Annotated in this window: 50 protein-coding genes and 1 pseudogene; 22 read left to right on the top strand and 29 right to left on the bottom strand. The window is 73.1% G+C overall.

Annotated features, from left to right (window positions below):
- Both ABT006_RS07710 and ABT006_RS07705 read right to left on the bottom strand, forming a co-directional pair.
- A pseudogene (locus ABT006_RS07710) lies at positions 1-295 on the bottom strand (hypothetical protein); the annotation flags it as partial.
- A 20-nt stretch (positions 296-315) separates the two neighbouring features.
- Entirely contained in the window at positions 316-618 is a 303-nt protein-coding gene (locus ABT006_RS07705) for a CD225/dispanin family protein (RefSeq protein WP_350703985.1), read from the bottom strand.
- Between the two features lie 182 nt (positions 619-800).
- Here ABT006_RS07705 and purN point away from each other — a divergent pair, with 182 nt between their 5' ends.
- Both purN and purH read left to right on the top strand, forming a co-directional pair.
- Entirely contained in the window at positions 801-1,421 is a 621-nt protein-coding gene (gene purN / locus ABT006_RS07700) for a phosphoribosylglycinamide formyltransferase (protein WP_350703983.1), read from the top strand.
- Positions 1,418-2,989, top strand: a complete 1,572-nt coding sequence (purH, locus tag ABT006_RS07695; protein WP_350703981.1) for a bifunctional phosphoribosylaminoimidazolecarboxamide formyltransferase/IMP cyclohydrolase — start codon at positions 1,418-1,420, stop codon at positions 2,987-2,989. The genes purN and purH overlap by 4 nt, the downstream gene beginning before the upstream one ends.
- A 148-nt stretch (positions 2,990-3,137) precedes the next feature.
- On the opposite strand, the gene ABT006_RS07690 is transcribed toward purH, so the two are convergent.
- From ABT006_RS07690 to ABT006_RS07670, 5 genes are all read right to left on the bottom strand, one after another.
- Positions 3,138-4,166, bottom strand: a complete 1,029-nt coding sequence (locus tag ABT006_RS07690; protein ID WP_350703979.1) for an ABC transporter ATP-binding protein — start codon at positions 4,164-4,166, stop codon at positions 3,138-3,140.
- Positions 4,150-5,187 carry an ABC transporter ATP-binding protein gene (locus tag ABT006_RS07685; protein WP_350703977.1) on the bottom strand — a complete coding sequence of 346 codons (1,038 nt, stop codon included), beginning with the start codon at positions 5,185-5,187 and terminating at the stop codon, positions 4,150-4,152. Before ABT006_RS07685 ends, ABT006_RS07690 begins: the two co-directional genes overlap by 17 nt.
- Before the next feature lie 113 nt (positions 5,188-5,300).
- Positions 5,301-6,257, bottom strand: coding sequence for an ABC transporter permease (locus ABT006_RS07680; RefSeq protein WP_350703975.1), 957 nt, complete (start codon positions 6,255-6,257; stop codon positions 5,301-5,303).
- On the bottom strand, positions 6,250-7,188 hold the full coding sequence (locus tag ABT006_RS07675) for an ABC transporter permease (protein WP_350703973.1): 939 nt from the start codon (positions 7,186-7,188) through the stop codon (positions 6,250-6,252). The genes ABT006_RS07680 and ABT006_RS07675 overlap by 8 nt, the downstream gene beginning before the upstream one ends.
- A gap of 85 nt (positions 7,189-7,273) precedes the next feature.
- Entirely contained in the window at positions 7,274-8,878 is a 1,605-nt protein-coding gene (locus ABT006_RS07670) for a peptide ABC transporter substrate-binding protein (protein ID WP_350703971.1), read from the bottom strand.
- Positions 8,879-9,307: 429 nt separating this feature from the next.
- Here ABT006_RS07670 and ABT006_RS07665 point away from each other — a divergent pair, with 429 nt between their 5' ends.
- Positions 9,308-10,168, top strand: a complete 861-nt coding sequence (locus ABT006_RS07665) for a bifunctional methylenetetrahydrofolate dehydrogenase/methenyltetrahydrofolate cyclohydrolase (RefSeq protein WP_350703969.1) — start codon at positions 9,308-9,310, stop codon at positions 10,166-10,168.
- Positions 10,169-10,339: 171 nt separating this feature from the next.
- Complete coding sequence (gene mdh / locus ABT006_RS07660; RefSeq protein ID WP_350703967.1) at positions 10,340-11,290, top strand: malate dehydrogenase; 951 nt, start codon at positions 10,340-10,342, stop codon at positions 11,288-11,290.
- Between the two features lie 59 nt (positions 11,291-11,349).
- Here mdh and ABT006_RS07655 read toward each other — a convergent pair whose 3' ends face one another.
- Positions 11,350-12,156, bottom strand: a complete 807-nt coding sequence (locus ABT006_RS07655) for an MBL fold metallo-hydrolase (protein ID WP_350703965.1) — start codon at positions 12,154-12,156, stop codon at positions 11,350-11,352.
- 135 nt (positions 12,157-12,291) lie between these two features.
- Between ABT006_RS07655 and ABT006_RS07650 the strand changes: the two genes are divergently transcribed.
- Entirely contained in the window at positions 12,292-13,509 is a 1,218-nt protein-coding gene (locus ABT006_RS07650) for an NADP-dependent isocitrate dehydrogenase (RefSeq protein ID WP_350703963.1), read from the top strand.
- 387 nt (positions 13,510-13,896) lie between these two features.
- On the opposite strand, the gene galT is transcribed toward ABT006_RS07650, so the two are convergent.
- The 4 genes from galT to ABT006_RS07630 all read right to left on the bottom strand — a co-directional run bounded on the left by galT (position 13,897) and on the right by ABT006_RS07630 (position 19,065).
- Positions 13,897-14,973 (bottom strand): galactose-1-phosphate uridylyltransferase, encoded by a 1,077-nt coding sequence (gene galT / locus ABT006_RS07645; protein ID WP_350703961.1) that lies wholly within the window; start codon positions 14,971-14,973, stop codon positions 13,897-13,899.
- A complete protein-coding gene (locus tag ABT006_RS07640; protein WP_350703959.1) occupies positions 14,970-15,791 on the bottom strand; it encodes a DeoR/GlpR family DNA-binding transcription regulator in 822 nt (273 codons plus the stop codon). Before ABT006_RS07640 ends, galT begins: the two co-directional genes overlap by 4 nt.
- Before the next feature lie 103 nt (positions 15,792-15,894).
- A complete protein-coding gene (gene cysC, locus ABT006_RS07635) occupies positions 15,895-17,424 on the bottom strand; it encodes an adenylyl-sulfate kinase (protein WP_350703957.1) in 1,530 nt (509 codons plus the stop codon).
- Between the two features lie 138 nt (positions 17,425-17,562).
- Positions 17,563-19,065, bottom strand: coding sequence for a glycosyltransferase (locus ABT006_RS07630; RefSeq protein WP_350703956.1), 1,503 nt, complete (start codon positions 19,063-19,065; stop codon positions 17,563-17,565).
- A 225-nt stretch (positions 19,066-19,290) separates the two neighbouring features.
- On the opposite strand from ABT006_RS07630, the gene ABT006_RS07625 reads away from it, so the two are divergent.
- The 5 genes from ABT006_RS07625 (at position 19,291) to ABT006_RS07605 (ending at position 23,487) form a co-directional block, all read left to right on the top strand.
- Positions 19,291-20,205, top strand: a complete 915-nt coding sequence (locus ABT006_RS07625; RefSeq protein ID WP_350703954.1) for an ABC transporter ATP-binding protein — start codon at positions 19,291-19,293, stop codon at positions 20,203-20,205.
- Positions 20,198-21,076: an ABC transporter permease gene (locus ABT006_RS07620; RefSeq protein ID WP_350703952.1), complete on the top strand. Its 879-nt coding sequence runs from the start codon at positions 20,198-20,200 to the stop codon at positions 21,074-21,076. Before ABT006_RS07625 ends, ABT006_RS07620 begins: the two co-directional genes overlap by 8 nt.
- Positions 21,073-22,032: an ABC transporter ATP-binding protein gene (locus tag ABT006_RS07615; RefSeq protein WP_350703950.1), complete on the top strand. Its 960-nt coding sequence runs from the start codon at positions 21,073-21,075 to the stop codon at positions 22,030-22,032. The genes ABT006_RS07620 and ABT006_RS07615 overlap by 4 nt, the downstream gene beginning before the upstream one ends.
- A gap of 2 nt (positions 22,033-22,034) precedes the next feature.
- Positions 22,035-22,745, top strand: coding sequence for an ABC transporter permease (locus ABT006_RS07610; protein ID WP_350703948.1), 711 nt, complete (start codon positions 22,035-22,037; stop codon positions 22,743-22,745).
- Between the two features lie 115 nt (positions 22,746-22,860).
- Positions 22,861-23,487 (top strand): hypothetical protein, encoded by a 627-nt coding sequence (locus tag ABT006_RS07605; RefSeq protein WP_350703947.1) that lies wholly within the window; start codon positions 22,861-22,863, stop codon positions 23,485-23,487.
- Between the two features lie 39 nt (positions 23,488-23,526).
- Here ABT006_RS07605 and valS read toward each other — a convergent pair whose 3' ends face one another.
- Positions 23,527-26,091, bottom strand: coding sequence for a valine--tRNA ligase (valS, locus tag ABT006_RS07600; protein WP_350703945.1), 2,565 nt, complete (start codon positions 26,089-26,091; stop codon positions 23,527-23,529).
- Between the two features lie 56 nt (positions 26,092-26,147).
- Between valS and ABT006_RS07595 the strand changes: the two genes are divergently transcribed.
- A complete protein-coding gene (locus ABT006_RS07595; protein WP_350703943.1) occupies positions 26,148-26,807 on the top strand; it encodes a nitroreductase family protein in 660 nt (219 codons plus the stop codon).
- A gap of 63 nt (positions 26,808-26,870) precedes the next feature.
- Here ABT006_RS07595 and ABT006_RS07590 read toward each other — a convergent pair whose 3' ends face one another.
- The 5 genes from ABT006_RS07590 to ABT006_RS07570 all read right to left on the bottom strand — a co-directional run bounded on the left by ABT006_RS07590 (position 26,871) and on the right by ABT006_RS07570 (position 34,276).
- Positions 26,871-28,448 carry a trypsin-like serine protease gene (locus ABT006_RS07590; RefSeq protein ID WP_350703941.1) on the bottom strand — a complete coding sequence of 526 codons (1,578 nt, stop codon included), beginning with the start codon at positions 28,446-28,448 and terminating at the stop codon, positions 26,871-26,873.
- A 136-nt stretch (positions 28,449-28,584) separates the two neighbouring features.
- The gene (locus tag ABT006_RS07585; protein ID WP_350703939.1) at positions 28,585-30,453 is read right to left on the bottom strand and encodes an ABC transporter ATP-binding protein; all 1,869 of its coding nucleotides are present in this window, start codon (positions 30,451-30,453) and stop codon (positions 28,585-28,587) included.
- Complete coding sequence (locus ABT006_RS07580; protein ID WP_350703937.1) at positions 30,450-32,270, bottom strand: ABC transporter ATP-binding protein; 1,821 nt, start codon at positions 32,268-32,270, stop codon at positions 30,450-30,452. The genes ABT006_RS07585 and ABT006_RS07580 overlap by 4 nt, the downstream gene beginning before the upstream one ends.
- Positions 32,271-32,318: 48 nt before the next feature.
- Complete coding sequence (locus tag ABT006_RS07575; RefSeq protein ID WP_350703935.1) at positions 32,319-32,819, bottom strand: methylated-DNA--[protein]-cysteine S-methyltransferase; 501 nt, start codon at positions 32,817-32,819, stop codon at positions 32,319-32,321.
- Positions 32,816-34,276 (bottom strand): AlkA N-terminal domain-containing protein, encoded by a 1,461-nt coding sequence (locus ABT006_RS07570; protein WP_350703933.1) that lies wholly within the window; start codon positions 34,274-34,276, stop codon positions 32,816-32,818. Before ABT006_RS07570 ends, ABT006_RS07575 begins: the two co-directional genes overlap by 4 nt.
- A gap of 142 nt (positions 34,277-34,418) precedes the next feature.
- Between ABT006_RS07570 and ABT006_RS07565 the strand changes: the two genes are divergently transcribed.
- Entirely contained in the window at positions 34,419-34,901 is a 483-nt protein-coding gene (locus tag ABT006_RS07565; protein WP_350703931.1) for a hypothetical protein, read from the top strand.
- A 49-nt stretch (positions 34,902-34,950) separates the two neighbouring features.
- Complete coding sequence (locus ABT006_RS07560) at positions 34,951-35,685, top strand: Type 1 glutamine amidotransferase-like domain-containing protein (protein ID WP_502890881.1); 735 nt, start codon at positions 34,951-34,953, stop codon at positions 35,683-35,685.
- A gap of 3 nt (positions 35,686-35,688) precedes the next feature.
- Here the strand turns inward: ABT006_RS07560 and ABT006_RS07555 are convergent, their stop codons facing one another.
- Complete coding sequence (locus tag ABT006_RS07555) at positions 35,689-35,970, bottom strand: hypothetical protein (RefSeq protein ID WP_350703929.1); 282 nt, start codon at positions 35,968-35,970, stop codon at positions 35,689-35,691.
- 411 nt (positions 35,971-36,381) lie between these two features.
- On the opposite strand from ABT006_RS07555, the gene ychF reads away from it, so the two are divergent.
- Positions 36,382-37,467 (top strand): redox-regulated ATPase YchF, encoded by a 1,086-nt coding sequence (gene ychF, locus ABT006_RS07550; protein ID WP_350703927.1) that lies wholly within the window; start codon positions 36,382-36,384, stop codon positions 37,465-37,467.
- A gap of 232 nt (positions 37,468-37,699) precedes the next feature.
- On the opposite strand, the gene ABT006_RS07545 is transcribed toward ychF, so the two are convergent.
- Positions 37,700-38,566: an SDR family oxidoreductase gene (locus ABT006_RS07545; protein WP_350703926.1), complete on the bottom strand. Its 867-nt coding sequence runs from the start codon at positions 38,564-38,566 to the stop codon at positions 37,700-37,702.
- 117 nt (positions 38,567-38,683) lie between these two features.
- On the opposite strand from ABT006_RS07545, the gene ABT006_RS07540 reads away from it, so the two are divergent.
- The 4 genes from ABT006_RS07540 to ABT006_RS07525 all read left to right on the top strand — a co-directional run bounded on the left by ABT006_RS07540 (position 38,684) and on the right by ABT006_RS07525 (position 41,392).
- Positions 38,684-39,298: a TetR/AcrR family transcriptional regulator gene (locus tag ABT006_RS07540; protein ID WP_350703924.1), complete on the top strand. Its 615-nt coding sequence runs from the start codon at positions 38,684-38,686 to the stop codon at positions 39,296-39,298.
- An 84-nt stretch (positions 39,299-39,382) separates the two neighbouring features.
- Positions 39,383-39,844: a hypothetical protein gene (locus tag ABT006_RS07535; RefSeq protein WP_350703922.1), complete on the top strand. Its 462-nt coding sequence runs from the start codon at positions 39,383-39,385 to the stop codon at positions 39,842-39,844.
- Complete coding sequence (locus ABT006_RS07530; protein ID WP_350703920.1) at positions 39,831-40,391, top strand: DUF3995 domain-containing protein; 561 nt, start codon at positions 39,831-39,833, stop codon at positions 40,389-40,391. Before ABT006_RS07535 ends, ABT006_RS07530 begins: the two co-directional genes overlap by 14 nt.
- Complete coding sequence (locus tag ABT006_RS07525; protein ID WP_350703918.1) at positions 40,388-41,392, top strand: hypothetical protein; 1,005 nt, start codon at positions 40,388-40,390, stop codon at positions 41,390-41,392. Before ABT006_RS07530 ends, ABT006_RS07525 begins: the two co-directional genes overlap by 4 nt.
- A gap of 353 nt (positions 41,393-41,745) precedes the next feature.
- Here ABT006_RS07525 and ABT006_RS07520 read toward each other — a convergent pair whose 3' ends face one another.
- Together ABT006_RS07520 and ABT006_RS07515 are read right to left on the bottom strand one after the other, a co-directional pair.
- The gene (locus tag ABT006_RS07520; protein WP_091103067.1) at positions 41,746-42,108 is read right to left on the bottom strand and encodes a PH domain-containing protein; all 363 of its coding nucleotides are present in this window, start codon (positions 42,106-42,108) and stop codon (positions 41,746-41,748) included.
- A gap of 79 nt (positions 42,109-42,187) precedes the next feature.
- Positions 42,188-43,072: a LysR family transcriptional regulator gene (locus ABT006_RS07515; protein WP_350704165.1), complete on the bottom strand. Its 885-nt coding sequence runs from the start codon at positions 43,070-43,072 to the stop codon at positions 42,188-42,190.
- A gap of 87 nt (positions 43,073-43,159) precedes the next feature.
- Between ABT006_RS07515 and ABT006_RS07510 the strand changes: the two genes are divergently transcribed.
- Both ABT006_RS07510 and ABT006_RS07505 read left to right on the top strand, forming a co-directional pair.
- Positions 43,160-43,522, top strand: a complete 363-nt coding sequence (locus ABT006_RS07510; protein ID WP_350703915.1) for a DUF1801 domain-containing protein — start codon at positions 43,160-43,162, stop codon at positions 43,520-43,522.
- The gene (locus ABT006_RS07505; RefSeq protein ID WP_350703914.1) at positions 43,519-43,911 is read left to right on the top strand and encodes a VOC family protein; all 393 of its coding nucleotides are present in this window, start codon (positions 43,519-43,521) and stop codon (positions 43,909-43,911) included. Before ABT006_RS07510 ends, ABT006_RS07505 begins: the two co-directional genes overlap by 4 nt.
- Before the next feature lie 12 nt (positions 43,912-43,923).
- On the opposite strand, the gene ABT006_RS07500 is transcribed toward ABT006_RS07505, so the two are convergent.
- A complete protein-coding gene (locus tag ABT006_RS07500) occupies positions 43,924-44,229 on the bottom strand; it encodes a 4a-hydroxytetrahydrobiopterin dehydratase (RefSeq protein ID WP_350703912.1) in 306 nt (101 codons plus the stop codon).
- 183 nt (positions 44,230-44,412) lie between these two features.
- Between ABT006_RS07500 and ABT006_RS07495 the strand changes: the two genes are divergently transcribed.
- On the top strand, positions 44,413-44,853 hold the full coding sequence (locus ABT006_RS07495) for a (deoxy)nucleoside triphosphate pyrophosphohydrolase (RefSeq protein ID WP_350703910.1): 441 nt from the start codon (positions 44,413-44,415) through the stop codon (positions 44,851-44,853).
- Between the two features lie 76 nt (positions 44,854-44,929).
- Here the strand turns inward: ABT006_RS07495 and ABT006_RS07490 are convergent, their stop codons facing one another.
- The 6 genes from ABT006_RS07490 to ABT006_RS07465 all read right to left on the bottom strand — a co-directional run bounded on the left by ABT006_RS07490 (position 44,930) and on the right by ABT006_RS07465 (position 52,823).
- Entirely contained in the window at positions 44,930-46,027 is a 1,098-nt protein-coding gene (locus tag ABT006_RS07490; protein WP_350703908.1) for a succinate dehydrogenase/fumarate reductase iron-sulfur subunit, read from the bottom strand.
- Positions 46,027-47,979, bottom strand: a complete 1,953-nt coding sequence (locus ABT006_RS07485; RefSeq protein WP_350703906.1) for a fumarate reductase/succinate dehydrogenase flavoprotein subunit — start codon at positions 47,977-47,979, stop codon at positions 46,027-46,029. Before ABT006_RS07485 ends, ABT006_RS07490 begins: the two co-directional genes overlap by 1 nt.
- Positions 47,980-47,991: 12 nt before the next feature.
- Positions 47,992-48,798, bottom strand: a complete 807-nt coding sequence (sdhC, locus tag ABT006_RS07480; RefSeq protein WP_350703904.1) for a succinate dehydrogenase subunit SdhC — start codon at positions 48,796-48,798, stop codon at positions 47,992-47,994.
- A 356-nt stretch (positions 48,799-49,154) separates the two neighbouring features.
- Positions 49,155-50,609 carry a metallopeptidase TldD-related protein gene (locus ABT006_RS07475; protein ID WP_350703902.1) on the bottom strand — a complete coding sequence of 485 codons (1,455 nt, stop codon included), beginning with the start codon at positions 50,607-50,609 and terminating at the stop codon, positions 49,155-49,157.
- 125 nt (positions 50,610-50,734) lie between these two features.
- Positions 50,735-52,171, bottom strand: coding sequence for a TldD/PmbA family protein (locus tag ABT006_RS07470; RefSeq protein ID WP_350703900.1), 1,437 nt, complete (start codon positions 52,169-52,171; stop codon positions 50,735-50,737).
- A gap of 103 nt (positions 52,172-52,274) precedes the next feature.
- Positions 52,275-52,823 carry a Uma2 family endonuclease gene (locus ABT006_RS07465; protein WP_350703898.1) on the bottom strand — a complete coding sequence of 183 codons (549 nt, stop codon included), beginning with the start codon at positions 52,821-52,823 and terminating at the stop codon, positions 52,275-52,277.
- A 273-nt stretch (positions 52,824-53,096) separates the two neighbouring features.
- Here ABT006_RS07465 and ABT006_RS07460 point away from each other — a divergent pair, with 273 nt between their 5' ends.
- On the top strand, positions 53,097-54,152 hold the full coding sequence (locus ABT006_RS07460; RefSeq protein WP_350704163.1) for an ABC transporter ATP-binding protein: 1,056 nt from the start codon (positions 53,097-53,099) through the stop codon (positions 54,150-54,152).
- Positions 54,153-54,156: the final 4 nt, after the last annotated feature.

Genomic DNA, 54,156 nt, shown 5'->3' with positions numbered 1-54,156 from the left:
GCGGCTGCCCGTACGGCTGGCCGGAGGTCGGCGGCTGCCCGTACGGCTGGCCGGAGGTCGGCGGCTGCCCGTACGGCTGGCCGGAGGTCGGCGGCTGCCCGTACGGCTGGCCGGAGGTCGGCGGCTGACCGTAGGGGTTCTGCGGTGCGGCGTACGGGTCGTTCGGCTGCCCGGAAATGGGCTGCTGACCGTACGGCGCCGCCGGCGGCGGGGCGTACGGGTCGTGGTGCGGCGCGGTCGGGTCCTGGTGCGGCTGCTGACCGTAGGGATCCTGACCGGGGTAACCGGGCTGCATGCGAACTCCTCGCAGTTCTGTCAGTAGGAGCTGGCCGAGCTGCCGCCGCCAGCCAATCCGGCGAGGCCACCGAGCAGGCAGCACACCAGAACGATCACGTACCAGCTGATGCCGACGATCAGCGCCCACTTGGACCACTTCTTCGACTCGGCCGCCGCGGCCTGGGCCCCGGCGTAGTCGCCCTGCTGCAGCAGGGTGTTCACCTTCGAGGCGTTGATGATGGCCGGGATGGCCAGCGGCCAGAAGAGGAAGATGGCGACGATCGACATCGCCATGTTGTTGTTGACCGGCGGTTGCTGCTGCGGCTGGTATCCGGGCTGCATTTCGGCGTACTCCTCATTCCACTCGACACCTCTGGGGTGCCGGATCACTGACGGGTGCGGGCCGGACGCGTGCGCCGGTCCCGAGCGACCGGCAGCGTACCCGGTTCTGCCCGATCACGTCGTCGGTGAATGTCGCGCTGCCCAGCGGATGGAACCGTCGGCCTGCCCGATAGGCTGGTCAGGTGACCGAGCCCGCGTCCGCCGCCCGCATCGTCGTCCTCGTCTCCGGCTCCGGCTCCAACCTCCAGGCCCTGCTCGACGCCTGTGCCGATCCGGCGTACGGAGCCCGGGTGGTCGCCGTCGGGGCCGACCGCGACGGCATCGCCGGGCTGGAGCGGGCCGCCGCGGCGGGTGTGCCGACCTTCGTCGAGCGGGTCGCCGACCACCCCACCCGCGAGGACTGGGACGCCGCGTTGACCGCCCGCGTCGCCGAGCACCGGCCCGACCTGGTCATCTCCGCCGGTTTCCTCAAGCTGGTCGGCCCGCGCTTCCTGGCCGCCTTCGGCGACCGCTACCTGAACACGCACAACACGCTGCTGCCGGCGTTCCCCGGCATCCACGGTCCGCGCGACGCCCTCGCCTACGGCGTGAAGGTCACCGGGGCGACGTTGTTCTTCGTCGACGCCGGCATGGACACCGGCCCGATCGTCGCGCAGGTCGCCGTGCCGGTGCGCGACGACGACGACGTGGAGACGCTCACCGAGCGCATCAAGGACGCCGAGCGGCACCAGCTCGTCGAGCAGGTGGGCCGCCTGGTCCGCGAAGGTTGGACGATCACCGGAAGAAAGGTCACGGTTCCGTGAGTTCCACTCAGGACGAACGCCGCCCGATCAGGCGGGCGCTGGTCAGCGTCTACGACAAGACCGGCCTGGTCGAGCTGGCCCGGGCGCTGCACGCGGCCGGGGTGGAGATCGTCTCGACCGGCAGCACGGCCTCGACCATCGCCGAAGCCGGAGTGCCGGTGACCCCGGTGGAGGCGGTGACCGGCTTCCCGGAGATCCTCGACGGCCGGGTCAAGACGCTGCACCCGAAGGTGCACGGCGGGCTCCTCGCCGACCTGCGTAAGGACTCGCACGCCGCCCAGCTCGACGAGCACGGCATCGCGGGGATCGACCTGCTGGTCTCCAACCTCTACCCGTTCCAGGCCACGGTCGCCTCCGGCGCGGGCGTCGAGGAGTGCGTCGAGCAGATCGACATCGGCGGGCCGGCGATGGTCCGGGCGGCCGCCAAGAACCACGCCTCGGTCGCCGTGGTGACCGATCCGGCCGCGTACCCGGCCCTGCTCGCCGCGCTCGACGAGGGCGGCTTCACCCTGGCCCAGCGCCGCGTGCTGGCCGCCCAGGCGTTCGCGGTCATCGCCGAGTACGACGTGGCGGTGGCCGAGTGGTGCGCCGCCGTGCTGGCGCCCGAGCAGGACGGCTGGCCGGGCTTCGCCGGGCTGTCGCTGCGCCGCTCGGCGGTGCTGCGCTACGGCGAGAACCCGCACCAGGCGGCGGCCCTCTACGTCGACCCGTCCAGCCCCGCCGGGCTCGCCCAGGCGGAGCAGCTGCACGGCAAGGAGATGTCGTACAACAACTACGTCGACGCGGACGCCGCGTGGCGGGCGGCCAACGACTTCGCCGACCAGCCGGCGGTGGCGATCATCAAGCACGCCAACCCGTGCGGCATCGCCGTCGGCGTCGACGTGGCCGACGCGCACCGCAAGGCGCACGCCTGCGACCCGGTGTCCGCGTACGGCGGGGTGATCGCGGTCAACCGGCCGGTCTCGGTCGAGCTGGCCCGGCAGGTCTCGGAGATCTTCACCGAGGTGCTGGTGGCGCCCGGTTTCGACGAGGGCGCCGTGGAGGTGCTCCAGGGCAAGAAGAACATCCGGCTGCTGCGCGCGCCGGCCTTCGGCCCGCTGCCGGCCGAGTGGCGGCAGGTCACCGGGGGCGTGCTGGTGCAGATGGCGGACCGGATCGACGCCGACGGTGACGACCCGGCCAACTGGCGGCTGGCCGCGGGCGAGGCGGCCGACGAGGCGACCCTGCGTGACCTGGCCTTCGCCTGGCGGGCGGTGCGCGCGGTGAAGAGCAACGCGATCCTGCTGGCGAAGGACGGGGCGACCGTCGGCGTCGGGATGGGCCAGGTCAACCGGGTCGACTCGGCGCAGCTCGCGGTCAGCCGGGCCGGGGCGGAACGCGCCCGCGGCGCGGTCTGCGCCTCCGACGCGTTCTTCCCGTTCGCCGACGGTCCGAAGATCCTCATCGACGCGGGCGTCCGCGCGATCGTCCAGCCGGGCGGCTCGATCCGCGACGAGGAGGTGATCGCCGCCGCCAAGCAGGCCGGCGTCACCATGTACTTCACCGCCACCCGCCACTTCTTCCACTGACCACCCTTCCCAGCCCTCTACCTCCTCGCCCCTCGCTTCTCAGCGATCTTGCACTTGTGCCCCGGCATACGGGACGAATCGCGCGATCCGCGGGCACAAAGTGCAAGATCGCGGGCGCGGGCGCGGGCGCGGGCGCGGGCGCGGTGGGTCAGGGGGTGGGGCGGAGTTCGGCGAAGTGGCACGCCGAGGGGTGCGGGTCCGCCGCGCGGAGCACCGTGTGCGGCTCCTCGCGGGCGCAGACCTCCTGGGCCTTCCAGCAGCGGGTGCGGAAGTGGCAGCCGCTCGGCGGGTCGGCCGGGCTCGGCACGTCGCCGGTGAGCCGGATCATGGTGCGCTGGTCGCGGGCGTCCGGGTCCGGCACCGGCACCGCCGACAGCAACGCCTGGGTGTACGGGTGGGTGGCCCGCTCGTAGATCTCGTCCTCGGTGCCGATCTCCACGATCTTTCCGAGGTACATCACGGCGACCCGGTCGGAGATGTGCCGGACCACCGACAGGTCGTGGGCGATGAAGATGTACGACAGGCCGAACTCGTCCTGAAGCTGCTCCAGCAGGTTGATCACCTGCGCCTGGATCGACACGTCGAGCGCGGAGACGGGCTCGTCGCAGACGATGATCTCGGGCCGCAGGGCGAGCGCCCGGGCGATGCCGATGCGCTGCCGCTGACCGCCGGAGAACTGGTGCGGGTACCGGTTGATGTGCTCCGGGTTGAGGCCGACCACGTCGAGCAGTTCCTGCACCCGCTGCCGACGGCTGCCCTTCGGCGCCGCGTCGGGGTGGATCTCGAACGGCTCACCGATGATGTCGCCGACCGTCATCCGTGGATTCAGCGAAGTGTACGGGTCCTGCATGACCATCTGCATGTTGCGCCGCAACCGGCGCAGCTCGGCGCCGGAGGCCTTGAACAGGTCCCGGCCCTCCAGGGTGGCCCGGCCCGCGGTCGGCGTCTCCAGCCGCATCAGCAGCCGGGCCAGGGTGGACTTGCCGCAGCCGGACTCGCCGACCACGCCGAGGGTCTCGCCTCGTCGCAGCTCGAAGCTGACCCCGTCGACGGCCTTGACCGCGCCGACCTGCTTCTGGAACAACACGCCCTGGCGGATCGGGAAGTGCTTGACGAGGTTGTCGACGGCGAGGATCGTCTCGCCCCGGACCTTGGTCGGGCTAGCGGGCGCTGTCATCACGGACCTCCTGCGCGAAGTGGCACGCGCTGGTCCGGCCGTCGCCGAGGACCAGGTCGTGCGGCACCACGTCCACGCAGACCTGCTGCACGTACGGGCACCGGGGGTGGAAGGGGCAGCCGGACGGGATCCGCATCAGGTTGGGCGGCAGCCCCTTGATGGTGGAGAGCTGCTGACCCCGCACGTCCATCCGCGGAATCGACTCCAGCAGCCCTTTCGTGTACGGGTGGGCCGGCGCCCGGTACAGCGAGCGGACGTCGGCGTGCTCGACGATCCGGCCGGCGTACATGACGGCGATCCGGTCCGCGACGCCGGCGACCACGCCGAGGTCGTGGGTGATCAGGATCATCGCCATGTCGAGATCGCGGCGCAGGTCGGCCAGCAGGTCCATGATCTGGGCCTGCACGGTGACGTCCAGCGCCGTGGTCGGCTCGTCGGCGATCAGCACCTTCGGGTTCATGGCCAGCGCCATCGCGATCATGACGCGCTGGCGCATGCCGCCGGAGAACTGGTGCGGGTAGTCCCCGAGCCGGTTGGCGGCGGCCGGGATCTTCACCAGGTCCATCAGCTCGACGGCCCGCCGACGGGCGTCCGCCCTGGACATGCCCTCGCGCTGGCGCAGCGTCTCGCCGATCTGCCAACCCACCGGGAAGACGGGGTTCAGCGCGGAGAGGGCGTCCTGGAAGATCATCGCGATCTCCTTGCCCCGCACCTGCCGGCGCTGCTCCTCCGACAGCTTCAGCAGGTCCCGACCCTGGTAGAGGATCTGACCAGAGCGGATCAGCGCCGGGGGAGTGTCGAGGATGCCCATGATCGCCTGCGCGGTGACCGACTTGCCGGAGCCGGATTCGCCGAGCACGGCGAGCGTCTCGCCGGGGTCGAGGTGGTACGAGACCCCGTTGATCACCTTGGCCACGCCCTCGCCGGTGCGGAACTCGACGTGCAGGTCCCGTACGTCCAGCAGGTGCCCGCCCTCGGGCGTCGGGGAGGCCGGCGTCGGCCGGACGGCGGACTGGCTCACGGTGCCTGCCTTTCGTTCGCGACTGCGGGGCTCGCTGCGCTCACTCCTCGCGCTCGCACGGGTGCCTGCCTTTCGTTCGCGACTGCGGGGCTCGCTGCGTTCGTTCGCATCCGTCACCGCAGCTTCGGGTCGAACGCGTCGCGGATCGCGTCGCCGAGCATGATGAACGCCAGCACGGTCAGCGCGAGGAACGTCGAGGGGACGACCAGCGGCGTGGCCGACTCCCGCATGTGCACCCGGCCGGCGTCGATGTCGATGCCCCAGGAGATCGTCGGCGCCTTCAGGCCGATGCCGAGGAAGGAGAGCGTCGCCTCGGCGGCGATGAACGAGCCGAGCGCGATGGTCAGCACCACGATCGCCGGGGCGAGCGCGTTCGGCAGGATGTGCCGCAGCATGATCCGGCCGTCGCCGGCGCCGAGCATCCGGGCCGCCGCCACGTAGTCCTGCTCCTTCGCGGTGATCACCGAGGAGCGGACGACGCGGGCGGCGGTGGTCCAGCCGAGGATCGCCAGCACGAAGATCACCGCGCCGATCCGGACCGCGGAGCTGTCGCTGTTCACCCGCTTCAGCAGCACGATCGCGGCGAGCAGCAGCGGGATGCCGAGCACGATGTCGATCACCCGGGAGAGCACCGCGTCGACCCAGCGGCCGAAGTAGCCGGCAACCATCCCGACGACGAGCGCGATCAGGCCGGTGAGCAGCGCGGAGAGGGCGCCGACCAGCAGCGACGCGCGGGCGCCGTACACCGCCCGGGAGTACGTGTCGCAGCCCTGGAAGTCGTACCCGAAGATCGCCCCGCCGGACGGGCCGGCGTGCTGGCGGGCCAGCACGCAGTCGCGGGGGTCGTTCGAAGTGAACAGGCCGGGGACGGCGGCCATGGCGGCGACCAGCACCACCAGGGCGAGGCTGACCCAGAAGATCGGGTTGCGGCGCAGGTCGCGCCAGGCGTCGCCGGCCAGGCTGCGCGGCTTCTGCGGTACGCCCGCCTGCCCCGGCGCGCCCGGCTCGCCCGACGGCCCCCGCCGCGCGGCCTGGTTCTCCGAAGCGGCGACAGTCTCGAAGTCACTCATAGCGGATCCTCGGGTCGAGTACGGCGTACAGGACGTCCACCACCAGGTTGGAGACGAGGTAGACCACGACGAGCACGCTGACGATGCCCACCACCAGCGGGCCGTCCTCGGTGCGGATGCCGCGGAAGAGGTTGAAGCCGACACCGGGGATGTTGAACACGCCCTCGGTGATGATCGCGCCGCTCATCAGGTTGCCCAGTTCGACGCCGAGGAAGGTGACCACCGGGATGAGCGAGTTGCGCAGCACGTGGACGCTGACGATGCGCCGCTTGGCCAGTCCCTTGGAGCGGGCGGTCCGGACGTAGTCGGCGCGCAGGTTCTCCGCCACCGAGGTCCGGGTCAGCCGCAGCGCGGTGGCCAGCGAGAGGGAGCCGAGCACGATGCCGGGCAGCAGCAGCGCGTACAGGTCGGGGTCGGCGCCGGCGGTGGGCGGGAAGAGCTGCCACTTGACGCCGAGGAGGTACTGGGCGAGGGGGGCGAGCACGATCGTGGGGATGCCGAGCACCAGCAGGGTCAGCAGCAGCGTCGAGTTGTCGAAGATGCTGGCCCGCCGGATGCCGGCGAGGACGCCCGCGGTGACCCCGAAGACGATGGTGACGGCCATGGCGATCAGCGCCAGCTTGACCGTGACGGGCCAGGCGGCGGCGAGGATGTCGCCGATCGAGCGCCCGGTCAGCGACTGCCCGAGGTCGCCCTGCAGGAGGTTCTTGATGTAGTCGAAGTAGCGGTAGAAGAAGCCGCCGACCCCGGTCTGGTCGAGGTGGAACTTCTCCGTCAGGTATGCCCGCTGCGCGGCCGTGACCGGGCGCTCCCCGGCCAGCGCCTGGATGGGGTCGCCCTGGCCGGCGAACATCAGCGCGTAGACGATCAGCGTGGTTCCGAAGAACGCGAGGACCATCTGGAGCAGACGCCTCAGGATGAAGCGGAACATACTTGGCAGTCTCTCTGAAAAAGGGTGAAGAGGATGGCGGGTCGGGCCACCGTCCGCCGGTGACCCGACCCGTCGTGCCGCGCTGTTACTTGACGGCCTCGATCTTCAGCAGGTCGACCCGGTCGAAGAGGTCCATCTCCACGTTCTTGACCTTGGTCGAGTGGCCGAAGTTGTTCTGGCCGTACCGCAGCGGGATGACCGGCAGGTCCTTGGCCAGCAGGTCCTCCGCCGCCTGGTACTTCTTGACCGCCTCGTCCTCGTTCGCGGCGCTGGCGCCCTCGGCGAGCAGCTTGTCGAACGCCGGGTTGCTGTAGCCGTAGTAGTTCGACGAGCCGTTGCTGCTGTACAGCGGGCCCAGGTAGTTCTCCATGGACGGGTAGTCCATGACCCAGCCCATCCGGAACAGGCCGACCGGCTGCTTGGCCTTGAGCTTGGTCAGCAGGTCCGCGAACTTCGGCTCGGCGTTGCCCACGCAGTCCACGCCCAGGTTGGCCTTGAGCTGGTTGCAGGTCGCGTCGATCCAGTCCTTGTGGCCGCCGTCGCCGTTGTAGGACAGCTCGATCTTCGCCGGGCCGCCCGCGGCCTGGTACAGCGCCTTGGCCTTGGCCGGGTCGAACTCGCCGGCCTCGCCGATGGTGTTGTCGCGGTAGCCCGCGACGACCGGCGAGACGAACGAGCGGGCGGGCTGCTGCGAGTCCTTGAAGATCGACTTGGTGATCTCGTCCCGGTCGATCGCCATCGAGATGGCCTTGCGCACGTCCGGGTTGCTGAATTCCTTCTGGAACGTCGGGAACGCCAGCACCTGGAGCGACGAGGCCGGGCTCTGCTTGAACCGGTCACCGAGGTCGGTGCCGGCCGTCGACAGGTTCTCGGTCGGGATGGTCTTGATGACGTCCAGGTTGTCCGACAGCACGTCCGCGTACGCGGCGGTCGGCTGCTGGTAGATCCGGAACTCGACGCCGGCCACCTTCGGCTTCTCGCCGGGGAAGGCGTCGTACTTCTCGACCTCGACCTTGGCGTCGTGCTGCCAGGTCCCCTTCATCTTGAACGGGCCCTGGCCCACCGGCGCCTGCTCGTAACCCTCGGCCAGCACGCCGGGCGCGGAGAACGCGGCCTTCGGCATCGGGTAGAAGGCGGTGTAGCCGAGCATGGTCTTGAACTCGCTGTACGGCTCGGAGAGCGTGACGGTGAAGGTCAGGTCGTCGACCTTCTTCAGGCCGGTCAGCGTCCTGGCCTTCGGCGTCTCGCCCTGCAGGTCCTCGTAGCCGGCGATCTTCTCGAAGAAGTAGCTCGAGTTCTGCCCGTTCGGCGCGTAGGCGCCGTAGTTCCAGGCGTCGAGGTAGTTGTCGGCGGTGACCTTCTCGCCGTTGTGGAAGGTGTAGCCGTCCTTGAGCTTGACCGTCCAGGTCGTGTTGTCCTCGGACGTCACCGACTCGGCCGCCACCTCGTACGGCTTGTTGGCCTCGTCGTAGTCGACCAGCGGGCTGAACAGGGCGCTGAGCACCTGCGAGCCGCTCGTCTCGTTGGTGTTGGTCGGCACCAGGTGCTGCGGCTCGGCGATCTCGATCCGCACGGCCGCGTCGGGGTTGCTCTCGCCGGATCCGCCGTCGCCGCCCGAGCCGCAGGCCACCAGGCCCAGGGTCACCGCGAGCGGGAGGGCGGTCCAGGTAGCGAGCCTGCGCACGCGCATGTAGCCTCCTCGTCTCCTCACGCTGCGCAGTCAGGCCCGGCGCTGGGTTTACGCTGCGCAACGTTGGGCAACGGTAGGTCGCGGGTTGGCGTTCGGCAACGAGCGCGTTGCGAAGCGATAACGGGGCCGGACTCGGGGTCTTGCGGTGGCCAAGTTCTCCTGCTATAGCCGTCGGGTCGACAAATGCCGCCTCACCTGCGGACCGTCGTGATGGCGGTGGCCGTCGCCGCCGCCTCTCAACCTTCCCGCGCTGTTCCGTCCCCGCTGTCCGGCACCGTCCCCGCCGCAGCCGCCGCGTCCGGATCCGGCTGTGACCGGACCCACGCGTGTTAACTCACAGTGATGAAATGCACGTCACTCTTCGTGATCGGATGGCTGGCTGACGCAGGTCGTCGGATCACCGGGCTTCGACCGTGAGACGATCTGGGCGTGACGGCGACGCTTCTGGACGGCAAGGCGACCGCGGCCGAGATCAAGGACGAGCTGCGGACGCGGGTCAAGGCACTGGCGGAACGCGGCATCACCCCCGGGCTGGGCACCGTCCTGGTCGGCGCCGACCCCGGGTCCCAGGCGTACGTCAACGGCAAGCACCGCGACTGCGCCGAGGTGGGCATCGCCTCGATCCGCCGGGAGCTGCCGGCCGACGCCACCCAGGAGCAGGTCGACGCGGTGCTCGCCGAGCTCAACGCCGACCCGGCCTGCCACGGCTACATCGTCCAGCTGCCGCTGCCGGGTCACCTCGACACCCAGCGGGTGCTGGAGCTGATCGACCCCGACAAGGACGCCGACGGCCTGCACCCGGTCAACCTCGGCCGGCTCGTCCTCGGCTACGAGGGCCCGCTGCCCTGCACCCCGCGCGGCATCGTCGAGCTGCTCCGCCGGCACGACGTGGCGCTGCGCGGGGCGAAGGTCGCCGTGGTCGGCCGGGGCAACACGGTCGGCCGCCCGCTCGGCCTGCTGCTGACCCGGCGCAGCGAGAACGCCACCGTGACGCTGTGCCACACCGGCACCCTCGACCTCGCCGCGCACACCCGCGCCGCCGACATCGTCATCGTGGCCGCCGGGGTGCCGGGCCTGCTCACCGCCGACATGGTCACGCCGGGCGCGGTGGTGGTCGACGTGGGCATCACCCGGGTGATCGGCCCGGACGGCAAGGGCCGCTACACCGGTGACGTCGCCCCGGAGACGGCCGAGGTGGCCGGCAAGCTGGTGCCGATGCCGGGCGGCGTCGGCCCGATGACCCGCGCGATGCTGCTGACCAACGTCGTCGAGCGCGCCGAACGCGACTGAGGTGCGGGGCATGGCCCCCAGGTGGAAGAGGGCCCTTCCCGACACCTCGGTGTGTGCCGGAGCCCGCTTGCACCGCCCATCGGGGGCATAACCGTCCGCCCCTGACCGGATCGGTGCCAGGATGACTGATACGGTCCGGAAAACCGACTGGTAGCAGGGAGTGGGACGACCATGGGTAAGAAGGTCACTGTCGTCGGGGCCGGCTTCTACGGCTCCACCACCGCGCAGCGCCTGGCCGAGTACGACGTCTTCGACACCGTCGTGATCACCGACATCGTGGAGGGCAAGCCCGCGGGTCTCGCCCTGGACCTCAACCAGTCGCGCGCGGTCGAGGGCTTCGAGACCAAGGTCGTCGGCGTGACCACGGGCCCGAACGGTGAGGGCTACGAGGCGATCGAGGGCTCGGACGTCGTGGTGATCACCGCCGGCCTGCCGCGCAAGCCGGGCATGAGCCGGATGGACCTGCTGGAGACGAACGCGAAGATCGTCCGCCAGGTCTCCGAGAACGTCGCCAAGTACGCCCCGAACGCCGTCGTCATCGTCGTGTCCAACCCGCTGGACGAGATGACCGCGCTGGCCCAGCTCGCCACCCAGTTCCCGAAGAACCGGGTGCTCGGCCAGGCCGGCATGCTGGACACCGCCCGGTTCACCAACTTCGTCGCCGAGGCGCTGAGCGTACCGGTGAAGTCGGTGAAGACCCTGACCCTCGGCTCGCACGGCGACACGATGGTGCCGGTGCCGTCGAAGAGCACGGTGAACGGCAAGCCGCTGCGCGACGCGATGCCGGCCGAGCAGATCGAGGAGCTGGTCGTCAAGACCCGCAACGGCGGCGCCGAGGTGGTCGCGCTGCTCAAGACCGGCTCGGCGTACTACGCCCCGTCCGCCGCCGCCGCCCGGATGGCCAAGGCCGTCGCGGAGGACTCCGGCGAGGTCATGCCGGTCTGCGCCTGGGTCGACGGCGAGTACGGCATCTCCGGCGTCTACCTGGGCGTCGAGGCGGAGATCGGGGCCGAGGGCGTCAAGCGGGTCGTCGAGACCGACCTGGACGCCGACGAGCTGGCCAGCCTGAAGGAGGCCGCCGAGGCCGTCCGCGCCAAGCAGGCCGACGTCGCCAACATGTGATCCGTCACCCGACGAGGGGGCACGCCGGTCCGCCGGCGTGCCCCCTCGTCGTCGCGCCCCTACAACGCCACGAACGCCTCGCCGAGGTGCGGGGTGGCGAGCACCGCGGGGCCGCGCGCGGCCAGGTCGCGCAGCAGCGCCATCCGCGATGCGCGCGCCGCCGCGGCGTCCTCCTCGTGGGCGTACGCCAGCTCCGGATCGACCAGTTGCACGGCGTGCACCAGCAGGTCGCCGGTGACCAGCAGCCGCTCGTCGCCGACCTCCAGCAGCACCGACTGGTGCCCGGGCGTGTGCCCCGGCGTCGGCAGCAGTCGTACCGTCGGATCGAGCCGCACCTCGCCGTCGACCACCCGGAGCTGGCCGGCGGCGCGCAACGGCGCGACCAGCCCGGCCGGCAGCCCGGGGTTGATGCTCTCCACGGCGGCCAGCTCGGCCCGTTGGAGCACGTAGTCGGCGTTCGGGAAATACGGCGTGGCCGGCGTGCCCGTGACCGCCCAGCCGACGTGGTCGGTGTGCAGGTGGGTGAGCACCACCGTGCGCACGTCGGACGGGTCGATGCCGGCGGCGGCGAGCTCGCCCGGCAGCCGCCCGGGCACCGGCGCCCAACTCGACGCGGGGGCGCCGGCCGGGCCGATCCCGGCGTCGACCAGGGTCACCGGGCCGTCCCCGGCGCGGATCGCGAAGCTGCGGAACGGCAGCCACCACCGCCCGTCGGCGGTCACCGTGGCCGGGTCCCGCCGGTCGGCCGCGCGCCAGTGTTCGGGCGTGGCGTCCGGGAACGCCTCGGCGCGGGGCTGGAAGAACGGCCCCTCGCCGTCGGTGAGCGCGGTGACCGTGATAGACCCGAGGGTGCGGCGCGGTGGCATCGGGCGATGGTGCCAGCGCGGTCCCGTGCCGTGCTACCCCGTTTGCGGCCGACCGAGGCCGGCTGGGGACTGCCGGCCAGTTTCCAGTACGCTCGTACTGCTTGAGCACGAGTCCCCCGAGAGGAGCGCCGGCCGATGGCGAAGATCAAGGTAAACAACCCGGTCGTGGAGCTCGACGGCGACGAGATGACCCGGATCATCTGGAAGCAGATCCGGGAGCAGCTGATCCTGCCCTACCTCGACGTCGACCTGCACTACTACGACCTGTCGATTCAGTACCGCGACGAGACCGACGACCAGGTCACCGTGGACGCCGCCAACGCCATCAAGCAGCACGGCGTCGGCGTCAAGTGCGCGACCATCACCCCCGACGAGGCCCGGGTCGAGGAGTTCGGCCTGAAGAAGATGTGGCGGTCGCCGAACGGCACCATCCGCAACATCCTCGGCGGCGTCGTCTTCCGCGAGCCGATCATCATGTCCAACGTGCCGCGGCTGGTCCCCGGCTGGACCAAGCCGATCATCATCGGCCGGCACGCCCACGGCGACCAGTACAAGGCCACCGACTTCGTCGTCCCCGGCCCGGGCACGGTGACCATCACCTACACCCCGACCGACGGCTCCGCGCCGGTGGAGATGGAGGTCGCCAACTTCCCCGGCGGCGGCGTCGCCATGGGCATGTACAACTTCGACGAGTCGATCCGGGACTTCGCCCGCGCCTCGATGCGCTACGGCCTGGACCGCGGCTACCCGGTCTACCTGTCGACGAAGAACACCATCCTCAAGGCGTACGACGGCCGGTTCAAGGACATCTTCGCCGAGGTGTTCGAGAACGAGTTCAAGGCCGAGTTCGAGGCCGCCGGCATCAGCTACGAGCACCGGCTGATCGACGACATGGTCGCCGCCGCGCTGAAGTGGGAGGGCGGCTTCGTCTGGGCCTGCAAGAACTACGACGGTGACGTGCAGTCCGACACCGTCGCGCAGGGCTTCGGCTCGCTGGGCCTGATGACGTCGGTGCTGATGACCCCGGACGGCCGTACGGTCGAGGCCGAGGCCGCGCACGGCACCGTCACCCGGCACTACCGGCAGTACCAGAAGGGCGAGAAGACCTCGACCAACCCGATCGCCTCCATCTACGCCTGGACCCGGGGCCTGGCCCACCGGGGCAAGCTGGACGGCACCCCGGCGGTCACCGAGTTCGCCAACACCCTGGAGCAGGTCATCATCGACACCGTCGAGGGCGGCCAGATGACCAAGGACCTCGCGCTGCTCATCTCGCGGGACGCCCCGTGGCTGACCACCGACGAGTTCATGAACGCCCTGGACGAGAACCTGGCGCGCAAGCTCTCCGCCTGATCTCCTCCGCCACACCGACCGAGCCCGCCGGCCCCGCCGGCGGGCTCCGTCGTCTCCGCCCCGGGCGAGTTTCGTGGCCCGCGCGGCGTGTTGCGGGCTGACACGCGGAGCGCGTCACTCCGTCCGGCGCGCCTCGTTGACCAGGGTGGACGAGATGCCAGTCGCGTCCAGGAAGGTTGACCGCGGTCGCCTCGCGGCAAGCGTGCCGATCAGCCAGCCTTCCCGGCTGTCGCGCACAGCCAGCCGTCCCTTCCCTGCGGGGGGCCCTGTCCCGGGCCCCCCGCGCCCTGTCTGCCACCTCCGCCGGCCGGCCTCCGGCTGTCGGCCGATGGTGCCGCCAGAGGTGGTGAAGGGCCTCCCGTGGGCGTCAACCGGGGTGCCCTTGCCTCATCCGGCACGGAGCAGTTCGGCGGCACGTTCCGGGGCGATGTCGTTGATGAAGACGCCCATGCCGGACTCCGAGCCGGCCAGGTACTTCAGCTTGCCCCGGGCCCGCCGGATGCTGAACAGTTGCAGGTGCAGGTGGCCCAGCTCGCGGTCGGCGCGTACCGGGGCCTGGTGCCAGGCGGCGATGTAGGGCATCGGCAGGTCGAACAGCCCGTCGAAGCGGCGCAGGACGTCCAGGTAGAGCGGCCCGAAGGCGTCCCGCTCGGCGTCGTCGAGCGCCGGGATGTCCGGCACCGGCCGGTGCGGGGCCACGTGCACCTCGAACGGCCAGCGCGCGGCGGCCGGAACGTACGCGGTCCAGTGTTCGTTGGCGGCGACCACCCGGTCGCCCGCGGCCCGTTCGGCGGCGAGCACGTCGGCGTAGAGGTTGCGTCCGCCGGTGCGGTCGGCGTGCCGGCGGGCGGCGGCCAGCATCGCCCGGGTGCGCGGCGTCACGAAGGGGTACGCGTAGACCTGACCGTGCGGGTGGTGCAGCGTCACCCCGATCTCCACGCCCCGGTTCTCGAACGGGAAGACCTGCTCCACGCCGGGCAGCTCGCTCAGCGCGGCGGTCCGGTCGGCGAGCGCGTCCAGCACGGTACGCACCCGGCGCGGCGGCAGGCCGGCGAAGGAGGCATTGTGGTCGTCGGTGAAGCAGACCACCTCGCAACGGCCCCGGCCGGGCCGGACCGGGGTGAACGGCGTGATCTCGGCCGGCTCGTCGGCCACCCGGCCGCTCAGCGAGGGGAACCGGTTCTCGAAGACGGCGACGTCGTAGTCGGGGGCGGGGATCTCGCTGAGCCGGTCGGCGGTGGTGGGGCAGAGCGGGCACTGGTCGGCCGGCGGGAGGAAGGTGCGGGTCTGCCGGTGCACGGCGACCGCCACCCACTCGTCGGTCAGCGGGTCGTGGCGCAGCTGCGACGCGGGCGGCAGCGGGGGAAGCTCGCGCCGGTCCGGCTGGTCGCGGACGGCGTCGTCCCGCTCGTCGAAGTAGATCAGTTCGCGGCCGTCGGCCAGCTCGATCGCGGTGCGCTTCATCGCGCCGCCCCCGTCGCCGTCGGCGTGGCCGCCCGCGCCCCGTCCGCCGCCGGCACGACCACCAGTTGGCCCACCCGGTCGTCGAGCGAGCGCCGCGCCTCGGGAGGCAACCGGTCGTCGGTGACCAGCACGTGGGCGGCGGAGAGCTCGACGATGGCGGAGATGCCGACCGTGCCCCACTTGGTGTGGTCGGCGAGCACCACCAGCCGGTCGGCGGCGGCCACCAACGCCCGGTCGGTCTCCGCCTCCATCAGGTTGGGCGTGGTGAACCCGGCCCGCTCGCTGATCCCGTGCACGCCGAGGAAGAGCAGGTCCAGGTGCAGCGACCGGATCGCGCCGACGGCCAGCGGCCCGACCAGGGCGTCGGACGGCGTACGCACCCCGCCGGTGAGCACCACGGTCTGGTCCGGGCGGCCCCCGACGTGCAGGATCTCGGCCACCGGCAGCGAGTTGGTGACCACGGTCAGGCCCGGCACGTCGACCAGCCGGCGGGCCAGCTCGGCGGTGGTGGTGCCGGCTGACAGGGCGATCGCCGCGCCCGGCCGGACCAGTTCCGCGGCCCGCGCCGCGATGGCCGCCTTCTCCGCCAACTGCCGCACCGACTTGGCCCGGAACCCCGGCTCGTCGGTCGAGCCGGGGCCGGCGACCGTGGCGCCGCCGTGCACCTTGGCCAGCAGGCCACGCTCGTGCAGCGTCTCCAGGTCGCGCCGGATGGTCATGTCGGAGACGCCGAACTCGACGGCCAGGTCGGTGACCCGCACCCCGCCGGTGGCGCGCACCCGGTCCAGGATGGCCGCCTGGCGCTGCTGAGCCAGCATCCGTCGCACCTCCGTGCCCCCGCGCTCTCACGCGGTCGAACGTGTTCGAACAAAGACGAACACTAGCGCGGAGGGGCGACCCGCGGAAGGAGACAGGGGCGGATCAGATGGACTGGAGCTTGGGCTCGACCCAGCCGGTCTCGGTCAGGTGGTGCAGGACGGCCTGGACCGCCTCGTCGACCGTCAGGTCGCTGGTGTCGACGACCAGGTCCGCGTCGGTCGGCTCCTCGTAGGGGTCGTCGATGCCGGTCATCCCGGTGAGCAGGCCCGCCCGGGCCCGGGCGTACAGGCCCTTGCGGTCGCGCTGCTCGCAGACCTCCAGCGGGGTCGCGACGTGCACCAGCAGGAAACCGGCCCCGGCGGCCAGGGCCATCTCCCGGGCGGTCGCGCGCGCCTGGGCGTACGGGGCGATCGGGCAGCAGATGCCGACGCCGCGGTGCCGGGCGATCTCGGCGGCCACCCAGCCGATCCGCCGCACGTTGAGGTCGCGGTCGGCCTTGCCGAAGCCCAGGCCGGCGGAGAGCTCCCGGCGCACCACGTCGCCGTCGAGCAGCGTGATCGTCCGGTCGCCCTGCTCGCGCAGCGCGTCGGCGAGGCCGCGCGCGATCGTCGACTTGCCGGAGCCGGAGAGCCCCGTCAGGAAGACCACCAGGCCCCGGTGCCGCCGGGGCGGACGGGCCCGGGCCAGCTCCCTCGCCACCGCCGGCGGGGTGTGCCACTCGGGCAGCGGGAAGCCCCGGTCCAGCAGGTCGTCGATCTCCGCCTGCGTCAGGGCCAGGCGCCGGTTGCGCGGCGGGATGTCCTCCCGCCAGCGCCACTGCCCGTCGCGGTTGTCGTAGGCCAGCTCGCGCGGCACCAGCACCCGCAGGCCCGCGCCCGAGAGCATCTCACCGGTGGAGAGCAGGTGCGTCACCCCGTACGCCGCCGACACCCGGGCCCGCAGCAGGGCGTCGCTGATCTCGTCGCGGCGCCGGCTGAGCGGCACGGCGACCAGCGTGGCCGGCGGCATCCGGTCCCGGGCGGCGAAGATGCCACGCACCAGCGCCTCCGGGGGCAGCCCACCGACGCCGTCCTCGCCGACGGGGATCATCACCAGCAGGTGGGCGCCGAGGGTGCGGGCGGCGTGGGCGATCTGGGCGAGCTGCGGCCGGTGCAGCGGGCGGTCGGCGACCACCCCGAGCACCCGGCCGGGCGGCAGCAGCGCGCGTACCTCCTCGGGGGTGCGGCGCAGCCGCTGGAACGGGCCGTGGCCGCCGTCGCCGAGCCGGCGGACCGTGCCCCCGACGCCCGCCACCCCGTCGCGGACCTGCCAGGCGTCGGCGACCTCCAGCGCCGCGACCGGCGCGCCCTCGCCGTCGGTCAGCACCAGGGTGCGGCGCGCCTCGTCGCGCGGGTCCAGGCCCTGGGCGAGCGCCGCGGGCACCTGGAGCGTCACCGGCACCGGCCACGGGGCGCCGTCGGCGAGCCGGCCCCGGCGGCTCACCGAGACCAGGTCGGCGCGGGTCATGAAGCCGGTCAGCGGGGCGTACGCCCCGGTCAGCAGCAGCTCCAGGTCGGCGAGCTCGCCGGGGCGCGGCGTGTACGCCGGCGCGTCCCGGAGCACCTCGTCGGGCACCACCCAGCCGTTGCTCATCCATCCCCCAACCCGCTGACCGGCACACAGTTTCTCAGCCTGTCGGCGATCGGTCGAGAGCGCCACTCCACGCCGCGCCGCGCCCGGCGGCCCGGCCGGAGGCTCTCGGCGGTGGGCGGGTCGCCGCCGGCGTTCCGGTCAGCGCCGTCCGATCCGGCGCCGGACGGCCCGGCGCAACCGGGTCCAGAGCGCCCGTTCGTCCTCCACCGCCGGGGCGGCGCCGTCGCCGGCCGGACGCAGCACCAGCGGCAGCCGGGTGTCCTCGGTCCACCCGGCGCAGGTGACCCGGGCCTTCAGCGACCAGGTGCCCACGTCGAGGGCGGCGCCGTCGACCGTGGCGACGGCACGGTGCACGAGGTGCCGCTCGCCGGCGGGGCCGGGCACCCAGCGGGTGTCGGAGGTGACCGGCAGGAGGACCTCCTCGCTCGTCTCCCGGCGTCGGGCGACGACGTCCAGCCTGCTCCGGCCCAGCGCGGCCGTCATGTCCCGCAGCACCGGGTCGAGGCCGTCGACGGGCAGCACCAGCAGGTCCCGGTCGCCGTCCGCGGCGAAGGTGACGGGGCGGCCGGCGGATTCCAGCCGGGCGGAGACGGTGACCGTCAGCGCCGTACCGGCCACCTCGTGGCGGTCGACGGTGCCGGCGGCGCGGACGCCCGTCTCCCACTCGGCCAGCCGGCGCAGGTCCGCGACCCGGCCCTGCTCGGCGAGGTGCGCCAGCACCCGTTGCAGCGGGGGCAGGCCGGCGGCGACCCCGGGCGCGAAGCGCTCCCGGATCACCCCCTGGATCTCCCGGACGACCTGCGCGAGCCACTCCTCGGGGGCGTCGAGCATCCGCCGGCCGCGTACCCGGTTGAGCATCTCGTTGCGCAGCCAGCGCCGGTGCAGCCGGTCGCGCAGCGGCCCCGGCTCGGTGTGCGCGTCGACGATGTCGAGCGCCTCCCGCAGGCTGGCGTAGTACTCCGCCGGGTCCAGCCGGGTCGCCGTGACGTTCCCGGCGTCGCCGCGCCGGGTGTGGTGGTAGCAGGTGTAGTCCGACAGCACGCACGTCCGCCGCGACAGGAAGTACGACCGGACCACCATCCGGTGGTCCTCCAGGCGCCGCGGCGACCCCTCCGGGAACCGCAGCCCGTGCTCGTCGAGGAAGGCGCGACGGAACATCTTGTGGCAGGTGAGACTGTCGATCAGCGGCGAGTTGGCCAGCGTGGCGTCGAACCGGTTCCGCCGGAACAGCTCGCGCGGCACGCCGCGCCCGTGCCCGGCCATCCGGCCGACCACCACGTCGGCGTCGTGCGTCCGCGCGCAGTCGTGCAGCCGTTCGAGCGCCTCGTCGCCGAGCCAGTCGTCGTCGTCGGCGAACAGCACGTACTCGCCCCGGGCCTGCGCCACACCGAGGTTGCGCGGCCGGGACGGCCAGCCCGAGTTCTCGATCCGCAGCACCCGGAAGTGCGGGTGCGCGGCGGCGAGTTCCGCCAGCCGGGCGGGGGTGCCGTCGGTCGAGCCGTCGTCGACGAAGACCGCCTCGAACTCCGCCGGAGGCAGTGACTGGCGCAGCAGCGAGGCCACCAGCTTCTCGATGTGCGGCCCGCTGTCGTGCGTGGGCACCACCACGCTCACCTTGGGCGACCCCGTACCGCCGATCATGCTCTCTCCCGTGTGTCGGTCGGCCCCGGTGGATTCCGGTCCACCCCGGGCAGCGTGCACCGCTCTAGAGTGGACGCCTTTCCCGCCGTCCTGGTTGCGCGGAGATTTCCGCGGAGGTTCCCCGGTGTGGGGCGCGGACCCTAGGGGGCGTGGGCGGCAAGGATCAGGGGAGCGCCGGGGGCGTGCCGCTCCCAGCAGGGGCGTCGGCCTCCTACGCTGGACGTCGTGACACTGATCGCGACCGAGTCGCTGACCAAGACGTACGGGGGTGGGGTCACCGCGCTGGCCGACCTGACCGTCGCGGTCGAGCCGGGGATCATCGGACTGGTCGGCGCGAACGGCGCCGGCAAGTCCACGCTGATCAAGATCCTGCTCGGCCTCCTCGCCCCGACCAGCGGGCGGGTCCGGGTACTCGGGCTCGACCCGACCACCGACTCCGCCGGGGTCCGCGCCCGGGTCGGCTACATGCCCGAGCACGACGCCCTGCCGCCGGACCTCTCGGCCGCCGAGCTGGTCACCCACCTCGGTCGGATCAGCGGGCTGCCGCGTACGGTCGCCCGCGAGCGGGCCTCCGAGGCGCTGCGGCACGTCGGGCTCTACGAGGAGCGCTACCGCCCGGTCGGCGGCTACTCCACGGGCATGAAGCAGCGGGTGAAGCTCGCCCAGGCCCTGGTGCACGACCCCGACCTGCTGCTGCTCGACGAGCCGACCAACGGCCTCGACCCGGCCGGCCGGGACGCCATGCTGGCCCTGGTGCACCGGATCGGCACCGAGTTCGGCATCTCCGTGCTGGTCTGCTCGCACCTGCTCGGCGAGGTGGAGCGGATCTGCGACACGCTGGTCGCCATCGACGGCGGGCGGCTGCTGCGGGCCGACCACATCTCCGCCATGACGTCGGCCACCGACGTGCTCGCCGTCGAGGTCAGCGAGGGCACCGAGGAGCTGGCCGCCCGGCTCGCCGCTCTGCGCCTGCCGGTACGCCGGGACGGGCGGCTGCTGCTCGTCGAACTCGCCGACGACGCCACCTACGACCTCATCCTCGGCGCGGTCGCCGAGCTGGACCTGCCGCTGCACCGGCTGGACCAGCGCCGGCACCGGGTCGCCGAGCTCTTCGCCACGAGGGAGCCCAGCCATGCCTGAGCCCACCGGTGTCATCCACGACATCGGATACCAGCGCTACACCGGCCCCCGCCTGGGGCGTCGGCAGGTCTTCGGCGCGCTCTACCTGCACGGGCTGCGTACGGCGTTCGGGTTCGGGCGCAGCGCCAAGGCCAAGATCTTCCCCTGGCTGGTGGTCGGCATCGTCACCGTGGTGGCCGCGGGCCTCACCGCGGTGCGCAGCCAGATCGGCGAGGCGGTGATGACGTACGCCCAGTTCGCCGACAACATGAGCTGGCTGGTCATCTTCTTCGTCGCGGTGGTCGCCCCCGAGCTGGTCTCCCGGGACCTGCGCAGCGGGGTGCTGCCCCTCTACTTCTCCCGGCCGCTGCCCCGGTCGGACTACCCGCTGGCCAAGCTGCTGGCGCTGGTGACCGCGCTCTGGCTGCTGCTCGGCGGCCCGCAGCTGGTGATGTTCCTGGGCGCCGCCTTCACCACCGACGACGGCATGCGCGGAGTCTGGAACGAGCTGCTCGACCTGCTGCCGGGACTGCTCTACGCCGGGCTCTGGGCGGTGGTCTTCGCCTCGGTCGGCCTGCTGGTCGCGTCGCTGACCGGCAAGCGGGCGTTCGCGGCCGGCGGGATCGTGGCGGTGTTCCTGATGACCACCCCGGTCGTCGGCACCCTGTCGATCATGCCGTCCCGGACGGTCAACGAGCTGGCCTTCCTCGCCTCGCCGTCCACGCTGGTGCGGGGCGTCGGCGACTGGACCCTCGGCGACCTGCTTCCCAAGGGACAGGAGGGGCTCATGATCGGCGACTTCGGCCCGGTCTACGCGGCCGCCGCCGTGCTGCTGGTGGCCGGCTGCGTCGCCCTGCTGCTGCTGCGATACCGGAAGGTGGCCGCCCGATGACCACGACGAGCGCCGACCCCGCGGCGGGGGCCGCGACCGCCGCCGCCAGCACCCTGGACCTCGCCGGGGTCTCCCGCTGGTACGGCAACGTGGTGGCGGTCAACGACGTCAGCATGACCCTCGGCCCCGGCGTCACCGGGCTGCTCGGCCCGAACGGCGCGGGCAAGACCACCCTGCTGCACATGATGGCCGGCTTCCTGGCCCCGTCGCGCGGCGCGGTGACCCTGGACGGCCGGCCCACCTGGCGCAACCCGGAGGTCTACCGCCGGCTGGGCCTGGTGAGCGAGCGGGAGGCGGTGCACACGTTCCTCACCGCGTACGAGTTCGTGCTGGCCAGCGCGAAGCTGCACCGGCTGCCGGACCCGGCGGCGGCGGCCCGCCGGGCGATCGCCCTGGTGGAGATGGAGGCGGCGCAGGACCGCCGGATCGGCACGTACTCCAAGGGCATGCGGCAGCGCGCCCGGGTGGCCGCCGCGCTCGTGCACGAGCCGCAGGTGCTGCTGCTGGACGAGCCGTTCAACGGGATGGACCCGCGTCAGCGGCTGCACATGATGGAGCTGCTGCACCGCCTCGGCGACGCCGGCCGGACGATCCTGTTCAGCTCGCACATCCTGGAGGAGGTCGAGCAGGTCTCCGGCACCGTCCAGGTGATGGTCGCCGGCCGGCTCGCCGCCTCCGGCGACTTCCGCACCATCCGCCGGCTGATGACCAACCGGCCGCACGTCTTCGCCGTCCACTCCACCGACGATCGGGCGCTCGCCGTGGCGCTGATGGCGGAGGCGTCGGTGACCGGGGTGGAGCTGGGCCGCGCGGGGCTGACCGTGCGGGCCGGCGACTACGGCGCGTTCACCCGCGCGCTGCCGAAGATCGCCCTGACCAAGGGCATCCGGGTCCGGCAACTGGTGCCCGAGGACGAGTCCCTGGAGAGCGTCTTCTCCTACCTGGTGGAGGCCTGAGCATGTCTACCGTTTCCTGGATCACCGCGCGGGGGCTGTTCGGGCGTCGCCGGTTCCTCCTGCTGGTGCCGCTCCCGGCGGTGCTGGTGCTGCTCGCCGTGCTCTCCCGCTCGCTCGGGGTGGACCCGGGCGAGTGGGGCCCGCCGGTGCTGGTCGGCCTCGGCCTGGCCGTGGTGCTGCCGGTGGTCGCGTTGATCGTCGGCACCGGCGTGCTGGGGGCCGAGATCGACGACGGCACGGTCGTGCACATCCTGACCAAGCCGCTGCCGCGCTGGCAGATCGTGCTGCCGAAGCTGGCGGTGGCCACCGGCGTCACGGCGGTCACCGTCGCCGTGCCGCTCTACGTCGCGGGCGTGCTCGCCCACTCGGTACGCCTCGGCCTGGCGCTCGCCGCCGCGGCGGCGGTCGGTGCGCTGGCGTACTCGGCGCTGTTCCTGGCGCTGAGCCTGCTCACCCGGCGGCCCGTGCTGCTCGGCCTGGTCTACGTGCTCATCTGGGAGGGGCTGCTCGGCAACGTCGTCACCGGCACCCAGGTGCTCTCCATCCAGCAGTACGTGATCGCCCTCGCCGACCGGCTGGCCCCCACCGGGCTGCTGGAGGCCAGCGTCTCGGTGCCCGTGGTGGCGGTGATGACCGCGCTGATCAGCGTTGGCTTCACCGTGCTGGCGATCGACCGGCTCCGCTCGTTCAGCGTGGCCGGCGAGACGAGCTGACCCTCCGCGTGACGGCCGTCCGGGCGGCCCGACCCCCGATGGTAGGGCTGGCCGGATGGACCGGGCCGCGCCGCCGGGCGAGGCTGTGGAAGTGAGTGCGGAAGCGGGTCTGGTCATGTCGCGCGATTCCTACCCCGGTGCCGGCCGGCACCGGCTGGTCAGCCTGGCGGTCGCCGGGCTCGCGGCGGCGGCGACCACCACGGCCGCCCAGGCCAGCGGGCACTTCCACTGGTGGGCGGGGTTCGTGCTGATCCCCGGGGCACTGATCGCCGCCGTCGGCGGGCCGCTGCTGGCCCGGGGCGGCGGGCGTGCCTTCGCCGGCTACGTGGTCGCCTGTCTCGGCGCGCTGGTGTTCGCGGTCGGGGCGCTGCTGATGTTCGGGGCGTTCGGCAGGGGCTGGCCGCTGATGGTCATCCTGCCGTGCCTGGCGGTCGCCGGCACCTACCACTGGCGGCCGGTCCACCCGCTGGCCCGGGGGCTGCACCGGGCGGTCGCCCTGCTGGCGCTGGCCGGCGCCCTGCTGCTCGGCGGGACGCTGCAACTGACCCGCGCCGGCCTGGTCGACGTGGGGACCGCCCCCATGTGGGGCGCGTTCCTGATGCTGGCCGGGGTGATCGTGCTGGGAAACGCCGTCGAGCTGACCCGGCACCGGATGCCGTACCGGCTCCAGGCGATCACCCTGCTGGTCGGCCCCGCCGTCGCCGCCTTCCTGCTCGGCCTGCGCCTGCTGCGCGGCTGGTGACCCCCCGCCGCGCCCCGTCGGGGCGCGGCGGGGCCGCGCTCAGAAGGCGCAGGCGATCACCAGCTCGGTGGTGCGATCGGGGAGCAGGTCCAGTTTCGTGATCCGGCCGGCGGCGCGGAGGTCGTCGGCGACCGTGGTGAGCTGGTCCAGCAGGGCCGCCGGGCCGAGCGCCTCGGCCAGCGGCACCTCCGCCCGCATCGACAGTTTCCGCTCCGACTTGGCCCGGCGCACCTGGCTGAGCGCGTCCCCGGCCAGCCGCAGCAGCTCCGGCTCGCCGGTGCCCTCGATCGCCCGGCCCACCTCGTACGTGGTCGGCCAGGGCGCGCGGTGCACCGAGCCGTAGCGCCACCAGGACCAGACCTCCTCGGTCGCGTACGGCAGCACCGGGGCGAACAGCCGCAACTGCACCGAGAGCGTGGTGGCCAGCGCCGCCCGGGCCGAGTCCGCCCCCGGCCCGGAGCCGTAGGCGCGCTCCTTCACCAGCTCGATGTAGTCGTCGCAGAACCGCCAGAAGAACGACTCGGCCGCCTGCAACGCCGCCGTGTGGTCGTACGCCTCCAGCGCGGCGGTCGCGGCGGCGACCACGCCGGACAGTTCGGCGAGCATGGCGCGGTCCAGCGGCTCGGTCGCCGGGGCGCGCAACGCGTCGGCGGCGCCCAGCCCGAGGGCGAACCTCGACGCGTTGAGCAGCTTGGTGGCCAGCCGCCGGCCGACCTTGATCTGGGCCGGGTCGAAGGCGAGGTCCATGCCCGGCTTGCCGTTCGCCGCCCAGTACCGCACCGCGTCGGAGCCGTGCTGCTCCAGCAACGCCATCGGGGTGACCACGTTGCCCTTGGACTTGGACATCTTCTTGCGGTCCGGGTCCAGGATCCAGCCGGAGAGCACCGTGTCCCGCCAGGGCAGCACCCCGTGCTCCAGGTGCGAGCGGACCACGGTGGAGAAGAGCCAGGTACGGATGATCTCCTGCCCCTGCGGGCGCAGGTCCATCGGGAAGACCCGCGCGAACAGGTCCGGGTCGGTCTCCCAGCCGCCCACGATCTGCGGGGTCAGCGACGAGGTGGCCCAGGTGTCGAGCACGTCCGGGTCGCCGACGAAGCCACCCGGCCGGCCACGCCGGGACTCCTCGAACCCGGGCGGGGCGTCGCTGGACGGGTCGACCGGCAGCGCGGACTCGTCCGGCGTGAGAGGGTGCGTGTAGTCCGGCTCGCCAGCGTCGTCGAGCCGGTACCACACCGGCACCGGCACGCCGAAGAAGCGCTGCCGGCTGACCAGCCAGTCACCGGTCAGGCCGCCCACCCAGTGCTCGTAGCGGTGCCGCATGTGCTCCGGCACCCAGCGCAGCTCCCCGCCCCGGGCCAGCAGTTCCTCGCGCAGGGCGACGTCCCGGCCGCCGTTGCGCAGATACCACTGCCGGGTCGAGACGATCTCCAGCGGCCGGTCGCCGCGCTCGTAGAACTTCACCGGGTGGGTGATCGGGCGCGGCTCGCCGACCAGGTCGCCGGCGTCGGCGAGCATCTGCACCAGCGTCCGCCGGGCACCGTTGACGGTCTGCCCGGCCAGCGCCGCGTAGGGCTGCGTCGGCACCCCGGCGGGCGCCTCCGGCAGCAGCCGGCCGTCCCGGCCGATCACCACCCGGGTGTCCAGCCGCAGCTCCCGCCACCAGGTCACGTCGGTCAGATCGCCGAAGGTGCAGACCATCGCGATGCCGGTGCCCTTGGCCGGGTCCGCCAGCGGGTGCGCCCGCACCGGCACCTCGACCCCGAACACCGGCGTACGCGCGGTGCCGCCGACCAGGTCCGCGTACCGCTCGTCGTCGGGGTGGCAGACCAGCGCCACGCAGGCCGGCAGCAGCTCCGGCCGGGTGGTGTCGATCAGCACCTCGCGCCCGGCCGGCCCGGCGAACCGCAGCCGGTGGTACGCCCCGGGCCGCTCCCGGTCCTCCAGCTCCGCCTGGGCGACGGCGGTGGCGAGCCCGACGTCCCACAGCGTCGGGGCCTCCGCCTGGTACGCCTCGCCCCGGGCCAGGTTGCGCAGGAACGCCCGCTGCGAGGTCGCCCGGGCCACCCGCCCGATCGTCGTGTATGTCAGCGTCCAGTCCACGGAGAGCCCGAGCCGCCGCCACAGCGCCTCGAAGACCTGCTCGTCGGCGACCGTCAGCCGCTCGCACAGCTCGATGAAGTTGCGCCGGGAGACCGGCGTCGGGTCCCGGCGGGCGGCGTCGTCGACGGGGGCGGCCGGCGGCATCCACGACGGGTCGTACGGCAGCGTCGGGTCGCAGCGCACGCCGTGGACGTTCTGCACCCGACGCTCGGTCGGCAGGCCGTTGTCGTCCCAGCCCATCGGGTAGAACACCGCCCGCCCGCGCATCCGCTGGAACCGGGCCACGATGTCGGTGTGCGTGTACGAGAAGACGTGGCCCATGTGCAGCTCGCCGGATACGGTCGGCGGCGGGGTGTCGATCGCGTACACGTCGGCCCGCTCCTTCGAGCGGTCGAACGCGTACGTGCCTTCCTCCTGCCAGCGGCGCGCCCAGGTCTCCTCGAGCCCGTCCAGGGTCGGACGCTCGGGGACGCCGGCGCGGGCCGTCCTCGCCGTATCGGTCATCCGTCGATGGTAGGCACCGGCCAACGGCCGGACCACGGGTTAACCGGCGTGCCACGATGGATGTCGTGCCGACACTCCCGCTGAGCCCCGACGAGCTGCTCACCACCACCCGCTCGGTCCGCAGGCGGCTGGACCTCACCCGACCCGTGCCGATGGAACTGGTCCGCGAGTGCCTGGAGATCGCCCTCCAGGCGCCGTCCGGGTCGAACCGGCAGGGCTGGCAGTGGATCGTGGTGACCGACCCGGCGAAGCGGGACCTGATCGGCCGGATCTACCAGCGCGCGGCGCACGGCTACCTCGCCTCGGAGCGCTCGGCCGCCCGGCTCTTCGCCGACGACCCGGAGCGGGCCGAGGTGCAGCGCCGGGTGGGGGAGAGCGTGGCCTGGCTCGCCGACCGGATGGGGCAGGTGCCGGTGCTGCTCGTCCCGTGCATCGAGGTGGACTCCGGCGAGCTGCCGGCCGGCAACCAGGCGGGGCTCTGGGGGTCGGTGCTGCCGGCCGCGTGGAGCTACATGCTCGCCGCCCGGGCGCGCGGCCTCGGCACCGCCTGGACCACGCTGCACCTGGCGTACGAGGCGGAGGTCGCCGAGCTGCTCGGGCTGCCCGCGACCGTGCGCCAGGCCGCGTTGATCCCCACCGCGTTCCACACCGGGGAGGGCTTCCGGCCGGCACGGCGGCGGCCCCTGGACGAGGTCCTGCACGTCGACCGCTGGTGAGCCGTCGGCGCGACGGTCGAGCGGCCCGGTGCCGGCGACCCGGTCGACGGGCCGCCGGCCGGGTCAGCGGGGAGCCGGGCCGCTCAGCGGGCCCTTGGTGGCCAGCCGGATCCGCAGGCCCCCGTAGGTGCGGGCGTTCGCCCGGTCGAGGATCGTGGAGACCGGGGCGTACGAGTTGCGCTCGTTCGGGTTGGTGCACGCGCCCTGCCCCGGGTCGCCGTGCGACAGGATGCCCAGCGCCTTGCCGTCGGCCTCGGTGAAGAGCGGGCCGCCGCTGTCGCCCGGGCGGGCGCAGATGCGCACGTCGATGCCGCCACTGGTCTTGCCGATGATCTCCCCGCAGCGGGTGCCGGGCACGTAGCCGGCCCCGGCGCCCGAGTCGACGTACTGCTCGCCGGCCTTCGGCGTGTACGCCGCCCCGGTGGCGCAGACCACCCAGCCGGGCTGGATGGCGCTCCACGGCACGTGCCCGGTGATCGCCACGTCGCGGCTGCCCCGGGTGGCGCACCCGGTGCTGTCCGGCACGCACCAGTAGTTGACCAGGCTGGGCACCTGCGTCGCCCCCGCCGGGTACGCCCACCGCCCGATCGCGCCCGACTGGTACGGCATGATCGCGTAGTCGTACGGGTAGGCGTTCTCGGCCAGCCCCGACCTCGACGACTCGACCGTCATCGGCACCTTCGGGCCGAGGAACCTGTGCCAGGTGCGGTCCACCAGTTGGTGCCGCCCCCCGACGACGCAGTGCCCCGCCGTCAGCACGTACGGGTCGCGCAGCCCGACGAGCACGTTGAAGCCCGTCGTGCAGCCGCCCACGGTGCCGTCGTCGCGCGGCACGTCCAGCCGGATGCCGCCGCGCATCGGCGCCTGCGCGCAGTCGCGCGGGTCGCAGGCCTTCTGCACCACGGTGTCGGCGACCCGGGCCTGCGCGCGGGCCGGCACCCCGGCGGCGCGCAGCGCGTCGGCCAGCCGGGGATCGTCGGCGGCGATCCGGTCGCCGGTCAGCACGACGACCTCGTTGGCCCGCTCGTCCACCACCACGTCGGCGCCGGCCGTGGCGTCGAGCGCGGTGGCCAGCCGGGTCGCCGCCTCGGTGAGCTGCCGCAGCGGGTGGCGCACCGGCACCACCCGGACGTGCGCCGCGTCCGGCATGCCGGTCAGCGCCGCCCGGACCGGTTCGACGCCGGTGGCGGCGACGGTCAGCACGCCGCCGGCGGTCTGGTCCAGCCACATCCCGCCGTACGCGGCGGGGAACTCCGTGGCGAGCCGGGCGGCCAGCGGCGCGGACAGCTCCTGGAGGGCGAGCCGCCGGGCCGCCTCGCCGGCGTCGACCCGGTAGCGGTCGCGCAGGTAGGAGACCGAGGCGGGGCTGTCGGCGGCGACCTCGGCGGCCGGTCGGGCCCGGAGGGACGCCGCCGCGCCCGGCGTGGCCCCGCCTCCGGGGCGGTTGCCGAGTCCGCTGTCGGCGCGGGCCGGCGCGCCCGTCGGGGCGGCGTCGTCGCCCGGCGACGCCGGGGATTCCTGCGCGGCGGGCGTGGCCGGCGTCCGGCCGGCGTCGCCGAACGGCATCCCGGCGACCGCCGCCGCCCCCAGCGCGCAGGCGACGACCACCCCGGCCACCATCACCCGTCGTCCGAACCGCACTCGCAACCTCCCCCGTCGCCGCCGTCGGGACGACCACCTGGTGGACGCGCCGCTCGGCGCGGTGAGTCTAGTGGCACAGGTGATCTTCGTGGGACCCGCCGGCCGCGTGCGGCGGGGCGACGCCACGGACCGTGGCTCACACCAGCGAGTCGCGCCACTGCCGGTGCAGGGCGGCGTAACGGCCGCCGGCGGCGGCGAGCCGGCCGGGCGGGCCGTCCTCGACGATCCGGCCGCCGTCGAGCACCAGCACCCGGTCGGCCGTCTCCACCGTGGAGAGCCGGTGCGCGATCACCAGGGCGGTGCGGTCGCGCAGGACGGTGCCGAGGGCGCGCTGCACCAGCCGCTCGGTCGGCACGTCCAGCGAGGAGGTCGCCTCGTCCAGGACCAGCACCGCCGGGTCGGCCAGGAACGCCCGGGCGAACGCGACGAGCTGCCGCTGCCCGGCGGAGAGCCGGCCGCCGCGCCGGTGGACCTGCGTGGCGTACCCCTCGGGGAGGGCCGCGATGAAGTCGTGCGCGCCGATCGCCCGGGCGGCGGCCTCCACGGCGGCGTCGTCGGCGCCGGGACGGCCGAACCGGATGTTCTCCGCGACCGTCCCGCCGAAGAGGTGGGTCTCCTGGGTCACCAGCACCACCGCGCGGCGCAGCTCCGCGTCGGCGACCTCGCGCAGGTCGACGCCGTCCAGGCTGACCGTGCCGGCGAGCGGGTCGTGGAACCGGGCGAGCAGCTTGGCGACGGTCGACTTGCCGGCGCCGGTCGGCCCGATCAGCGCCACGGTCTGCCCGGCCGGGACGGCGAGGTCGAGCCCGGCGAGGATGGGCGCGTCCGGCCGGTAGCCGAAGGTGACCGCGCGGAAGGCGACCGCCCCGCGCCCCGGCCCGGCGGGCAGCGGCACGGGCCGGGCCGGCTCGGCCACCGAGGGCCGCTCGTCGAGCACCCCGGCCAGTTTCTCCAGGGCCGCCGTGGCCGACTGCAACGAGTTGTAGAACTGGCTCAGCTCCTGCATCGGCTCGAAGAACCGCCGCAGGTAGAGCAGGAACGCGGCCAGCACCCCGATCTCGGTCGCCCCGCCGAGCACCCGCCAACCGCCGTAGCAGAGCACCACCGCCACGGTCACGTTGCCGATCACCTTGATCCCCGGCGAGTACGTCGCCATCAGCCGGAACGCGTGCCGGCTCGCCACCCGGTAGTCGTCGTTGACCGCCGCGAAGATCCGCTGGTTGCGCGGCTCCCGACGGAACGCCTGCACCGCCCGGATGCCCCGCATCGACTCCACGAAGTGGACGATGACCAGCGCCACGGTCTCCCGGGTGCGCCGCCACGCGTCCGCCGACGCCCGCGCGAACCAGCGGGACAGCCAGAACAGGAACGGGAACGCGAGCAGGGTCACCGCGGCCAGCGGCGGGTCCAGCCAGAGCAGGATGCCGGCCACCGACAGGATCGACAGCACCGCCAGCACCAGGCCGTCGATGCCGCCGCCGACCAGTTCCCCGATCGAGTCCAGGTCGCTGGTGAGCCGGGAGACCATCCGGCCGGAGGTGTACCGCTCGTGGAACGCCACCGACAGGCGCAGGAAGTGGCCGTACACCCGCTGGCGGAGGTCGAGCAGGATGGCCTGGCCGATCCGCGCGGAGAGGGTGAGGAACCCCCGGCGGGCGGCGTACTCGACGACGGTGGCGGCGGCGAACGCGGCGGCGACGGCCAGCAGCGGGCCGGGCTCGCCGGCCCGCAGCGGCGCGATGGCCCGGTCGATGCCGAGCATGACGAGGTACGGCCCGGCCATCGCGGCGGCGTTCTGGCCGAGCAGCAGCGCGACGGCCAGCCCGAGCCGGCGCCGGTGCGGGCGCACCAGGTCGCGCAGCAGCACCCGGCTGCGGGCCCGGAGGCGGGCCACCGCCTCCGGCGTGGTGTCCTCGGCGTGGCTGCGGTCGGCGTCGGGGTCGGTGGCGACGCCGCGCCACCGGGCGAGGTCCGCCCCGCCCGGGTGGGCGGCCCCGCCGGTCACGACCGCACCAGGCCGCGACCGTCGGGCGGCGCCGGGGCCGGCTCGGCGGAGAGCACCGCGCGGTACGCCGGCACGTCGGCGAGCAGCTCGGAGTGCCGCCCGACGGCGGTGATCCGGCCCCCCTCCAGCAGCGCCACCCGGTCGGCGAGGGCGATCGTGGAGGGCCGGTGGACCACCAGCAGTGCGGTCGTGCTGCACAGCACCCGCTTCAACGCGGCCTCCACCAGCGCCTCGGTGTGCACGTCGAGCGCGGAGAGCGGGTCGTCCAGCACGAGCAGCGCCGGCCGGCCGAGCACCGCCCGGGCCAGGGCCAGCCGCTGGCGTTGCCCGCCGGAGAGCGACAGCCCCTGCTCGCCCACCCGGGTGGCCAGCCCCCACGGCAGCTCGTACGCGAAGTCCGCCTGGGCCAGCGTGAGGGCGGCCCGGACCTCGTCCTCCCCGGCCTCCGGCCGGCCCAGGGTGAGGTTCTCCCACACCGACATGGAGAACAGCGTCGGCTCCTCGAAGGCCACCCCGACCAGCCGGCGCAGCGAGGACAGCCGCAGGTCGCGCAGGTCGTGCCCGTCCAGGGTGATCCGGCCACCGGTCACGTCGTGCAGCCGGGGCACCAGGGAGAGCAGCGTGCTCTTGCCGCAGCCGGTCGCCCCGACCAGCGCCACGGTCTCGCCCGGCTCGACGGTCAGGTCGACCTCCCGCAGCACCGGCGTCGTGGTGCCCGGGTAGCGGAACGAGACCCGCTCGAAGCGCAGCCCGCCGCGCACCTCGCCGCGGCGCAGGGCGACCGCGCCCGGGGCGTCCACGATGGCGGGTGGGCTGTCCAGCACCTCCAGCACCCGGTCGGCGGCGGTCGCCGCCTCCTGGCCGTTGGCGACGATCCAGCCCAGCGACTGCACCGGCCAGATCAGCATCAGCTGGAGGCTGACGAACGCGACCAGCTCACCGATGGTCAGCACGCCCCCGGCGGTGGCCGCCGCGCCGGTCACCAGCACCACGCCCAGGGTCAGGTTCGGCACCAGGTCGAGCAGGGCGGAGGTGCGGGCCAGCAGCCGGCCCTTGCCGACCCCGGTGTCGTGCAGCGCCCGGGCGTCGGCCGCGAACCGGGCGGCCAGTTCCCGCCCCCGCCCGTACGCCTTCATCGTGCGCAGCCCCTGCGCGGTCTCCTCGACCAGCGTGGCCACGTCGCCCTGCTGGTCCTGCATCCGGCGGGAGGCGGCGTGGTAGCGCCGGGCGAAGCGCCGGGTGATCAGGAACAGCGGCACCGCGCTCGCCGCCACCAGCAGCCCCAGCGCGGGGTGCAGCCGGATCAGCAGCGCCACCACGGCCAGGTAGGTCACCAGATTGAGGACCAGGAAGAACAGGCCGAAGGAGAGGAACCGGCGCAGCACCGACAGGTCGCTGGTGATCCGGGACAGGAGCTGGCCGGACTGCCACCGGTCGTGGAAGCTGGCCGGCAGCCGCTGCAGGTGGGCGTAGACGTCGGCGCGGATCGCCGCCTCGATCCGCATCGAGGACGACGACTGCACCCAGCGCCGGATGAAGATCAGCAGCGCCTCGACCAGGCCGAGCAGCAGCGCCAGCCCGGCCAGCCGGAACAGCCCGGCCGGGTCCTGCCGGGCGACCGGGCCGTCCACCACCCGCTGCGTCACCAGCGGTACGGCGATGCCCGCCCCGGTGGCGGCGAGCCCGGCCAGCAGCAGCCAGCCGAACTCGGCCGCGTGGGGGCGCAGGTAGTGGCGCAGCCGCCAGAGGTTGCGCAGCGGGTGCGGGCCGGCCTCGACCCCCCGGGGAGCCGGGTTGCCGTCGCCGTCCGCAGGCACTACCCGACGGTAGCGGCAAACGGGTGCGGCGCCGCTGTCAGCTTCCCGTCACGACCGCTCGTGCCCGAGAAGCCACTTCTTCACGTCCAGCCCCCAGCGGTAGCCGCCGAGCGTCCCGTCGGTGCGCAGCACCCGGTGGCAGGGGACGAACAGGGCGACCGCGTTGCGGGCGCAGGCCGCCGCGGCGGCCCGTACGGCCGCGGGGCGGCCGGCCAGCCCGGCGAACCCGGTGTAGGTCACCGGATCACCCGGCTTCACCTCGCGCAGCACCTGCCAGGCGTGCGCCATGAAGACGCCGCCGGTGTGCTGCTCCACCGGCACGGTGTCGATCGCGGTCAGCTCCCCGTCCAGGTAGGCCGCGACGGCGGCGGTGACCGGGCCGAGGTCGGCCCGGCGCCGCAGCGGCGCCCGCAGCGTCGGGTGCACCAGGGGGAGCAGGTGCTCGGGTTCGCCGGTGAAGCCCGCCGCCCGGACCGCCCCGTCCGGGCCGGCCACGATGCTGAGCGGTCCGGCGGGGGTGTCGACGACGGTGCTGTCGTTCATGCTCATGCTGCTCTCCAGAGTCGGATCACCGCGTACGAGCGCCAGGGGCGCCAGCGGTCGGCGTACGCGTCGAGGGTCAACGGGGCGTCGGGCAGGCCGAGGGCGGCGGCGCCTCGGCGCACCGCGAGGTCGGTGGGGAGGAGGACGTCCGGGTCGCCGAGGGCGCGCATCGCGACGTAGCCGGCGGTCCAGGGGCCGATCCCGGGCAGCGCCAGCAGCCGCCGGACGGTCTCCTCCCGGTCCCCGCCGGGCGCCAGGTCCAGCGACCCGTCGGCGACGGCCCCGGCCAGGGCCCGGATGGTCGCCCGCCGCCCCGCCGGCATCCCGAACACCTCGTCCGGCGCCCCGAGCACCTCCTCCGCGGTGGGGAAGCCGGCCAGCCACGGCCCGGGCCCCTCCCCGGTGTCGGAGGGGCCGGGGACGGGCGGACGGAGGTGGTCCAGCAGGCGGGTGAGGGTGGTGCGGGCCGAGCGGACGGAGACCTGCTGGCCGACGATCGCGCGCAGGGCCATCTCGAAGCCGTCGACCGAGCGGGGGAGACGGATGCCCGGCTCGGCGGCGACCGCCCCGGCCAGGGCCGGGTCGGCGGCGAGGGTGCCGTCGACGGCGACCGGGTCGGCGTCGAGGTCGAGCAGGCGGCGGCAGCGGGCCACCGCGGGGGCCAGGTCGCGCATGTCGGTCAGCCGCAGGGTGGCGGTCACGTGCCCGTCCGCCGGGGTCAGGGTCGCCTCGCCCGGGCCGTGCGGCAGCCGCAGGCCCCGGCGGTACGTCCCGTCGCGCACCTCCTCGACGCCGGGCAGCGCGCGCAGCGCGAGGAAGTCCAGCAGCGCCCCCGCGTGCAGCGGCGGGCGGTACGCGAGCCGCAGCGTGATGGTGCCCGCCCCGCCCGGCGCGGCGCACCGGCCGCGGGCGGTACGCAGCTCGGACGGGGCCGTCCCGTACACCTCGCGGACCGTGTCGTTGAACTGCCGGACGCTGCCGAACCCGGCGGCGAACGCGATCTCCGCCATGCCCAGGCCGGTGGTCTCGATCAGGGTGCGGGCGGTCTGCGCGCGCTGCGCCCGGGCCAGGGCGAGGGGGCCGGCGCCCATCTCCGCCCGCAGCATCCGGTGCAGGTGCCGCTCGGTGTAGCCGAGCCGGGCGGCCAGCCCCGGGATGCCGTCCCGGTCGACGACCCCGTCGGCGATGAGCCGCATCGCCCGGCCGACCACGTCCGCCCGGACGTCCCAGTGCGGGGAGCCGGGGGCGGCGTCCGGCCGGCACCGCCGGCAGGCGCGCAGCCCGGCGCCCTGGGCCGCCGCGGCGGAGGGGAAGAACCGGACGTTCTGCCGCTTCGGCGTCATCGCGGGGCAGGACGGCCGGCAGTAGATCCCGGTCGAGGTCACGCCGGTGTAGAACCAGCCGTCGAACCGCTGGTCGCGGCTGTCGACGGCCCGGTAGCACCGCTCGAAGTCCAATTCCACGTCACCGATGATGCCCCTGCTCGGCGCCCCCGGCTCGCGGAAATCGGACGCGGCCGTGCGGGTGGGAACGGGACGTCCGGCGCGGAAAGTGTCGGTTGTGGTCGGTACCGTCCGGGCCACCAACTCAAGAAGGGGTGCGGCAATGGCGAGCGTGGCGGGTCGGGAAGCGGCGTCGACACGGGACGGGCACCCCCCGCTGGACGACGCGGTGGTGCAGGGCTTCTACGACCGGATGCGCGCGGTCGCCCCGTCCGCCGTCGGCGCGATCGAGCGGGACCGGGCCGGTGACCCGGGTCGGGCGTTCGGCGACACCGCCTGCGGTCGGCTGGTGCGTTCGCTGGACGCCGACGGGCTCCGCGCGCTGGGCATGTGGGTGCACCACTGGTGCATGCGCTTCTACGACGACGACACCCGGGTGGCGCTGCGCCTGGTCCGGGAGATCGCCGGCCGCCCCGGGCTGGGCTGGACGGCCGACGAGGTGCGCTGGATGCTCCGCGAGTCGTACGCGGCGGGTCCCGCCGCCGAGGCCCGCTTCACGTTGCCGCTCGCCGCCGCCGGGGCACTGGCCCCGGGCGCCCTGCGGATCGAGCCGGTCGTCCCGCGCCAGCCCGGCCCCCGCGACTGACCGACGGCGCGGCAGGATGGGCGGCGCCGACACCGACGGAAGGACGACCGTGCCCGCCAGCGAACCGACCATCCTCGCCACCAGCATGGGCATCTACGCTCCCCGCCGCGAGGGCGGGGCCCGGCGGGTCAACCCCGTCTTCGACCTCGCCGCCGAGCTGGCCGGGGCCGGGCCCGAGCCGAGGCTCTGCTTCCTCAACCAGGCCGAGGGCGACCAGCCGACCACGCTGGCCCGGGTCTACGAGGCGTTCGCCGGCAGCCGGTTCCGGATGACGCACCTGGCGCTCTTCCCGATGCCGAACGTCGACGACATCCGCGCCCACCTGCTCGCCCAGGACGTGATCTGGGTGGGTGGCGGCAGCGTCGCGAACCTCTGCGCGGTGTGGCGGGTGCACGGCCTCGGCGAGATCCTGCGGGAGTGCTGGGAGGCCGGCGTCGTGTTGGGCGGCGTCTCCGCCGGCTCGATCTGCTGGCACGCCGGCGGTGCCACCGACAGCTTCGGCACCACCCTGCGCGGCTTCACGGACGGGCTGGGCTGGCTGCCCTACGGCAACGGCGTGCACTACGACAGCGAGGAGCAGCGCCGGCCGCTGATGCACCGGCTGGTCGGCGACGGCACGCTGCCGACCGCGCACTGCACCGACGACGGCACCGGTCTGCTCTACCGGGGCGAGCGGCTGGTCGAGGCGGTCGCGGACCGTCCGGGCGTCTGCGCGTACGAGGTCAGCCGCGGCCCGGACGGCAGCGTGCGGGAGACCCCGATCGGGCCGCGCCTGCTCGGCTGACTCCTACCGCTCCCGGCCGCGGCGGCGCAGGGCCGCGTCGAAGACCTGGGCCAGCTCGGCGGCGTCCTCCCCGGCGTGGTGGGTGTGCGGCACGTCGGTCAGGCCCAGCTCGTGCTTGATCGTGCCCTTGCGGGTCCGCACCCACTCGCAGCCGGTCAGCCCCATCCAGTAGCTGCGCAGGTCGACACCGGAACCGGTGGCGCCGAACGGGCTGTGCCCGACGAACCGGGTGAAGTACCAGTGCACGAACATGCCGTCCCAGACGGCCGGGGCGGCGAGGAACACCGGGCGGCCGATCTTGCGCAGGCCGTTGACCCATCTCGCGGCGGCGCCATCGCCTCCTCGGCCGGGGGCGCCTCCCGCAGCAGCCGGTCCCGGTCCAGGCCGGAGACGGCGAGCGCGGCCGGCACGAACTCGTCGGAGATCGGCTTCAGCTCGGTGTAGAAGGTCAGCTCGGGGTGGCCGGCGACGGCCATGCCGAGCGAGATCATGCTGTACGGCCCGGGGATCGGCCCGTCCGCCTCCACGTCGACCGCGACGTACAGCTCCGGCAGCCGGCTCATCCCGCCTCCTTGGGGTCGCTCGCGCGGAACCGTGGCACCGTAACAACGGTCGGGCGCTCTCCGGCGGCCGTTTTCCGCCGGGGTGGAACCTGCCTCTCCAAGGGCGGCGGCGAACGGCGTAAGCTGGCTCGTCGTGAGTCTCACCATCGGCATCGTCGGCCTGCCCAACGTCGGCAAGAGCACCCTGTTCAACGCGCTGACCAAGAACGACGTGCTCGCGGCGAACTACCCGTTCGCCACCATCGAGCCCAACGTCGGCGTTGTCGGGCTGCCGGACGAGCGGCTGCACAAGCTCGCCGAGATCTTCAGCTCGCAGAAGGTGCTGCCCGCCCCCGTGTCGTTCGTCGACATCGCCGGCCTGGTGCGCGGCGCCTCCAAGGGGCAGGGTCGGGGCAACGCGTTCCTGGCGAACATCCGCGACGCCTCGGCGATCTGCCAGGTGGTGCGGGCCTTCTCCGACCCGAACGTGGTGCACGTCGACGGCAAGGTCTCCCCGGCCGACGACATCGAGACGATCAACACCGAGCTGATCCTCGCCGACCTCCAGACCCTGGAGAAGGCGGTGCCGCGGCTGGAGAAGGAGGCCAAGCTCCGCAAGGACCGGGCCGCCGCGGTGACCGCCGCCAAGAAGGCCGTCGAGCTGCTCGACACCGGCGTCACCCTCTACGCGGGTGCCAAGGACGCGGGCATCGAGCTGGAGCACCTGCGCGAGCTGCACCTGCTCACCACGAAGCCCTTCCTGTACGTCTTCAACGTCGACGAGGCCGAGCTGGGCAACGCCGAGTTCCTCGACGAACTGCGCGCCCTGGTCGCCCCGGCCGAGGCCGTCTTCATGGACGCCAAGATCGAGTCCGAGCTGGTGGACCTGCCCGAGGAGGAGGCCCGCGAGCTGCTGGAGTCGATCGGTCAGCAGGAGCCGGGCCTGGACCAGCTCGTCCGGGTCGGCTTCCGCACGCTCGGGCTCCAGACGTACCTCACCGCCGGCCCCAAGGAGGCGCGGGCCTGGACCGTCCCGGTCGGCGCGACCGCGCCGGAGGCCGCGGGGGTCATCCACTCCGACTTCCAGCGCGGCTTCATCAAGGCCGAGGTGGTCTCCTACGCCGACCTGGTCGCCGCCGGATCGATGGCGGCGGCCAAGGCGGCGGGCAAGGTCCGCATCGAGGGCAAGGAGTACGTGATGCAGGACGGCGACGTCGTGGAGTTCCGCTTCAACGTCTGATTCCGGCCCGTTTCCGCAGGTCAGGAAGGTGTGCCCGCGCTCTGGGGGCACACCGGGGGCGCAGCCCCACGCGTCAAGGTCCGCTCCTCGCCGACGGCCGCCGGCGCACGTCCGGCGAGATCGCCGCTGCAGCCGGCGTCATCGAGGCGTACGGCGTGGTCCAGCTTCTCGTGCAGCTCGCCCAGGTCAGGCCCGCCTGACCTGGGCGCCTCAACCTCCTCGCGGCGACGGCTCAGGTCAGCGCGGCCCCCGGTGCCGGGACCGCCTTCTCGGCGGCGCGACTCACCTCTTCCCACCCCGCCCAGGTGTCCATGCGTCGCTTCGAGATGTCGAGGGCGAGGTCGTAGACCATGCTGCCGAGCAGCAGTCGCAGCGGCGGGTCGTCGCTGGCGACCAGCGTCATCAGGGCCTCGGCCGCCAGCCGTGGCTCGCTGTCGATGGACCCCTCGGCCCACCGCTTCGCCAGTTCCGCCCGCAGCGGGTCGTAGGCGGGGTGCGGGGTGGTCGCCCTGCTGCTGGTGTAGAGGTCCGTCCAGTAGCCGCCCGGCTGCACGATGGTGACCTTGACACCGAACGGGGCGGCCTCGGCGGCCAGTGCCTCGCTCATGCCCTCCAGTGCGAACTTGCTCGCGCTGTAGAGCCCTGTGCTGGGAAAGCCGCCGAGCGCGCCGATGCTGGAGATCTGCACGATGTGCCCGGCGCCCTGGGTGCGCAGGTGCGGCAGGACGGCCTGGCTGACCCAGAGCGCGCCGAAGAAGTTGAGGTCCAGTTGCGCGCGGGCCTCGGCTTCGGTGAACTCCTCCACCATGCCGGCGAAGAGCGCCCCGGCGTTGTTCACCACGATGTCGAGCCGGCCGAAGTGCCGCACCGCCCGGGCGACGACGTCGACGACCGCCTCGCGGTCGGTGACGTCGAGGCGCAGTGCCAGCAGCCGGTCGGGGTGTCGGGCGGCGAGGTCGTCGAGCGGCGAGACGTCGCGGGCGGCACCGACGACGCGGTCACCGGCGGCGAGCGCGGCCTCGGTGAAGGCGCGGCCGAGGCCACGGCTGGCCCCGGTGATGAACCAGACCCGGGACGCGGCGGTGCCTGAGGTTTCCATGGGGGAGTCCTTCCGTCAGACGAGACGGATCGTCTCGTCTCGCTGTTGGGGCGACCCTACCCGATCGGGCCCGACTGTCAAGACGGACCGTCTCGTCTCTCTTGTTAGATTGGACCCGTGCCCACGCAGAAGGTCGCCCCCGACGCCAGCCGCCGCAGCCAGACCGCGCGGCGAGCCATCCTTGCCGCCGCCTTCGACCTCGTCGGCGAGGTGGGGTACGCGAAGCTCAGCATCGAGGGCATCGCCGCCGCCGCCGGCGTGGGCAAACAAACCATCTACCGCTGGTGGCCCTCGAAGGGCGCGCTGCTGTTCGACGCCTTTCTCGCGCTCACCACGGAGGGGCAGGACGGCCAGGGTGGCGCGCTACCCGACACCGGTGACCTGGCGGCCGACCTGAAGGTGGTCCTGCGGGCGACCGTCGCGGAACTGAACGACCCGCGCTACGACCAGCCCATGCGCGCCCTGCACACCGAGATCGTCCACGATCCCGCCCTGGCCGCCGACTACGCGAAGCGGTTGGACGAGCCCATGCGGGAGCTGAAGAAGGAGCGCCTGCGCGCCGCCCAGCGTGCGGGGCAGTTGGCCGAGGACGTCGAACTCGACGTGGCCGTCGACATGTTGTTCGGGCCGGTCCTCAACCGGTGGCTCCAGCGCACCGGCCCCCTGACCCCGGAGTACGCCGACCGGGTGGTGGACACGGCGCTGCGCGGCCTCCGGCCACGCGACCGGTAGCCCCCGCTGTTCCCTCCCCTTGGGGAGGCGGATCCCCCCGGAACGGGAGTGGGACGGGGGTCGGCCGCGGCTACGGTCGCAGCCATGGTCGACAACGTTCACTCCCGGCGATGGCCGGCGTACGCCCTGGCGGTGCTGTTCCTCGGGTACGCCGCGGGAAAGGCCGTCTTCGCCGCACAGTCCCGGCTCGGGTTCCCGGGTGGCCCGGTCGTGTCCGCCGCCGAGCACGAGAGCTACGCCCGCGACGTCATGGGCGTGGCCACCGCGCAGTGGTCGGCGACCGCTACCGGGTTGTTGGCCGCGTGCCTCGCCGTCGCCACGGTGACGACGCTGGGGCGTCGGGTGCCGAGGACGATGATGCTGCTGGCGCTCGCCGGCATGCTGCTGGCCGTCGGAGCCGGCGCGATGATCATGGTCGTGGACGGCCTCGTCGGCATCGGTGTGGGCTGGCAGTGGTACCACGCGGTCCTCGGGCTCGTCGTGATCGGGCTGCTCCTGGAGACGATCCGGTCCTACGCGACGGCGACGAAGCGTGTCGCGGCCTGATCGCGCGCGCTGGGGCGCGTACGGGGCGGCGGCCTGCGCCGCGGCCTACGGCTCGATGAAACTCGCGCAGGCGCTGGGGGTCAACGCGCTCGCCGACAAGGACCCGCTGCCCCCGGAGATGCGGGAACGGCTGCTCGCGCGAGACCCGCTGTTCGTGGCGAGCCACTGGGTGCTGGCCACCGCCGCCGTGGTCGGCGTCGTGGTCGCGCTGGCCACGCTGCGGCCCTGGCGGGCGGCCCTCCCGCGCCGCCTGCTGCTCGCGATCGCCGGGACGCTGGGGGTCTTCATGATCGCCCGGTCGATCGGGGTGCTGGGGTTCGGCTTCGTCGGCGACACGCTGCTGCTGACCGGAGTCCGCCCGCCCCCGGCCGGGCACGCCGCGCTGGCCCGCGAACTGGCACGGTGGGACCTGCTGCTGTGGTCGCCGCTCTTCCTGCTCTGGGGGTTGTGCTGGACGGCAGCGGGATGGCGGCTGCACCGGAGGTCCACTGTGACCGGTGGTCCGGCGTCGGCGGTGGATGCGGTGAGCCCTACCATCTCGCCATGATCACTGCGCCGTTGGCACCCGACGTACTCGCCCGCTACCCCGGGCTGGAGAAGCTCGGCCGCACGGCCACCCGGCTGCACCCCCGCCGCGGGACGGTCACAGCCACGGAGAGCCACGTCGGAGGGCCGCTGCTGTGGCCGGCCGACGAGCCCTGGCCCACCTGCGCCACCCCGTGCATGGTGCAGGAGGAGGTGCCGATCCCGGCCGAGCTGTTGACCCGGATGCGCGAGGCGGAGAGCCGCCGTACGGTGGCCCACGTGCTGGCCGACGGCGAGATCGAGCTGCACGAGGAACTCGCCCGGCTGGTCGGCCCGGGTTTCAGCGGTTGGGGCTCGGTGAACGGCGGCCCGACCGTGGGCTACCGGTACGGGCCGCGATCCCACCCCCGGCCGAACCCGATGGTGGCGCTGGCGCAACTGCGCGCGGCGGACGTCCCGGACCTGCCCCGGCCCGGCGGGGCGGACCTGTTGCAGGTGCTGTGGTGCCCGTTCGAGCACGACACGCCGCCGTGGGGGCCGATCGTGGAGCTGCGGTGGCGGCGGGAGGCGGACGTCACCGCCACGCTGACGGAGCCGCCGCGCGGTGAGACCGGGGCGGAAGGGTACGTGCCCCAGCCGTGCCGGCTGCACCCGGAGCAGATCGTCGAGTATCCGTACATCGAGGAGCTGCCGGCGGACCTGCGGGAGCTCGCCGAGGCGGACGAGGAGTACCTCGACACCTTCATGGCGCCCGGATGGAAGGTCGGCGGGTACGCCCGGTGGAGCCTCACGGACCTGCTCCCGACGCCGTGCCCCCGCTGCGCCGGTCCCACCACGCTGGCCCTCGTCATCGACTCCTCGGAGCACGGGGCCGACCGGTGGCGCCCGACCCGAACGGACGGCGCACCGGACGACGACGACCCGTACGAGCCGACCGGGGTGGTCGTCGGTCGCTATGGCGCGCTGCGCATCTTCGTGTGCCTGACCTGCCCGGACGTGCCGTTCCTGCTCGACCAGCAGTGAGGCCTGTGGTGTCGACGAATCCGTGACTGTCCGGGCCGACCCCCCACGGTCCCTGATCGGGCACGGCGTGGACCGCTGCCATGCCGCCGTCTCCCCGTCGCCGGCGAGTGGAACACCCGGGGTGTCAAACACGTGCGTTGACAGCCATGGTGTTCCACTCGCGGGCGTAGCGGGTCAGGCCCCCGGGTGTCGAGCCCACGGTCTCCGCCGGGGACGCCCAGCACCTGCGCCACCGGGTCTTCTGTGACCACGCTGCCGCCGGACGGCCGACGCCGCCTGCTCCGGGCCGGCCACGACGGCCCCTGTACCCGCCGCCCGCTCAGGCGCTGAGAACTTCGGCCGCGCCGAGCAGCTCAGCTGATGTGGTGCAGGATCACGTTGTGCACGTGGTGGCTCTTCTGGGCGCCGCGGAACTCCACCTCGTAGGTGTGCGTGCCGACGTGGATCGCGATCGCGCCGGTGGAGAAGAACGAGCCGCCCCAGGACTTGTTGCTGACCACGCTGACGCTCGTGATCTTCGAGTACGGGATGCTGGTGATGGCGTACCGCTTGCCGACGAAGGAGCGGTCCTGGATGATCACGCGCCGGTCGGTCAGGCCGATGAAGCCCGTGCCCGTGCCGACGGCGTCGTAGACGGCGATGATCTGTTCCCCCTGGAGCAGGCCGCTCTGGATCTGCTGGAACTGCTCCTTGCGGTCGTACGTCGCGTTGGCCATGACCCCCACGGTAGGCCGGGTGCGCCAGCCCAAGATCAATGAGACGGCCGCCGGGGCGGAAACTCGTTGGTGGCGCGGGTCAGCGTACGTTCGCGTCGGTCGCGGCCCGGACGAACTCGCGGACCCGGGCCGTGGTGTTGCTCTCCCGCCAGACCAGGCCGCGCCGGATCGGGGGCGCGTCGCGGATCGGCACGTACGCCACGTCGGGGCGGGGGTAGTAGCGCCGGGTGTGCTCGCCCACGGGCAGCACGCCCCGCCCCATCGCGACCAACGTCAGCATCTCCGAGAAGGTGTTGCCGGCCGGCCCCTTCGGCACCGGCCGCCCCGACGGGGTGTGCTCGGGCGTGCGGTCGCGCTTGAACTCCGCCGAGGTCACCGCCGGGTACTGCACCACCGGGTGGTCGCCGAGCACCTCCAGGGAGACGGACTCCTGCCGGGTCAGCGGGTGCCCCGCCGGCACCGCGAGCACCCGCTCCTCCTCCAGCAGCGCCGGCCCGCAGGCCATCCCGTCGAACGGGTACGCGGCCATCAGGATGTCGATCGAGCCGTCCACCAGGCTCGGCCGCGAGTTGAAGAGCTGGACCTCGTGCACCTCGACCTGGCAGTCCGGGTGGCGCTGCGCGAACAGGGCGACGGCCTTGAGCAACGCCGGGGCGGTCCACTCGCCGAGGAAGGCGACCCGCAGCCGCCCGGTGACGCCCCGCCCCGCCTCGACGGCCCGGCGTACCGCCTCGTCCATGCCGGCGACCAGCGGCGCCAGGTCGTCGGCGAGCTGCCGGCCGATGGGGGTGAGCTGCACGACCCGGCTGGTGCGGGCGAACAGCGGGGCGCCGATGCGACGTTCCAGCTTCTTGACCACGTGGCTGATCCGCCCGGTCGTCACCCGCAGGCGTTCGGCCGTCCGGCCGAAGTGCAACTCCTCGGCGAGCGTCAGGAAGGTCTCCAGCTCGTGGCGTTCCAGCACGTCGGTGTCCCGTCGTTGAATCCGGCTCAACGATCGTAGTGCGATCGCGTCTTGGTCGGCCGGGCCGGGCGGCGCATCGTGGGGGTCATGGAAACGACGACAGTGACCGACTACCTGGCGGGCCTCGACGCCCCGCTGCGGGAGATCGGCGAGAAGCTCCTCCCCGTCATCGAGGCGGCGCTGCCGGGCGCGACCGGGGCGGTGTGGCACGGCCACCCGGTCTGGGGCCTCGGCGACCGACCGGGCCGGCGACCCGTCTGCCTGGTGAAGGCGTACGCCGGGTATGTCACCTTCGGGCTGTGGCGCGGGCGGGAGATCACCGATCCGTCGGGGCGGCTCGTCCCGGGCGCCCGGCAGATGGCCGCGGTGAAGCTGCGGACCCTCGCCGACGTCGACCCGGCCCTGTTCACCGACTGGCTGCGCCAGGCCCACGACCTGGAGGCGAAGTGAGCGCGGTGCGGGTCACGGGCTTCGACCACCTGGTGCTCAACGTCTCCGACGTCGAGCGGGCGCTGGGCTTCTACTGCGACGTGCTGGGCCTGGCCCCGGTGCGGGTCGACGAGTGGCGGGCCGGCAAGGTCCCGTTCCCGTCGGTACGCGTCAGCCCGGAGACCATCATCGACCTCGTCCGTCGGGACCGGGGCGAATCCAACGTGGACCACTTCTGCCTGGTGGTGGAGCCGCTGGACTGGCAGCACGCCGTCGACGCGGGGGTGTTCACAGTCCTGGAGGGGCCGGTGGGCCGGTTCGGCGCGCGCGGCAGCGCAACCTCCCTCTACGTGCGGGACCCGGACGGCAACTCCGTCGAGCTGCGCTGGTACCCCCAGGATGCCGCGTAGCCGGCGCGTGGATCAGGGCTGGGTGACGGCGCGGTACGCGTCCTCGATGCGAGCGGCCAGCAGCACCTCGCGCTCGGTCAGTGGGGCGTTGCCGTGCCCGACCTTGATGTGCGTGTGGTCGGCGCGGCGGCTGATCTCGGGCCGCAGGTGCAGCGCGTCGGCGACCACCTTCACCCGCTCGGTGAGGGCCGCGTGCTGCGTGTCGTCGATCACGAGGGTCCGTCGGATCTGCTCACCCTCCCGGGTCCAACCGGTGAGCAGGGTGAGGGCGTCGCTGAGGTAGTCGTGCTTCGCCCGGCCGTTGAACAGCACGCGCATCACCGCACCTCCCAGGCGCCGTTGCCGGCTTGTGGCCAAATCGTCGCCGTCCCGTGTCTTGTCGGTGCCCTCTAGTCTGTCGTCGCACGGTGGGTGTGTCCACGCCCACACTTCCGTGTTCTCCTGCCCTGACGGTCGGCCACGCTACCCAAACCGCCGATTGATCTGGCACGCTGGACGCCCGTGCGGACCGAACGGGCTAACGGCGGCGGGCAGGCCGAGCGACGGGACCTGAGGGTCGTCGTCGGGGCGGCGATCATCAGGAACGGCAGGGTGCTCGCCTGCGCCCGGGCCGCCCCGCCCGAGGTGGCGGGCATGTGGGAGTTCCCCGGCGGCAAGGTGGAGCCGGGCGAGAGCGAGACCGCCGCGCTCGTCCGCGAGTGCGCCGAGGAACTCGCCGTACGCGTGGAGATCGGCGACCGGGTCGGCCGCAACGTCCGGATGGCGCACGGCCGCTCCGTGCTCAAGGTGTACGCGGCCCGCCTGCTGCACGGCGACCAGCCGCGGGCGCTGGAGCACTCGGCACTGCGCTGGCTCTCCGCCGACGAGTTGGACAGCGTCACCTGGCTGCCGGCCGACGCCCCCATCGTCGCCGCCCTCCGCCCGATCCTCGCGCCCGGCTGAGCCGAAGCGGACACTCGGGCGAAAACGGGACGGGGGCCGGCGGCAACAGCCGCGGCCCCCGTCATCGTCGACGCCCTCAGTGCTTGTCCTGCTCCGGGTGGGCGAAGTTCAGGTGCTCCGGCGGCAGCGGGAAGGTCACGTCCTCGCCGAACGGCGACGGCGCCGCCGCCCGGTCGAAGGTGAGCTCCGTCAGCGGAAGCCTGCCGTGGGTGTCCACGGCCGGCGCCGTCGGCTTCGGCACCTCGCGGTGCCAGTTGACGCCGCGCTGCGCCTGCACCTCGGACTGCGAGTCGTGCGAGCCGCCAGCGTGCGAGTGCACGCCCCCGTGGGCCACGCTGCCGTGCACCGCACCGCTGGCGTGCCCGCTGGTCACGATGGTCTGAGGCACCTGACCCCTCCGGAAGATCTTGCTACCAAGCCACACGAGGGGATCGTACCTGCGGTCGACGACCCGCTCCTTCATGGGGATGATCCCGTTGTCCGTGATCTTGATGTGCTCCGGGCAGACCTCGGTGCAGCACTTGGTGATGTTGCAGAATCCGAGGCCCTGTTCGGCCTGCGCGTACTCCTTGCGGTCGGTCTTCGCGTCGAGCGGGTGCATGTCCAGCTCCGCGGCCCGGATGAAGAACCGCGGCCCGGAGAACGCCTGCTTGTTCTCCTCGTGGTCCCGGATCACGTGGCAGACGTTCTGGCACAGGAAGCACTCGATGCACTTGCGGAACTCCTGCGAGCGCTCCACGTCGACCTGCTGCATCCGGTACTCGCCCGGGGCCAGGTCGGCCGGCGGCGCGAACGCCGGGGTCTCCCGCGCCTTCTCGTAGTTGAACGAGACGTCGGTGACCAGGTCCCGGATGACCGGGAAGGTGCGCAGTGGGGTGACCGTGACCGTCTCGTCCTCCGTGAAGGTGGACATCCGGGTCATGCAGCTCAGCCGCGGCTTGCCGTTGATCTCCATCGAGCAGGAGCCGCACTTGCCGGCCTTGCAGTTCCACCGGCAGGCCAGGTCGGGGGCGTCGGTGGCCTGGAGCCGGTGGATGACGTCGAGGACCACCTCGCCCTCGTTCACCTCGACCATGTAGTCCTGCAGGTCGCCGCCGTTCTCGTCGCCGCGCCAGATGCGGAACTGGCGCTTGGCGCCGGGCTTGCCGGCCCCGGGGGACTTCTGCTCCGCCATTACTTGCCCGCCTCCTCGGCCTCGGCGTCGGCGACGAGGGCGTCGAACTCGGCGAGCTCCTCGTCCGTGAGGTACTTGGCCAGCTCCGCGCGGTCGAAGAGGCCGATCAGCTCCGCGCGCATCTTCGGCAGCGGCTTGCGCTCCAGGCGCACGGTGTCGCCGTCCAGCGAGCAGACCAGGTTGACGCGGCGCCACATCGGGTCCATCGCCGGGTAGTCCTCCCGGGTGTGGCCGCCGCGCGACTCCTGCCGCTCCAGCGCCGCCTTGGCGGTGCACTCCGAGACCACCAGCATGTTGCGCAGGTCCAGCGCCAGGTGCCAGCCCGGGTTGTAGCGGCGGCCGCCGCTCGCGCTGACCTTGGCCACCCGCTCGCGCAGCTCCGCCAGCCGGGTCAGCGCGTCGGCCAGCTCGCCCTCGCGCCGGATGATCCCGACGAGGTCGCCCATCACCGCCTGGAGGTCCTGCTGGAGGGTGTACGGGCTCTCGCCGGTGTCCCGCTGCAACGGTGCCAGCGCGGTCTCCACCGCGGCCTCCACCGCCGCGACGTGGACCTTCGGGCGGGCCGGCAGGCTGTCGGCGTACGTGGCGGCGTGGCCGCCCGCGCGCTTGCCGAAGACCAGCAGGTCGGAAAGCGAGTTGCCGCCGAGCCGGTTGGAGCCGTGCATGCCGCCGGAGACCTCACCCGCGGCGAAGAGCCCCCGCACGGTGCCGTACGCGGCGCCCGAGTCCGGGTCCACCTCCACGCCGCCCATCACGTAGTGGCAGGTCGGGCCGACCTCCATCGGCTCCTTGGTGATGTCGACGTCGGCCAGCTCCTTGAACTGGTGGTACATCGACGGCAGGCGGCGGCGGATCTCCTCGGCCGGCAGCCGGGAGGCGATGTCCAGGTAGACGCCGCCGGCAGGGGTGCCCCGGCCGGCCTTGACCTCGCTGTTGATCGCCCGGGCCACCTCGTCGCGGGGCAACAGCTCCGGCGGACGCCGGTTGTTGTCCGGATCCTTGTACCAGCGATCCGCCTCGGCCTCGTTGTCCGCGTACTGCTTGCGGAAGACGTCGGGGACGTAGTCGAACATGAACCGCTTGCCGTCGGAGTTCTTCAGCACGCCGCCGTCGCCGCGCACCGACTCGGTGACCAGGATCCCCTTCACCGACACCGGCCAGACCATGCCGGTCGGGTGGAACTGGAGGAACTCCATGTTGATCAGCGTCGCGCCGGCGCGCAGGGCCAGCGCGTGCCCGTCCCCCGTGTACTCCCAGGAGTTCGAGGTGACCTTGTAGGAGCGGCCGACGCCGCCGGTCGCCAGCACCACGGCCGGCGCCTCGAAGAGGACGAACTCGCCGGACTCCCGGTAGTAGCCGAACGCGCCGGCGACCCGGTCGCCGTCGAGCAGCAACTCGGTGATGGTGGTCTCGGCGAAGACCTTGATCCGGGCGTCGTACGAGCCGTGCTCCCGCTTGTCCTCCTGCTGGAGGGAGACGATCTTCTGCTGGAGGGTGCGGATCAGCTCCAGGCCGGTCCGGTCACCGACGTGCGCCAGGCGCGGGTACTCGTGGCCGCCGAAGTTGCGCTGCGAGATCTTCCCGTCCTTGGTGCGGTCGAAGAGCGCGCCGTACGTCTCCAGCTCCCAGATCCGCTGCGGCGACTCCTTCGCGTGCAGCTCGGCCATCCGGAAGTTGTTGAGGAACTTGCCGCCGCGCATGGTGTCGCGGAAGTGCACCTGCCAGTTGTCCCGGCTGTTCACGTTGCCCATCGCGGCGGCGGCGCCGCCCTCGGCCATCACCGTGTGCGCCTTGCCGAAGAGCGACTTCGAGATGATGGCGGTCTTCTTGCCGGCGAGCCGGGCCTCGATCGCCGCGCGCAGGCCGGCGCCGCCGGCCCCGATCACGACGACGTCGTAGTGGTGCCGTTCGATTCGCGTGGTAGAGCTCGGGTGGTGGTGAGGATTGGTCATGTCAGGGGCCCTCTAGTTGATGAACCGCAGGTCGTTGAACCAGCCCGCCGCGACCGCCATGACGTAGAAGTCCGTCAGGGCCAGGGTGCCGAGGGTGATCCAGGCGAGCTGCATGTGCCGGACGTTCAGGGCGGAGATGAAGGTCCAGGCCCGGTAGCGCACCGGGTGCTTGGAGAAGTGCTTGAGCCGCCCGCCGATGATGTGCCGGCAGGAGTGGCAGGAGATCGTGTACGCCCACAGCATGACCACGTTGCCGAGCAGGATGATGTTGCCCAGACCGAACCCGAAGCCCTTCGGCGAGTGGAAGGCCAGGATCGCGTCCCAGGTGTTGATCAGCGAGATGACGGCGGCGGCGTAGAAGAAGTAGCGGTGCAGGTTCTGGCCGAGCAGCGGGAACCGGGTCTCGCCGCCGTACGACTGGTGCCCGTCCGGTACCGCGCACGCGGGCGGCGACAGCCAGAACGACCGGTAGTACGCCTTGCGGTAGTAGTAGCAGGTGAGGCGGAACAGCAGCAGGAACGGCAGGGTCAGCGCGGCGTCCGGAATGATCCACCAGCCGGGCAGGAAGCTGCCGAAGTGCGAGGAGCCCTCGACGCACCGTTCGGTGACGCAGGGGGAGTAGAACGGGGTCAGGTAGTGGTACGCGTCGACCCAGTAGTAGTCGTGCATGAAGACCCGGACCGTCGCGTACGCGACCCACGCGCCGAGCCCGATCACGGTGAGCAGTGGGGCGAGCCACCAGCGATCGGTACGCAACGTCTTCGCCGCGATGGCGGCGCGTGCCCGCGCTCCCCGCGGCCTCGTTGCCGTTGATGTCATTCGAGTCGTCTCCCTGACGGGGCCCGCACGCGCGGGCGGATCAGTTTCCGGTCGGCACGCGGACCGGCGAACCCGCACCCGCTTGCCACGTCATGCGCACACCAACGACCGCGCCGGCGATACGGCGCAGCTAAGTGACACACGTTACGCCGATCTTTGCGGGCCGTCCGCGCAAGGCAGTGTCCCGTGTGTCCCGGCCGGTGGAAAGCCCCGAACGATGATCGATGTCCGGATGTTAAGAACCTCACCGGTTGCCTGTCCGGCGTACGCGCGCGACTCACCCGGAAGCGTCGCCGGCCCGGAATCCGTCGTGGAGCGGGCCGGGTCGGGCTCCGATCCGTGCAGCGGGCCGTGGGTCAGCCGGAGGCGCCGCCCGTGAAGTTCCAGGAGGCCAGTCGCAGCGGCGGGGCCTCCCACCAGACGCCGTCCGTCCGGTCCGGCTGGCGTACCGCCCGGCTGCCGACGCCGAGCACCGCGCCGGGACCGAGGGCGCGGGGGTAGGACTCGGTGAAGCGCAGGTCGCGGACCGCCCGGGTCACCACGCCGTCCTCCACCAGCCAGACGCCGTTGCGGGTCAGGCCCGTGACGACCAGGCTCTTCGGATCGAGCACCCGGGTGTACCAGAGGTCGCTGACCAGCAGCCCCCGCCGCACCCGACCGACCAGCCCGGCGGTGTCCCCGTCGACCACCGCACCCGGCACGCCGCCGCCCGCGCCCGCCGTGCCCGGTACGGCGGAGCCCGCCGCGTCGGCGCCCGACGTCGCTGCCGGTCCGCCGCCGGTGGCTCCGGCGCCCGTCGGCCCGGCCGCGTGCAGGCGCAGGTTGCGGGGCATCGGGCCCCACGTCGCGGCGCCGGCCAGCGCGTGTCCGGTCGAGGCCGCGCCGGCCTCGGCGGCGGTGCGCCGGTCGTGCGCCACCGCCCGGGTGGTGCCCGCCTCGACCAGGGTCACGGCGCGCCGGGGCGTGCCCTCGACGTCGAACGGCAGCCCGGAGCCGCCGAGCGGATCGTCGACCAGGGTGACCGCCGGGTCGAACTGGGCCGCCCCCGGCTCGGCGAAGGACTGCCGCTCGGCGTACCGCTTGCCGTTGAAGCCGAACCAGGAGAGATTCTGGAGCAGGTCGGCGACGGCGGCCGGCTCCAGCACCACCTCGTAGCGGCCGGGCGGCAACTCGACCGGGTCGGCCGCGGCGCGCGCCTTGGCCGCGGCCCGGGCGCCGAGCGCGGCACCGTCGACTTCGGCCAGCCGGTCGGCGCAGAACCGGGCCACGCCGTCGGAGCCGCCGGTGCGGGCGATGCCGTCCATCGCCGCCTCGGCGGCGCGGCCCGACGCCGAGTGCCCGGCCGAGTTGGCGAACGCGGAGGAGCGGTGCGCCGTGCGGCAGTAGCCGGCCGCCTCCAGCCCGCCGGCCGCCGCCACGAACGCGCGCACCAACTCGGCCCGCTCGTCCGGCTCGGCGTACGCGGTGGCCTCGTCGAAGGCCGCGGCGGTCGGCGCCGGCGCCGGCGGGGCGAGGCCCGGCCAGGCCGGGTCGGGCGGGCAGAGCCGCGCCGCGGCGAGGGTGCGCTCGACCAGCGCGCGCAGCCCGTCGGCGGTGACCACGCTGCCGCTGCCGGCGGCCGTGCGCCCGCCGACGTGCAGCCGCAGCCGGACCTCGACGCCGGACTCGGCCACGTTCTGGTGGATGAACGAGTTGGCGAACCGGGTCAGCGCCAGGTCGGCTCGGGTGACCACCGCCTCGGCCTGCGCGTCGGGCCCGCCGAGCCGGCGGACCAACTCCACCACCTGACCGGCGATCTCCAGCTCACTCATGCTGCACCCCCTTCGCTCGCGACTGCGGGACTCGCTCGCTGCGCTCGCTCATTCCTCGCGCTCACCGCATCCCTCTTCGTTCGCGACTGCGGGACTCGCTCGCTGCGCTCGCTCATTCCTCGCGCTCACGCACGAACTCCTACCCGGACGTTGCGGAAGCGGGCCGGCGCGGCCGGGTGGCCGGTGTGGCCGACCTGGCCGGGCTGGCCCTTGCCGCAGTTGGGCGTGCCCCAGGCGACGGTCTCCGAGGAGAGCATGTCCATCGAGCGCCAGAAGAGGGGACCGATGCCGGTGTAGGTGGGGTTGCGCAGCATCCGCCCGCGCCGGCCCTTCTTCACCTCCCAGCCGATCTCGCAGCCGAACTGGAAGTTGAGCCGCTTGTCGTCGATCGACCATGAGCGGTTGACGTCCATCAGCACCCCGTCGTCGGTGGCGGCGACGATCTCCTCCAGGGTGTGCGGGCCGGGCTCCAGGCCCACGTTGGTCATCCGCACCATCGGCAGCCGGGCCCAGCCGTCGGCGCGTACGCTGCCGCCGTGGTCCAGGCCGGCGACGGCGGCCGAGTCCCGGCCGGCGAGCACGCCCACCCAACGCCCCTCGCGCACCGCGTCGCGCCTGACGGCCGGGGAGCCCTCGTCGTCGAAGCCGAAGCTGCCGAGCGCGCCGGGGATGGTGGGGTCGATGGTGACGTTCATGAGCTCGGAGCCGTAGCGCAGAGAGCCGAGCTGGGCCAGGTCCAACCAGGAGGTGCCGGCGAAGGCGGCCTCCCAGCCGAGGATCCGGTCCAGCTCGATGGCGTGCCCGACCGACTCGTGGATCTGCAGGGCGAGTTGCTCGCCGCCGAGGATGAGGTCGGTCTCGCCGGCGGGGCAGGGCGGCGCGGTGAGCAGCGCCTGGGCCTCCTCGGCGATCCGCGCCGCCTGCGCGGCCAGGTCGAGCGAGGTGACCAGCTCCCAGCCGGTGGTGCCGTATTGACCTCGGTAGCTCGGGTAGGAGCGGCGCTGGGTCTCCCCGTCACCGACGGCGGTGGCGGAGATGCCGCCGCCGCACTCGCGGATCCGCTGGTCGATCCGGTGCCCCTCGCTGGAGACGAACCACTTGGCCGTGTCCCAGACCTGGTAGAGGCCCTCGGCCACGTCGGCGCCGTGCTCCGCCATCGTCCGCGTGGCACCGACCAGCAGGTCGCCCTTGTCGGAGAGCGGCACGCCGAGCGGGTCCACCACGCAGGGGGACGCCCAGCTCGCGGTCACCGCCGGGGCCGGCACCAGGTCGATCGGCGGCCCCGGGACCCGCGCGCTCGCCGCGGCGATCCGCGCGGCGCGCCGGCCGGCCTCGCGGGCGGCGGCGTCGGACAGGTCCGGTACGGCGTGGAAGCCCCAGCTCGACCCGACCAGCGCGCGGACGCCCAGCCCGATGCTCTCGTCCTGGGTCAGCTCCTCGATGTCGCCGTTGCGGGCCGACATGGACTCGTAGCGGCGGTGCATGACCCGGGCGTCGGCATACCGGGCTCCCGCGTCGAGCGCGGCCTGCACCGCGGCGGCCGCCGCGTCGAACTCGGTCACGACGTCACTTCGCCGCGTTCCGTGCCGTCATGAGGCACCACCGGGCTGCGTCGATGATTCGCTCGCTCATGCGCCCGACCCTAGGCGAGCCCACCGACATCCGTCAGGCGAGCAGGTCCGCCGGCCGGATCGTGACCCGTACGGGCTCGGTCAGCTCCAGTTCGTCGCCGGCCTTGGTCACCGACCGCTCGACGTAGTGGGCGCCCTGCCGCTGGTACAGGTGCATGGTCAGGTTCTCCTGCTCCACGAGGAGGTACCACTCGATGCCGGCCGCCGCGTAGTAGTGCATCTTGAGCACCTTGTCGGTCGCGGCGTTGCTCGGTGAGATGATCTCGCACACCAGCCGCACATCGCGGGCGTCGATGACGAGCACGCGGAGATCGACGTCGTTGGTGATCACAAGGTCGGGTATCGGGATGCGTCCCGGCCGGAGCCGGACGTTCACCGCTTCCAGCACGCGTAGGCCGGCTGCCCGGACCGGTGCCCGGAGCGCGGCGCGCAACTCGCCGGAGATGTTCTGGTGAAGAGGGGTGGGTCCTGGGGTCACGTGAAGGCTCCAGTCGAAGAGTTCGACGCGGTCCTGCGTCTCGCCGAGGGCGAGGTACTCCTCTTCGGTCCATGGGCCGTCGTGGCCGAACACCGCTGCGGTCATGGTCATCTCCACCTCATCGACGGGATCCTCCCGTGACTGACGCAGCCATGGTCGCACCTGAGGTGCGTCGGATGTCCCAGTTGTGGCGGTGGATGTGCTGGTGGGGGTGTCGGAGCCCGTTGCAGAGTCGTTACGCTGTGGCCCGCTGACAGCCCTCGGTTATGTAGCTTATTTTCACCCTCAGTGATTTCCTGTAGGTTCTCTTCGTCACTGAGGGAGGCGGTCGTGGGCAGTCCGGAGTCGGCGTCGTCCGGGGAACCGGGCCGCCCCAGCGTGCCGGAGCAGCGCTCCGGCCAGGACCCGTACCTGCGGGTGAGCGACCTGCGGGTCCGTTTCGACACCGAGGACGGCGTGGTGCGCGCGGTCGACGGGGTGTCGTTCGCGGTGGAGCGGGGGCGCACGCTCGGCATCGTCGGTGAGTCGGGCTCGGGCAAGAGCGTCACCTCGCTGGCCATCCTCGGCCTGCACAACGCCAAGCGGACCACCATCACGGGGGAGATCTCCGTCGGCGGGCGCCAACTGGTCGGCCTGCCGGAGGAGGAGGTACGCCGGCTGCGCGGCCGGGACATGGCGATGATCTTCCAGGACCCGCTGTCCGCGCTGCACCCGTACTTCACGGTGGGCAGGCAGATCGCCGAGGCGTACCGGGTGCACCACCCGAAGGCCGGCAAGCGCGAGGCCCGCCAGCGCGCGGTGGACATGCTGGGCCGGGTCGGCATCCCGCAGCCGGCCCGCCGCTTCGACCAGTACCCCCACGAGTTCTCCGGCGGCATGCGGCAGCGGGCGATGATCGCCATGGCGCTGGTCAACGACCCGGACCTGCTGATCGCCGACGAGCCGACGACCGCCCTGGACGTGACCGTGCAGGCGCAGATCCTCGACCTGCTGGCCGACCTCCAGGCCGAGTTCCACTCCGCGATCATCATGATCACGCACGACCTGGGCGTGGTCAGCCAGGTCGCCGACGAGGTGCTGGTCATGTACGGCGGGCGGGCCGTCGAGCACGGCAGCGTCGAGCAGGTGCTCCGGCGGCCGCAGCACCCGTACACCTGGGGCCTGCTCTCCAGCGTGCCCTCGCTGCACGGCGACGCGGACGCGGACCTGGTGCCGATCAAGGGCAACCCGCCCAGCCTGATCAACCTGCCGCCCGGCTGCGCCTTCCACCCGCGCTGCCGGTACGCCGGCCGCAACGGCGACCGCTCGCGCACCGAGGTCCCGGAGCTGCGCCCGGCGGGCGCGCCCGGCCACCTGGTGGCCTGCCACCTCTCCGCCGACGACCGGACCCGGTTGTACGCGGAGGACATCGCCCACGTGGGGGTGGCTCGGTGAGCGC

The organism is Micromonospora sp. NPDC002717 (assembly GCF_040295705.1).
GTDB lineage: Bacteria > Actinomycetota > Actinomycetes > Mycobacteriales > Micromonosporaceae > Micromonospora.
The sequence above is the reverse complement of the archived record's forward strand: the minus strand, read 5'-3'. Positions and strand labels throughout refer to the sequence as shown.

Excerpts from the sequence above, each read along its gene's own strand:
- ABT006_RS07705 (WP_350703985.1), bottom strand. The coding sequence starts at position 618 with ATGCAGCCCGGATACCAGCCGCAGCAGCAACCGCCGGTCAACAACAAC.
- ABT006_RS07690 (WP_350703979.1), bottom strand. The coding sequence starts at position 4,166 with ATGACAGCGCCCGCTAGCCCGACCAAGGTCCGGGGCGAGACGATCCTC.
- ABT006_RS07680 (WP_350703975.1), bottom strand. The coding sequence starts at position 6,257 with ATGAGTGACTTCGAGACTGTCGCCGCTTCGGAGAACCAGGCCGCGCGG.
- ABT006_RS07675 (WP_350703973.1), bottom strand. The coding sequence starts at position 7,188 with ATGTTCCGCTTCATCCTGAGGCGTCTGCTCCAGATGGTCCTCGCGTTC.
- ABT006_RS07670 (WP_350703971.1), bottom strand. The coding sequence starts at position 8,878 with ATGCGCGTGCGCAGGCTCGCTACCTGGACCGCCCTCCCGCTCGCGGTG.
- mdh (WP_350703967.1), top strand. The coding sequence starts at position 10,340 with ATGGGTAAGAAGGTCACTGTCGTCGGGGCCGGCTTCTACGGCTCCACC.
- ABT006_RS07655 (WP_350703965.1), bottom strand. The coding sequence starts at position 12,156 with ATGCCACCGCGCCGCACCCTCGGGTCTATCACGGTCACCGCGCTCACC.
- ABT006_RS07650 (WP_350703963.1), top strand. The coding sequence starts at position 12,292 with ATGGCGAAGATCAAGGTAAACAACCCGGTCGTGGAGCTCGACGGCGAC.
- galT (WP_350703961.1), bottom strand. The coding sequence starts at position 14,973 with ATGAAGCGCACCGCGATCGAGCTGGCCGACGGCCGCGAACTGATCTAC.
- ABT006_RS07640 (WP_350703959.1), bottom strand. The coding sequence starts at position 15,791 with ATGCTGGCTCAGCAGCGCCAGGCGGCCATCCTGGACCGGGTGCGCGCC.
- cysC (WP_350703957.1), bottom strand. The coding sequence starts at position 17,424 with ATGAGCAACGGCTGGGTGGTGCCCGACGAGGTGCTCCGGGACGCGCCG.
- ABT006_RS07630 (WP_350703956.1), bottom strand. The coding sequence starts at position 19,065 with ATGATCGGCGGTACGGGGTCGCCCAAGGTGAGCGTGGTGGTGCCCACG.
- ABT006_RS07620 (WP_350703952.1), top strand. The coding sequence starts at position 20,198 with ATGCCTGAGCCCACCGGTGTCATCCACGACATCGGATACCAGCGCTAC.
- ABT006_RS07615 (WP_350703950.1), top strand. The coding sequence starts at position 21,073 with ATGACCACGACGAGCGCCGACCCCGCGGCGGGGGCCGCGACCGCCGCC.
- ABT006_RS07610 (WP_350703948.1), top strand. The coding sequence starts at position 22,035 with ATGTCTACCGTTTCCTGGATCACCGCGCGGGGGCTGTTCGGGCGTCGC.
- ABT006_RS07605 (WP_350703947.1), top strand. The coding sequence starts at position 22,861 with ATGTCGCGCGATTCCTACCCCGGTGCCGGCCGGCACCGGCTGGTCAGC.
- valS (WP_350703945.1), bottom strand. The coding sequence starts at position 26,091 with ATGACCGATACGGCGAGGACGGCCCGCGCCGGCGTCCCCGAGCGTCCG.
- ABT006_RS07595 (WP_350703943.1), top strand. The coding sequence starts at position 26,148 with ATGGATGTCGTGCCGACACTCCCGCTGAGCCCCGACGAGCTGCTCACC.
- ABT006_RS07575 (WP_350703935.1), bottom strand. The coding sequence starts at position 32,819 with ATGAGCATGAACGACAGCACCGTCGTCGACACCCCCGCCGGACCGCTC.
- ABT006_RS07565 (WP_350703931.1), top strand. The coding sequence starts at position 34,419 with ATGGCGAGCGTGGCGGGTCGGGAAGCGGCGTCGACACGGGACGGGCAC.
- ABT006_RS07545 (WP_350703926.1), bottom strand. The coding sequence starts at position 38,566 with ATGGAAACCTCAGGCACCGCCGCGTCCCGGGTCTGGTTCATCACCGGG.
- ABT006_RS07535 (WP_350703922.1), top strand. The coding sequence starts at position 39,383 with ATGGTCGACAACGTTCACTCCCGGCGATGGCCGGCGTACGCCCTGGCG.
- ABT006_RS07525 (WP_350703918.1), top strand. The coding sequence starts at position 40,388 with ATGATCACTGCGCCGTTGGCACCCGACGTACTCGCCCGCTACCCCGGG.
- ABT006_RS07520 (WP_091103067.1), bottom strand. The coding sequence starts at position 42,108 with ATGGCCAACGCGACGTACGACCGCAAGGAGCAGTTCCAGCAGATCCAG.
- ABT006_RS07510 (WP_350703915.1), top strand. The coding sequence starts at position 43,160 with ATGGAAACGACGACAGTGACCGACTACCTGGCGGGCCTCGACGCCCCG.
- ABT006_RS07500 (WP_350703912.1), bottom strand. The coding sequence starts at position 44,229 with ATGCGCGTGCTGTTCAACGGCCGGGCGAAGCACGACTACCTCAGCGAC.
- ABT006_RS07490 (WP_350703908.1), bottom strand. The coding sequence starts at position 46,027 with ATGGCGGAGCAGAAGTCCCCCGGGGCCGGCAAGCCCGGCGCCAAGCGC.
- ABT006_RS07485 (WP_350703906.1), bottom strand. The coding sequence starts at position 47,979 with ATGACCAATCCTCACCACCACCCGAGCTCTACCACGCGAATCGAACGG.
- sdhC (WP_350703904.1), bottom strand. The coding sequence starts at position 48,798 with ATGACATCAACGGCAACGAGGCCGCGGGGAGCGCGGGCACGCGCCGCC.
- ABT006_RS07475 (WP_350703902.1), bottom strand. The coding sequence starts at position 50,609 with ATGAGTGAGCTGGAGATCGCCGGTCAGGTGGTGGAGTTGGTCCGCCGG.
- ABT006_RS07465 (WP_350703898.1), bottom strand. The coding sequence starts at position 52,823 with ATGACCGCAGCGGTGTTCGGCCACGACGGCCCATGGACCGAAGAGGAG.